Origin of the sequence: Massilia suwonensis, assembly GCF_042655665.1 — a bacterium.
Taxonomy (GTDB): Bacteria; Pseudomonadota; Gammaproteobacteria; order Burkholderiales; family Burkholderiaceae_D; genus Telluria; species Telluria suwonensis.
Map to the genome: position 1 here is coordinate 336,790 of NZ_JBHSMR010000014.1, position 53,960 is coordinate 390,749.

At 66.8% G+C, this 53,960-nt stretch carries 55 protein-coding genes (1 of these 55 running past the window's edge); 25 read left to right on the plus strand and 30 right to left on the minus strand.

What is annotated here, in order from left to right:
• Positions 1-84 precede the first annotated feature (84 nt).
• From ACFPQ5_RS21855 to ACFPQ5_RS21870, 4 genes are all read left to right on the plus strand, one after another.
• Entirely contained in the window at positions 85-690 is a 606-nt protein-coding gene (locus ACFPQ5_RS21855; protein ID WP_136223080.1) for a winged helix-turn-helix domain-containing protein, read from the plus strand.
• Between the two features lie 201 nt (positions 691-891).
• Positions 892-1,635, plus strand: coding sequence for a glutathione peroxidase (locus ACFPQ5_RS21860; protein ID WP_379760766.1), 744 nt, complete (start codon positions 892-894; stop codon positions 1,633-1,635).
• Positions 1,636-1,675: 40 nt separating this feature from the next.
• On the plus strand, positions 1,676-2,542 hold the full coding sequence (locus ACFPQ5_RS21865) for a M90 family metallopeptidase (protein ID WP_379760768.1): 867 nt from the start codon (positions 1,676-1,678) through the stop codon (positions 2,540-2,542).
• Between the two features lie 76 nt (positions 2,543-2,618).
• The gene (locus ACFPQ5_RS21870; RefSeq protein WP_379760770.1) at positions 2,619-3,173 is read left to right on the plus strand and encodes a hypothetical protein; all 555 of its coding nucleotides are present in this window, start codon (positions 2,619-2,621) and stop codon (positions 3,171-3,173) included.
• A gap of 7 nt (positions 3,174-3,180) precedes the next feature.
• Here the strand turns inward: ACFPQ5_RS21870 and ACFPQ5_RS21875 are convergent, their stop codons facing one another.
• The 7 genes from ACFPQ5_RS21875 to ACFPQ5_RS21905 all read right to left on the minus strand — a co-directional run bounded on the left by ACFPQ5_RS21875 (position 3,181) and on the right by ACFPQ5_RS21905 (position 8,976).
• Entirely contained in the window at positions 3,181-3,549 is a 369-nt protein-coding gene (locus ACFPQ5_RS21875; protein WP_379760772.1) for a TraR/DksA family transcriptional regulator, read from the minus strand.
• 149 nt (positions 3,550-3,698) lie between these two features.
• Positions 3,699-4,280 (minus strand): hypothetical protein, encoded by a 582-nt coding sequence (locus ACFPQ5_RS21880; protein ID WP_379760774.1) that lies wholly within the window; start codon positions 4,278-4,280, stop codon positions 3,699-3,701.
• A 16-nt stretch (positions 4,281-4,296) separates the two neighbouring features.
• Positions 4,297-5,157: a hypothetical protein gene (locus ACFPQ5_RS21885; RefSeq protein WP_379760776.1), complete on the minus strand. Its 861-nt coding sequence runs from the start codon at positions 5,155-5,157 to the stop codon at positions 4,297-4,299.
• A gap of 86 nt (positions 5,158-5,243) precedes the next feature.
• Entirely contained in the window at positions 5,244-5,609 is a 366-nt protein-coding gene (locus ACFPQ5_RS21890) for a VOC family protein (protein WP_379760778.1), read from the minus strand.
• A 35-nt stretch (positions 5,610-5,644) separates the two neighbouring features.
• The gene (gene otnI, locus ACFPQ5_RS21895; RefSeq protein ID WP_379760780.1) at positions 5,645-6,436 is read right to left on the minus strand and encodes a 2-oxo-tetronate isomerase; all 792 of its coding nucleotides are present in this window, start codon (positions 6,434-6,436) and stop codon (positions 5,645-5,647) included.
• A 146-nt stretch (positions 6,437-6,582) separates the two neighbouring features.
• Positions 6,583-8,004, minus strand: a complete 1,422-nt coding sequence (locus ACFPQ5_RS21900; RefSeq protein ID WP_379760782.1) for a DEAD/DEAH box helicase — start codon at positions 8,002-8,004, stop codon at positions 6,583-6,585.
• A gap of 192 nt (positions 8,005-8,196) precedes the next feature.
• A complete protein-coding gene (locus tag ACFPQ5_RS21905) occupies positions 8,197-8,976 on the minus strand; it encodes an inositol monophosphatase family protein (RefSeq protein ID WP_379761392.1) in 780 nt (259 codons plus the stop codon).
• A 175-nt stretch (positions 8,977-9,151) separates the two neighbouring features.
• Between ACFPQ5_RS21905 and ACFPQ5_RS21910 the strand changes: the two genes are divergently transcribed.
• Complete coding sequence (locus tag ACFPQ5_RS21910; RefSeq protein ID WP_379760784.1) at positions 9,152-9,901, plus strand: RNA methyltransferase; 750 nt, start codon at positions 9,152-9,154, stop codon at positions 9,899-9,901.
• Between the two features lies 1 nt (position 9,902).
• Here ACFPQ5_RS21910 and ACFPQ5_RS21915 read toward each other — a convergent pair whose 3' ends face one another.
• The 3 genes from ACFPQ5_RS21915 to ACFPQ5_RS21925 are packed head-to-tail and all read right to left on the minus strand — an operon-like array spanning position 9,903 to position 11,955.
• A complete protein-coding gene (locus tag ACFPQ5_RS21915; RefSeq protein WP_379760786.1) occupies positions 9,903-10,556 on the minus strand; it encodes a DUF3885 domain-containing protein in 654 nt (217 codons plus the stop codon).
• A gap of 8 nt (positions 10,557-10,564) precedes the next feature.
• Entirely contained in the window at positions 10,565-11,479 is a 915-nt protein-coding gene (locus tag ACFPQ5_RS21920) for a DUF2145 domain-containing protein (RefSeq protein ID WP_379760788.1), read from the minus strand.
• Entirely contained in the window at positions 11,479-11,955 is a 477-nt protein-coding gene (locus ACFPQ5_RS21925) for a hypothetical protein (protein ID WP_379760790.1), read from the minus strand. Before ACFPQ5_RS21925 ends, ACFPQ5_RS21920 begins: the two co-directional genes overlap by 1 nt.
• 236 nt (positions 11,956-12,191) lie before the next feature.
• Between ACFPQ5_RS21925 and ACFPQ5_RS21930 the strand changes: the two genes are divergently transcribed.
• The 6 genes from ACFPQ5_RS21930 to ACFPQ5_RS21955 all read left to right on the plus strand — a co-directional run bounded on the left by ACFPQ5_RS21930 (position 12,192) and on the right by ACFPQ5_RS21955 (position 17,504).
• Positions 12,192-12,713 carry a twin-arginine translocation signal domain-containing protein gene (locus ACFPQ5_RS21930; protein WP_379760792.1) on the plus strand — a complete coding sequence of 174 codons (522 nt, stop codon included), beginning with the start codon at positions 12,192-12,194 and terminating at the stop codon, positions 12,711-12,713.
• A 1-nt stretch (position 12,714) separates the two neighbouring features.
• Complete coding sequence (locus tag ACFPQ5_RS21935) at positions 12,715-14,343, plus strand: GMC family oxidoreductase (RefSeq protein ID WP_379760794.1); 1,629 nt, start codon at positions 12,715-12,717, stop codon at positions 14,341-14,343.
• A complete protein-coding gene (locus tag ACFPQ5_RS21940; protein ID WP_379760796.1) occupies positions 14,340-15,644 on the plus strand; it encodes an alpha/beta fold hydrolase in 1,305 nt (434 codons plus the stop codon). The genes ACFPQ5_RS21935 and ACFPQ5_RS21940 overlap by 4 nt, the downstream gene beginning before the upstream one ends.
• Before the next feature lie 53 nt (positions 15,645-15,697).
• Positions 15,698-16,186 (plus strand): phasin family protein, encoded by a 489-nt coding sequence (locus ACFPQ5_RS21945; protein WP_379760798.1) that lies wholly within the window; start codon positions 15,698-15,700, stop codon positions 16,184-16,186.
• Between the two features lie 81 nt (positions 16,187-16,267).
• Positions 16,268-16,954, plus strand: coding sequence for a TetR/AcrR family transcriptional regulator (locus ACFPQ5_RS21950; protein WP_379760800.1), 687 nt, complete (start codon positions 16,268-16,270; stop codon positions 16,952-16,954).
• 7 nt (positions 16,955-16,961) lie between these two features.
• The gene (locus ACFPQ5_RS21955) at positions 16,962-17,504 is read left to right on the plus strand and encodes an LOG family protein (protein ID WP_379760802.1); all 543 of its coding nucleotides are present in this window, start codon (positions 16,962-16,964) and stop codon (positions 17,502-17,504) included.
• Between the two features lie 101 nt (positions 17,505-17,605).
• Here ACFPQ5_RS21955 and ACFPQ5_RS21960 read toward each other — a convergent pair whose 3' ends face one another.
• The 7 genes from ACFPQ5_RS21960 to ACFPQ5_RS21990 form a co-directional block, all read right to left on the minus strand.
• Positions 17,606-20,311 (minus strand): bifunctional diguanylate cyclase/phosphodiesterase, encoded by a 2,706-nt coding sequence (locus ACFPQ5_RS21960; RefSeq protein WP_379760804.1) that lies wholly within the window; start codon positions 20,309-20,311, stop codon positions 17,606-17,608.
• 10 nt (positions 20,312-20,321) lie between these two features.
• Positions 20,322-20,753 (minus strand): phosphate ABC transporter substrate-binding protein, encoded by a 432-nt coding sequence (locus tag ACFPQ5_RS21965; RefSeq protein WP_379760806.1) that lies wholly within the window; start codon positions 20,751-20,753, stop codon positions 20,322-20,324.
• A gap of 9 nt (positions 20,754-20,762) precedes the next feature.
• Positions 20,763-22,013 (minus strand): hypothetical protein, encoded by a 1,251-nt coding sequence (locus tag ACFPQ5_RS21970; protein ID WP_379760808.1) that lies wholly within the window; start codon positions 22,011-22,013, stop codon positions 20,763-20,765.
• Between the two features lie 150 nt (positions 22,014-22,163).
• The gene (gene arsH, locus ACFPQ5_RS21975; protein ID WP_379760810.1) at positions 22,164-22,880 is read right to left on the minus strand and encodes an arsenical resistance protein ArsH; all 717 of its coding nucleotides are present in this window, start codon (positions 22,878-22,880) and stop codon (positions 22,164-22,166) included.
• A gap of 10 nt (positions 22,881-22,890) precedes the next feature.
• Positions 22,891-24,171, minus strand: a complete 1,281-nt coding sequence (locus tag ACFPQ5_RS21980) for an arsenic transporter (protein WP_379760812.1) — start codon at positions 24,169-24,171, stop codon at positions 22,891-22,893.
• A 7-nt stretch (positions 24,172-24,178) separates the two neighbouring features.
• Positions 24,179-24,667, minus strand: a complete 489-nt coding sequence (locus ACFPQ5_RS21985; protein WP_379760814.1) for an arsenate reductase ArsC — start codon at positions 24,665-24,667, stop codon at positions 24,179-24,181.
• Positions 24,668-24,679: 12 nt separating this feature from the next.
• Positions 24,680-25,018, minus strand: coding sequence for an ArsR/SmtB family transcription factor (locus ACFPQ5_RS21990; RefSeq protein ID WP_379760816.1), 339 nt, complete (start codon positions 25,016-25,018; stop codon positions 24,680-24,682).
• Positions 25,019-25,160: 142 nt separating this feature from the next.
• Between ACFPQ5_RS21990 and ACFPQ5_RS21995 the strand changes: the two genes are divergently transcribed.
• The 3 genes from ACFPQ5_RS21995 to ACFPQ5_RS22005 all read left to right on the plus strand — a co-directional run bounded on the left by ACFPQ5_RS21995 (position 25,161) and on the right by ACFPQ5_RS22005 (position 28,190).
• Positions 25,161-25,472: an ArsR/SmtB family transcription factor gene (locus tag ACFPQ5_RS21995; protein ID WP_379760818.1), complete on the plus strand. Its 312-nt coding sequence runs from the start codon at positions 25,161-25,163 to the stop codon at positions 25,470-25,472.
• Between the two features lie 77 nt (positions 25,473-25,549).
• Positions 25,550-26,959, plus strand: a complete 1,410-nt coding sequence (locus ACFPQ5_RS22000) for an NAD(P)-binding domain-containing protein (RefSeq protein ID WP_379760820.1) — start codon at positions 25,550-25,552, stop codon at positions 26,957-26,959.
• A 16-nt stretch (positions 26,960-26,975) separates the two neighbouring features.
• On the plus strand, positions 26,976-28,190 hold the full coding sequence (locus ACFPQ5_RS22005; RefSeq protein WP_379760823.1) for an MFS transporter: 1,215 nt from the start codon (positions 26,976-26,978) through the stop codon (positions 28,188-28,190).
• On the opposite strand, the gene ACFPQ5_RS22010 is transcribed toward ACFPQ5_RS22005, so the two are convergent.
• The 5 genes from ACFPQ5_RS22010 to ACFPQ5_RS22030 all read right to left on the minus strand — a co-directional run bounded on the left by ACFPQ5_RS22010 (position 28,170) and on the right by ACFPQ5_RS22030 (position 31,396).
• On the minus strand, positions 28,170-28,688 hold the full coding sequence (locus ACFPQ5_RS22010; RefSeq protein ID WP_379760825.1) for a YgjP-like metallopeptidase domain-containing protein: 519 nt from the start codon (positions 28,686-28,688) through the stop codon (positions 28,170-28,172). The two genes, ACFPQ5_RS22005 and ACFPQ5_RS22010, sit on opposite strands and share 21 nt — an antisense overlap.
• Positions 28,689-28,794: 106 nt before the next feature.
• Positions 28,795-29,148, minus strand: coding sequence for a KGG domain-containing protein (locus tag ACFPQ5_RS22015; RefSeq protein ID WP_210736087.1), 354 nt, complete (start codon positions 29,146-29,148; stop codon positions 28,795-28,797).
• Positions 29,149-29,270: 122 nt separating this feature from the next.
• The gene (locus ACFPQ5_RS22020; protein ID WP_379760827.1) at positions 29,271-29,822 is read right to left on the minus strand and encodes a hemerythrin domain-containing protein; all 552 of its coding nucleotides are present in this window, start codon (positions 29,820-29,822) and stop codon (positions 29,271-29,273) included.
• Positions 29,823-29,845: 23 nt separating this feature from the next.
• Positions 29,846-30,256: a hypothetical protein gene (locus ACFPQ5_RS22025; RefSeq protein WP_379760829.1), complete on the minus strand. Its 411-nt coding sequence runs from the start codon at positions 30,254-30,256 to the stop codon at positions 29,846-29,848.
• Between the two features lie 114 nt (positions 30,257-30,370).
• Positions 30,371-31,396: an NADP-dependent oxidoreductase gene (locus ACFPQ5_RS22030; RefSeq protein WP_379760831.1), complete on the minus strand. Its 1,026-nt coding sequence runs from the start codon at positions 31,394-31,396 to the stop codon at positions 30,371-30,373.
• Between the two features lie 156 nt (positions 31,397-31,552).
• On the opposite strand from ACFPQ5_RS22030, the gene purU reads away from it, so the two are divergent.
• From purU to ACFPQ5_RS22045, 3 genes are read left to right on the plus strand one after another with little or no spacing between them, the layout of a single operon-like run.
• Positions 31,553-32,422: a formyltetrahydrofolate deformylase gene (gene purU, locus ACFPQ5_RS22035; protein ID WP_379761394.1), complete on the plus strand. Its 870-nt coding sequence runs from the start codon at positions 31,553-31,555 to the stop codon at positions 32,420-32,422.
• Positions 32,423-32,438: 16 nt separating this feature from the next.
• Complete coding sequence (locus ACFPQ5_RS22040) at positions 32,439-32,981, plus strand: YaeQ family protein (protein WP_379760833.1); 543 nt, start codon at positions 32,439-32,441, stop codon at positions 32,979-32,981.
• 32 nt (positions 32,982-33,013) lie between these two features.
• Positions 33,014-33,472 (plus strand): copper chaperone PCu(A)C, encoded by a 459-nt coding sequence (locus tag ACFPQ5_RS22045; RefSeq protein ID WP_379760835.1) that lies wholly within the window; start codon positions 33,014-33,016, stop codon positions 33,470-33,472.
• A 49-nt stretch (positions 33,473-33,521) separates the two neighbouring features.
• On the opposite strand, the gene ACFPQ5_RS22050 is transcribed toward ACFPQ5_RS22045, so the two are convergent.
• Both ACFPQ5_RS22050 and ACFPQ5_RS22055 read right to left on the minus strand, forming a co-directional pair.
• The gene (locus ACFPQ5_RS22050; RefSeq protein ID WP_379760837.1) at positions 33,522-34,298 is read right to left on the minus strand and encodes a head GIN domain-containing protein; all 777 of its coding nucleotides are present in this window, start codon (positions 34,296-34,298) and stop codon (positions 33,522-33,524) included.
• Positions 34,299-34,416: 118 nt separating this feature from the next.
• Complete coding sequence (locus ACFPQ5_RS22055) at positions 34,417-34,959, minus strand: RNA 2'-phosphotransferase (RefSeq protein WP_379760839.1); 543 nt, start codon at positions 34,957-34,959, stop codon at positions 34,417-34,419.
• Positions 34,960-35,110: 151 nt separating this feature from the next.
• Between ACFPQ5_RS22055 and ACFPQ5_RS22060 the strand changes: the two genes are divergently transcribed.
• On the plus strand, positions 35,111-35,584 hold the full coding sequence (locus ACFPQ5_RS22060) for a DMT family transporter (protein WP_379760841.1): 474 nt from the start codon (positions 35,111-35,113) through the stop codon (positions 35,582-35,584).
• 256 nt (positions 35,585-35,840) lie between these two features.
• The gene (locus tag ACFPQ5_RS22065) at positions 35,841-36,962 is read left to right on the plus strand and encodes a type IV pilus twitching motility protein PilT (RefSeq protein WP_379760843.1); all 1,122 of its coding nucleotides are present in this window, start codon (positions 35,841-35,843) and stop codon (positions 36,960-36,962) included.
• Positions 36,963-36,979: 17 nt separating this feature from the next.
• Here ACFPQ5_RS22065 and ACFPQ5_RS22070 read toward each other — a convergent pair whose 3' ends face one another.
• Entirely contained in the window at positions 36,980-38,146 is a 1,167-nt protein-coding gene (locus ACFPQ5_RS22070; RefSeq protein WP_379760845.1) for a hypothetical protein, read from the minus strand.
• Between the two features lie 289 nt (positions 38,147-38,435).
• Between ACFPQ5_RS22070 and ACFPQ5_RS22075 the strand changes: the two genes are divergently transcribed.
• A complete protein-coding gene (locus ACFPQ5_RS22075; protein WP_379760847.1) occupies positions 38,436-40,058 on the plus strand; it encodes a response regulator in 1,623 nt (540 codons plus the stop codon).
• Positions 40,059-40,067: 9 nt separating this feature from the next.
• Here ACFPQ5_RS22075 and ACFPQ5_RS22080 read toward each other — a convergent pair whose 3' ends face one another.
• Complete coding sequence (locus tag ACFPQ5_RS22080; RefSeq protein WP_379760849.1) at positions 40,068-40,700, minus strand: response regulator; 633 nt, start codon at positions 40,698-40,700, stop codon at positions 40,068-40,070.
• A 319-nt stretch (positions 40,701-41,019) separates the two neighbouring features.
• On the opposite strand from ACFPQ5_RS22080, the gene ACFPQ5_RS22085 reads away from it, so the two are divergent.
• The 3 genes from ACFPQ5_RS22085 to ACFPQ5_RS22095 all read left to right on the plus strand — a co-directional run bounded on the left by ACFPQ5_RS22085 (position 41,020) and on the right by ACFPQ5_RS22095 (position 45,983).
• A complete protein-coding gene (locus ACFPQ5_RS22085) occupies positions 41,020-41,400 on the plus strand; it encodes a response regulator (RefSeq protein WP_379760851.1) in 381 nt (126 codons plus the stop codon).
• A gap of 84 nt (positions 41,401-41,484) precedes the next feature.
• Positions 41,485-44,355, plus strand: coding sequence for a PAS domain S-box protein (locus ACFPQ5_RS22090; RefSeq protein WP_379760853.1), 2,871 nt, complete (start codon positions 41,485-41,487; stop codon positions 44,353-44,355).
• The gene (locus tag ACFPQ5_RS22095; protein WP_379760855.1) at positions 44,352-45,983 is read left to right on the plus strand and encodes an ATP-binding response regulator; all 1,632 of its coding nucleotides are present in this window, start codon (positions 44,352-44,354) and stop codon (positions 45,981-45,983) included. The genes ACFPQ5_RS22090 and ACFPQ5_RS22095 overlap by 4 nt, the downstream gene beginning before the upstream one ends.
• Before the next feature lie 19 nt (positions 45,984-46,002).
• On the opposite strand, the gene ACFPQ5_RS22100 is transcribed toward ACFPQ5_RS22095, so the two are convergent.
• Genes ACFPQ5_RS22100 through ACFPQ5_RS22115 form a run of 4 tightly spaced genes read right to left on the minus strand, consistent with a single transcriptional unit; the run spans position 46,003 to position 49,183 of the window.
• A complete protein-coding gene (locus ACFPQ5_RS22100; RefSeq protein WP_379760857.1) occupies positions 46,003-47,268 on the minus strand; it encodes a c-type cytochrome in 1,266 nt (421 codons plus the stop codon).
• Positions 47,265-47,972, minus strand: a complete 708-nt coding sequence (locus ACFPQ5_RS22105; protein ID WP_379760859.1) for a c-type cytochrome — start codon at positions 47,970-47,972, stop codon at positions 47,265-47,267. The genes ACFPQ5_RS22100 and ACFPQ5_RS22105 overlap by 4 nt, the downstream gene beginning before the upstream one ends.
• A 54-nt stretch (positions 47,973-48,026) precedes the next feature.
• Positions 48,027-48,650 carry a 3'-5' exonuclease gene (locus ACFPQ5_RS22110; RefSeq protein ID WP_379760861.1) on the minus strand — a complete coding sequence of 208 codons (624 nt, stop codon included), beginning with the start codon at positions 48,648-48,650 and terminating at the stop codon, positions 48,027-48,029.
• A complete protein-coding gene (locus ACFPQ5_RS22115) occupies positions 48,650-49,183 on the minus strand; it encodes a ProQ/FINO family protein (RefSeq protein ID WP_379760863.1) in 534 nt (177 codons plus the stop codon). The genes ACFPQ5_RS22110 and ACFPQ5_RS22115 overlap by 1 nt, the downstream gene beginning before the upstream one ends.
• 579 nt (positions 49,184-49,762) lie before the next feature.
• On the opposite strand from ACFPQ5_RS22115, the gene rpoD reads away from it, so the two are divergent.
• Both rpoD and ACFPQ5_RS22125 read left to right on the plus strand, forming a co-directional pair.
• Positions 49,763-52,336, plus strand: coding sequence for an RNA polymerase sigma factor RpoD (gene rpoD, locus ACFPQ5_RS22120; protein WP_379760865.1), 2,574 nt, complete (start codon positions 49,763-49,765; stop codon positions 52,334-52,336).
• 289 nt (positions 52,337-52,625) lie between these two features.
• Positions 52,626-53,960, plus strand: the 5' portion of a protein-coding gene (locus ACFPQ5_RS22125; RefSeq protein ID WP_379760867.1) for a methyl-accepting chemotaxis protein. 600 nt of this gene lie beyond the right edge of the window; only the first 1,335 of its 1,935 coding nucleotides appear in the window; it begins with the start codon at positions 52,626-52,628; its stop codon lies beyond the right edge, outside the window.

Here is a 53,960-nt window from a genome sequence, read left to right on the forward strand (position 1 = left end):
GCGGAACCCGAGGTGTTGTCAGAGTGTCAGACCACACACAGCGACCCGGACCTCCCAGTCTCTCTCTTATTGGAGTACAACAACATGCATGCAACGACCCATCACAACGCGGTGCAAGGCGACGTAGGCGCAGTGCACACTTCCAGCAATTCAGCGCTGATCGAACGCGTCCCGCCGCAGCCAACCGAGCGCGCGCCCATCTCCCTGGCGCCGATCGAACGTGTGCGGTCGACTTCCGCCACGCAGCGTCGGATCGAGAACATGCAAAAGCTGATCAACGAACTGTCGACCCATGAAATGCTGGCCGACGAGATCGCCTGGTTCCTGAAGTTCTCGCCGTCGGGCGCCCGCAAGTACATCCGCGACCTGCGCGAAGCCGGCGTCATCGAACTGGCCCGCTACATCGAAGGCACCGCCACCTACCTGGGCAAGGCCGTCTACCAGATCTGCCCCGACCAGGAACGCGTGAAGGCCTTCCTCGCCGCCATCTGCCAGCCGAAGCGCGAAGGCGCCGCCCCGCGCAAGGAGCGTCCGGGCCTGCGCGAGCAGAGCATGGCCGGCAGCGGCCGCCACTTCCACATCCTGGCCGACGACACCCACTACGCGATCCGCGTGAACCGCAGCCCGGTCACCCGCGATCCGCTGGTCGCCGCCCTGTTCGGTCCGGCGCCTAGCCAGATCGGCAAGTAAGACCCTCTGCCGGAGGCCGGCCGCGGTGGAGACCCGGGGCCCGTTTCCGTAACCGACGATCGCTGTCGTCATGCATTCGCCGCACACTGTGCGGCGTTTGTCGTTAACAGCCGGCCATTCGACAACATTGAAACCCCGGCAACAGTCCCCACCTGCGGGCGAAGCGGCCTGCAAGCCGCATCATTCACCCAAGGAGGCCCCATGCTGCCAAGCGCCGAATCGCTGGAAGGAAAACCCGTACCGCAAGTCACGTTCAAGGCGCGCCCCGACAACCAGTGGCGCGACCTGACGAGCGACGAACTGTTCAAGGGCAAGACCGTCGTCGTGTTCTCCCTGCCGGGCGCCTACACGCCCACCTGTTCCTCGACCCATTTGCCGCGTTATAACGAGTTGTCGAAGGTCTTGCGCGAGAATGGCGTCGACGACATCCTCTGCCTGTCGGTGAACGACGCCTTCGTCATGAACGAGTGGAAAACGGGCCAGGAAGCGGACGGCATCACCTTTGTTCCCGACGGTAACGGCGATTTCGCGCGCGGCATGGGCATGCTGGTCGACAAGCGCGAGCTCGGCTTCGGCATGCGCTCCTGGCGCTACTCGATGCTGGTGCGCGACGGCATCATCGAGAAGATGTTCATCGAGGAAGAGGGCGAAGACGATCCGTTCAAGGTCTCGGATGCCGACACCATGCTGCGCCACATCAATCCCGAGGCCCGTGCGCCGGAACCGATCGTGATGTTTTCGCGTCCCGGCTGCCCGTTCTGCGCACGCGCCAAGGCGGCGCTGAAGGAACGGCGCCTGCGGTATACCGATATCTCGCAAGACCAGAAAATCACCAGCGGCGTGCTGCGCGCCATCACCGGCCGCATGACCTGGCCCCAGGTCTTCATCGGCGGACGCCTGATCGGCGGGGCCGACGAGCTCGACGCGCACCTGGCGGACGCATGAGTGAGCGCATGAGCGGCCAACCTTGCACGAGGGCAGACTGATGGAAGCCTTGTTGACGGTGTCGAGCCTGGTGGCGATCGGCTTGCTGGCCTGGGCGGTGCCGCGCTGGCGCCTGCGCCGCGCCCTGGCGCGGCCGCTCGCGGCGAGCGAACTCGCCATCCTCGAGCGCAACGTCGAACCCTGGCGGGCGATGGACGCGGCGCAGCGCACCCGGCTCGAACGCCTGGTGCGGCGCTTCCTGCATGAGAAGACTTTTGTGGGCTGCGCCGGGCTCGAGATCACCGAAGAGATGCGCCTGACGATCGCCGGCCAGGCCTGCCTGCTGTTGCTCGGCGCGCGCGGCGAGGCCGTGTATCCGACCCTGAATGCGGTGCTGGTCTATCCGGGCGCCTTCCTGGTGCCGCGGCGCCAGGTCGACGCGGCCGGCGTGGTCACCGAGGAGCGCCAGGATCTGTTGGGCGAATCCTGGGGCGACGGCCGCGTGATCCTGTCCTGGGACCACGTGCGGCGCGCCGGCATGGAGGCGCCGCCTTCGCACAACGTCGTGCTGCACGAGTTCGCCCACCAGCTCGACAGCGAGTCGGGCACGACCAATGGCGCGCCTTATCTCGGCAGCGCGGAGCGTTACCGCAGCTGGTCGGAAGTGCTGTCGCGCGACTTCGCCGCCCTGCGCCACGATGCCTGGTTCGGCCACGAGGATGTGCTCGACCATTATGGCGCGACCAATCCAGCCGAGTTCTTCGCGGTGGCTACCGAGGCCTTCTACGAACAGCCGCACCGCCTGGCTTCCCGCCATCCGGCCCTGTACGAGGAATTCCTCAAGTATTACCGCGTCGATCCGCGGCAGTGGCAGGCAGCGCCGCCGGAACCGCAGTTCGATGAATTTGCCTATGGGCAGTGGCGATAAACCGTGTGCGTTTGCGTACAGAATGTGCAGCCCAGCAGGAGCATGCTTCGGCTAACCAACAATGCAGGAGACTTCCATGTCCACCATTATTGCAGGGCATTTCCAGACCCAGGACGAGGCCAGTGCCGCCGCGAGCGCGCTGGCCCAGGCCGGCTTCACGCAAGAACGCCTCAGTACCTTCTACCTGAGCCAGGCAGGCCAGCATGACATGACCCCGATCGGCGGCGACAACCTCCATTCGCCGGGCGCCAAGGAAACGCCGGTGGGCGTGGTGCAGGGCCAGCTCACCGGCGGTGCGGTCGGCGCGGCCCTCGGTGCCGCTACGGCGCCGGTTACGGGACCGGCCGGCCCCATCGTCGGCGGCCTGGTCGGCGCCCACGTGGGTTCCTTGTTCAGCTTCAGCAAGATGAAGGAGGCGGGCGAAGGAGAAGAAGGCGGCCGCGCCCCGATCGAACAGCGCAAGGCCGGCATGCTGGTGGCCGTCGCCTTCGACGACGCCGGCGACGAATCGCGCGCCGTGGATGTGCTGCGCCGCCTCGGCGCGGTCCAGATCGAACGCGCCCGCGGGAATATCGTGGACGGCGACTGGGCCGATTTCGATCCGTCGATTCCGCCCGAAATCGTCCACTAAGGACAGATCACTGGCGCTGTTTCTCGTGGCGCGTCTGGCAGGCAATGCACAGGCGCGCTTCGGGGCGTGCCTGCAGGCGCGAAAAGCCGATGTCGGCGCCGCATTCCTCGCACAGCCCGTAGCTGCCGTCCTCGAATTTCGCCAGCGCGTGGCGCAGCACCTGCATCCGGGCCGCGTGGTGGCCGGCCGCCTCCAGCGCGAGATCGTTCAGGAGGCGCACCGTGGCCTTGTCGGCGGGCGAGGTTTCGACTTCGGACACGGGCAGGTCGCGCGCGCCCTCTACCGTCTGCGGCTCGTCCGTGCGGCTGAGCGCAAGCAGATGCGCCTCGAGCGCGGCGCGCAACTGGGCCAGCTGGCCTTGATCGAGCGCGTTCATGGGCGCGTTCATGCGAAAACGTGCGTATGACGGGCGCGCGCGGCGGCGGCCCGGAGCGAAGAAAAGCCGTTCATTGCATGCTCCCACATGAACTGGTGTGGGACCAGTGTAGCGCGATGCGCCCGCCCTGAACATGGGCGCACGAATCCTCAAGCAGGCTTCGCAGCGGGCGCCTGGTGGGCCTTGATGTCCTTCACATGGGTCTGGATCTTTTCGAGCGCCAGGATGATCGGTGCCGCCTGCCCGGTAGCGGCCGCGCCCGCCAGGCTCAGCAGGCCGGCGACCAGGCCGGTGACGTCGCCGATCAGCGCGATCTTGCGGATCTTTTCGGCGGCCGCCGAGGTCAGCGCCACCACGTTCTGCTGCGACTTGCCGAGCGACTTGACGACGAAGGTGGCGGCGTCGGCATATAGGCCGTTGGCGCGCTGGCGCAGCAGCAGTTCGTCTTCGAGCAGGGCCCGCGCCGTGGCCTGCACATGGGCCGGCACGGCGCGGCCGTCATAGACCTTGATGTCGCGCATGATGCGCTCGTGCAGTTGGTCGGCGCAGGCCGAGAGCTGGTCCGCCAGCTCGACGATCTGCGCCACGCTGGCCAGGCCGCCGTCCTTGGCCGCAGGCGCCTTGGGCGCGGCGGCCGCCTTGTCCTCCGCCACGACGGCGCCGGCCAGCGCGCCGGCCACCACGTCGGTTGCCGCATCCAGCGGATCGGCCTTTGCTTTTTCGTCTGCCATGCTGGCTCCTTGAAGATTATTCGCTTGCGAGACCTTCGCGGATCATGCGCAGGTCGCGTCCATAATTGCCGAGCATGCGCTTGACGTCTTCCTGCGTCAGCTTGTGCAGGTTTTCGCGCAGCTTCTGGTGCCCGAGCGCCACCTTGGTCAGGCCTTGCAGGGCCAGGTCGTAGCGGCGGTCGATCAGCTTGTACTCGCTTGCCTTGTTCAGGTAATGGACCTTGGCCAGGGTCACCAGCATGCGGTCGTCGCGGCCCTTGGCGAAGGGCAGCTCGACGTCGAAGATGCCGAGGATGGTCTTCTTCTCATTCTCGTTGGTCTTGTAGTAGAGACGGGTGAGCGAGATCATCGCTTCCAGCAGCACCTGCACGTCGGCGTCGCCGTCGCGCACCATGGTCTCGACGCTGCGGTTCTGGTAACCCGAGGCGATCACCCGGGTCAGCAGGCGGGTCAGGCCCGTGTACGCAGCGATATGGCGCTGCTGCAAGCCCGATTCGGCGTTGGCTTTCAGGCCGTTGCCGAGGTCGTCGATGCGTTCGCTCAGGTCGTAGCGGGTGTCGCCGGCCAGCAGGCTCAGTGTCTGCATGTAGAGCACCAGCGCCTTTTGCACGCTGACGAAGTCCTCGTACACGGCGCGGCGCTTGGCGTCGTTTTCGCGCGCCAGCTTGTCGGCCGAGACAGGCAGGTAAGGTTGTTCGCGCTCGTAGGTGTCACGGTAGCGGCGCGACAGTTCGCCGTAGCCGCCGAGCTTGGCCGAGGCGTCCGCGAATTCGCGCACTTCCTGCAGGCTGACCGGCCCGCCGGGTGCGGCGCAACCAACCAGCACCAGGCTCAGGCCGAACAGGAAGGAAACGAGGGCAAGGCGAAATGTCTTCATCGGGTCCTCTCGAAACGGCGATGATGCCGGACGGAAAGACCCCATTCTGGCAACGCCGCGTCGATGCGGCGTTGCAGTGCGTCAAGTCAAGCGACTTTGCTGCGGTCGAAGTGCGGATTTTCGATGATGCCGAACAGATTGCCGTAGGGATCGCGCACGGTGGCGACCTTGATGCCTTCGCCGACGTCGGCCAGCGGGGAGTCCACCGCCGCACCCAGGCCTTCCAGGCGTGCCAGTTCCGCCGCGGCATCCTGCGTGCCCCAGTAGGCGGTGGCGCCGGTACTGCCGGGTACGCCGTCGGGAATCAGGCCGAGCTCGAAGCCGCCCACTTCGAAGCCGACATAGAAGGGCTGGTCGAAGTAGGGCGCCTTGTCGAGCACGCGCCGGTACCACTCGGTCGCTTCGGCCAGATCGGTGACTGGATAAATCACGGTGCGCAAACCCTGGATCATGGACATCTCCTTATTGTTAGGGAAGCAATGTTGCCTCAGCCGGCAGGGCGTGTCCAGTCCCCGGCGCGCCAGGCCAGTCCCTCATTGGTGTCGCCGCGGGGATTGTATTCGCAGCCGATCCACCCGGCGTAGCCGAGCTCGTCGAGCAGGCCGAACAGGTAGGGGTAGTTGATCTCGCCCGTTCCCGGCTCGTGGCGACCCGGCACGTCGGCGATCTGGATGTGGCGGATCAGGGGCAGCAAGCTGCGCAGGCTGTTGGCGAGGTCGCCTTCCATGCGCTGCATGTGATAGATGTCGAACTGCAGGAACAGGTTATCAAGGCCGCACTCCTCGATGACGGCGGCGGCCTGGCGCGAACCGGTGAGGAAATAGCCGGGCATGTCGCGGTCGTTGATCGGCTCGATCAAGAGGTTCAGGCCCCTGTCCTTCAGGGCCGCAGCCGCGAAGCGCAGGTTGGACACGTAGGTCGCGTGGGCGCGTTCGTGCGGCACGTTCGGCGGCAGCTTGCCGGCCATGCAGTGCAATTGCTGGACGCCGAGTTCTTCAGCGTAATCGAGGGCTAGTTCGACGCTGTCCTGGAATTCGCCGATGCGGCGCGGATCGCAGGCCATGCCGCGGTCTCCCGCCGCCCAGTCGCCCGGCGGGAAATTGTGCAGCACGAGTTCCAGCTGGTAGCGCGCGAGGCGGCCGGCGATCCACTCCGGTTCGCAGGCATAGGGAAACAGGAATTCGACGGCATCGAAGCCGGCCTCGCGCGCCGCGGCGAAGCGGTCGAGAAAGCTGAGCTCGGTGAACAGCGTGCTCAGGTTGGCGGCGAATTTGGGCATGGCGGTCTCGAATGTTGTCAGCCCGTTATCGTAGCACCTGCACGTGCAAGCCGCTGGCGAACCCCAATCGTGTGGCGATGGCCCGCTAAATAAAAAAGGGCAGGCCGGCGAACCGGACTGCCCTTTGTTTTCAAGCCGGACTGCGCTTAGCGGTCGCGCCCGCCCTGGCGTGGGGCACCCGAGCGCGGGCCACGGCTGGCGCCGTTGCCGCCGCCATTGCCGCCACGGTTGCCGCCGCCATTGCCGGCGCCCGCCGGACGGCCGCCGCCGTTGCCCGCCGGACGCGAACCACCGGCAGGCGCCGCGCTGCGCGCCTGGCCCTGGCCCTGGCCACGGCCGCCGCCCGGACGGCCGCCACGGTTCGCATGACCCGGCGCGCCGCTGCGCAGCTGGATCGGCTGGGCCTTGGCGTTCAGGTCCGGCTCGAAGCCCGGGATCACGTGACGCGGCAGCGTCTGCTTGATCAGCTTTTCGATGTCCTTGAGCATCTGGTGCTCGTCAACGCAGACCAGCGACACGGCTTCGCCCGTCGCGCCGGCGCGGCCGGTACGGCCGATGCGGTGCACGTAGTCTTCCGGCACGTTCGGCAGGTCGTAGTTGACGACGTGCGGCAGCTGGTCGATGTCGATGCCGCGCGCGGCGATGTCGGTCGCGACCAGCACCTGCAGGCTGCCGTCCTTGAATTCGGACAGGGCCTTGGTACGGGCGGTCTGGCTCTTGTTGCCGTGGATCGCCATGGCGCCGATGCCGTCCTTGCCCAGCTGTTCGACCAGCTTATTCGCGCCATGCTTGGTGCGGGTGAAGACCAGCACCTGGCTCCAGTCGTTTTCCTTGATCAGGTGCGACAGCATCGGATGCTTCTTGTCGCGGTCGACCGGGTGGATCTTTTGCGCGATCACTTCCACGGTCGAGTTGCGGCGCGCCACTTCGATCGAGGCCGGGTTGTCCAGCAGCTTGTCGGCCAGGGCCTTGATGTCGTCCGAGAAGGTGGCCGAGAACAGCAGGTTCTGGCGCTTCGGCGGCAGCAGGGCCAGCACTTTCTTGATGTCGTGGATGAAGCCCATGTCCAGCATGCGGTCGGCTTCGTCCAGCACCAGGATCTCGATCTTCGAGAGGTCGACGGTGCGCTGGCCGGCGTGGTCCAGCAGGCGGCCTGGCGTCGCGACCAGGATGTCGACGCCGTGTTTCAGCAGCTTGATCTGCGGGTTGATGCCGACGCCGCCGAAGATCACGGCCGAATTCAGGTTCGTGTACTTGCCGTACAGGCGCACGCTTTCCTCGACCTGGGCGGCCAGTTCGCGGGTCGGGGTCAGGACCAGGGCGCGCACGGCGCGTGGCGAGGTCTTGCTCTTCAGGGCCGCGCCGATGGCGTCGGTCGACAGGCGCTGCAGCAGCGGCAGGGTGAAGCCGGCGGTCTTGCCGGTGCCGGTCTGGGCGCCGGCCAGCAGGTCGCCGCCGCCGAGCACGGCGGGAATCGCCTGCGCCTGGATCGGCGTCGGCGCGGTGTAGCCTTGTTCGGTCACGGCACGAACGATGGCATCGGACAAGCCGAGGGTAGCAAATGACATTAGTGAATTCTTCTGGTGAGGTTGATTCCGCCGCCGGCGCAAGCGGCGCCAGGATCGGAAATGGTGCGCGGCAGGCAATGAAGCCGAGCCGGAGCATTATAGAGAATTTGTTGCGCAGTGGAAATACTGATGCAGGAAGGCCGCCGTGTGCACTGCGTCACGGCGGCAAGCAAGTCCGCTATTTTACGCTAGTTACGCAAACGGGACCATCAGCGGGATCATCTGTGCAAAGACCTTCGGGCCGGCGGCGATGATGTCGCCCTTGTTCAGGTAAGCGGATTCGCCGTTGAACTCGCCGACGATGCCGCCCGCTTCGGTCACCAGCAGGGAACCCGCGGCGATGTCCCAGATCTTGAGGCCTTTTTCGAAGTAGGCGTCGACGCGGCCGGCGGCCACGTTGGCCAGTTCCAGCGCGGCCGAACCGCTGCTGCGCACGCCGTGGCAGCGCGAGGCGACGACTTCGTACATGCGCAGGTATTCGGCCAGCGCGCGCGGATCCGGACCGTGGCCGGCGGCGACCAGGGCCTTGCCGATGCGGTCGTGGTTGCGCACGCGGATGCGCTTGTCGTTCAGGTAGGCGCCGGCGCCCTTGGATGCGGTGAACAGGTCGTTGCGGACCGGGTCATACACGACGGCCTGGGTGATCACGCCCTTGTGCTGCAGCGCGATCGAGATGCAGAAGTTCGGGTAGCCGTGCATGAAATTGGTGGTGCCGTCGAGCGGATCGATAATCCAGACATACTCGCTGTCGTCGTTCAGGTTGCGCGACGGGCCCGATTCTTCGCCGAGGATGGCGTGGTCGGGGTAGGCTTTCAGCAGCGTTTCGACGATGGCCTGTTCCGATGCCTGGTCGACGTCGGTGACGAAATCGTTGTGTTGTTTTTCAGAGACCACGATGCGGTCGAGGTCGAAAGACGCGCGGTTGATGACGGTAGCGGCGCGGCGAGCGGCCTTGATGGCCGTGTTGAGCATTGGATGCATTGTGCTTTTTCCCTGAAAAAAACGCTGACGCCCACGGGGCACGCAGCGCCATGGACGGTCGAGTATGAGTTGAATTAAAGAGCAAAGCGGCGAAGAACCCGTTAGAATTCCGGCCCTTGATGCCAGAACTTTAACTGCTCGTCGCCGCGCGATAGCGCTATTTTAAATGAACCTGCCAGAATCCGACACGTCTCTTTTTACTCGCCTACGTTTCGTGCTCGTCGAAACCAGCCGCGCCGGCAATGTCGGCTCGGTTGCGCGGGCCATGAAGACCATGGGTTTCACGGAACTCGTGCTGGTTTCGCCACGCTGTCTTGACCCCTTGAACGACCCGGAAGCGGTCGCATTCGCCAGCGGCGCTGGGGACGTGCTGCAGAACGCGCGCATCGTCGACAGCATGGCCGAAGCGCTGGAGGGCTGCAATTTCGCGGCCGCCGTCTCGGCGCGCCTGCGCGAATTCTCGCCGCCCGTGTGGACGCCGCGCGCATTCGCGGGCCATGCGGCGGGGCAGGGCGAAGTGAAGGCGGCGCTCATTCTCGGTAACGAGCGGGTGGGGCTGCCGAACGAGATCGTCGAGAAGTGCAATGTCTTGATTAACATTCCGGCCAATCCGTCGTACTCGTCGCTCAACCTGTCGCAGGCGGCGCAGGTGTTGGCTTACGAATGCCGGATGGCGGCGATCGGCGATTCCGTGCCGGAGACGCCGGTCGGCTTCCACGGCGACGCGGCCAGCGTGACCCAGATCGAAGGGATGTATGCGCACCTCGAAGAGGCGCTTGTTTCTATTGGCTTCCTCAATGCGGATAATCCGAAGAAGCTGATGCCGCGATTGAAGCGGCTGTTTTCGAGGACGCAGTTGGAGACGGAAGAGGTGAATATCCTGCGCGGGATTGCACGGCAGATCCTGAAGCGCTAAGTCAGGTTTGCGTCGTCGAGGCGCCACCTGTCCCTTCAAAATTCTGCTTCATCGCATCCAGGTCATAGTCCAGCAGCCAGTCCTTATACTTTACATAAAGCGCTTCCAGAGGCGGCCTTTCAGTGCCGATCACGTCCATCCCGCGATCGTCATAAGGATGCGCGACGATGCCCTTGTCCAGATTGAGCAGGTATATCAGGCATCTGGGGTTCGGCCGCAGGGCCGGAAAGTCGCAGGCTAGCGCGCACCACAAAAGGGCCGGGACTTTGGAAACGGGTAGCTCGAACGCACATTGGACCCAGTAGCCGTCATCAAACGCGTCTGTCTCATCTGCCGTGACCTTTTCGAGCCAGACGCTTCTGTTACGCGGCGGGATGATGCCAGCCTCGCGTAATTCGCGCATGGTGCTGCGGAGTTGAAAACGATTTTCAGGTGCATACCGCTGCAGGTGGACCAGGACCGACTCCTTACCCTCGAAGATATTCGTGCAGATGGCCGTCGCCTTATTCAGGGCCGTCAACACCAAGTCGAGTGCGCTATCGCCGCTGGACAACTCAAAACGCAGGCCATCAGGATAATGGTAGAACAGGGCATGACGGTACATGTCGTCGCCCACCAGGCTCCTGATTTTTTGTCGGAAGTCCGTTTCTTCCATTTGTCCCCTCAGACGCCCCATGGCGCTAGCGCAATCACTTCATCGCCAGGCATCGCCCGGCACTCCGCTCCCAAGGGCTCCCATCCGCGCCGCACGACGATCCGCTCGGTGTCATGGCACATCTGCACCCGCTGCGCTCCCGGCGAGCGCCGCTGCACGAAGGCCTCGAGCGAAGCCGGCACGCTGACCTGCAGCGCCAGCGCATACACGTCGTCGATCGGATGGTCGTCCACGTGCACCAGCGGCACGAACTGGCCGGCGAACATCATCGCGTGCGAGGGCACTTTTACCGGTCCTGCTGCATAGCCTTGCGAACGCAGCCAGGCCTGCGCCTGCTCGCGCGGCGCGGCGGCCGTGTCGAGATGGCCCCAGGCGCCGGCCAGCAGTTCGGCGACCCACTGGTTGCAGTTCTGGTAGCGGGTGCCGAAGGCATAGGCATTCGCGCTGTACTGGCCGGACAGCAGGGACAAGGCAAGCGGCTTGTCGAGCGCCGCGCGTTCGAGCGGCGCCGCGTCTTCGTCAGGGAGGAAGACCAGCGACATGTGGCCGTTGGTGGGTGCTTCGGCACCCAGCGCGAAGCCGGCGATGCCCTGGTCGAACAGGCGCGGGCGCGATTCGTCGCAGGCGTAATACAGCTGGCGCACGGCCCAGGGGCCGGCGGGATTGTCCTTGAGAGCGATGGCGGCGTGCGAGTAGAGCAGGCCAAAGCGGCTCAGGTCGAGCCCGGCGCGCGAGACAAGAGCGACCCGGGAACCGGAGCGCTCGAGCTCTTTTTTCACGACGCCGGCGAAGCGCAGCACGCGGTCCTGGTCGGCGGCGCTGATTTCCTTGCTGCGTTCGCAGAAGGTCGGGATGCCGGCCCAGGCGCTGCCCCCTAGACAGAAGGCCAGCGCAGCCAGCGCCGGCCGTAGCCAACGAGTCATCAAATGGCGACTTTGTGCGAACCGAGTTCGCGGTACCAGTTGTCTTCCAGCGCCAGGAAGAAGGCCTGCTTGTTGTCCGCGTGGGCGAACTCGTAGCCGTATTCGCGGGCGTTCACCTGCACCAGTTCGCCCTTGGCGACGGCGCGCTGCGCCAGGGCGCGGTTCGGCACGTCGAGCGTGAATTCGCGTGCGTTTCCATCCTTGCCGGCTGCTGCCGCGTGCAGCGTCATGCGCGTGGTGTCCGGCTTGCCCGGTGCGGCGGCGACGTCGATGACGCGGTATTCGCCCGCAGCCACGCGGCGGTCGTCGCCGGAGCTGTTGCTGGACGAGCCGATCGAATCGGAGACGCTGCCCGAGGAGGCCGAACCCGCGCTGGAAGCCGAGGAAGCGGCGGTGCTGGCGGCGTGGACGGGCAGGGCGCAGGCGGTGGCGAACAGGGCCAGGCAGGCGGCGCGGGAGAGAGTGCTGAAGTTCATGAAACGCTTTCGTAGTCGAGCTGAATGACGCTATGGTACAAGGCGAGGCGAGTGCTGAGAAGGCTCGTTACAAGCTGTATTCAATGCCCGTAGCAGTATGCAAACAAAATTTGCATGAGGAGCCTGCCGTGCAAAGCTTATTTGCATGCTGGCCCGCTTTGCCATATCTCGACGAATCCCTCTAATTCCGCGTACGACGCCTGGCGTACACTATGGCAAAAACAACAGGGATACAGATGGAGACCAAGCGCAGATCCTTCCTCAAGGCCGGCGCCCTCGGGGCGCTGGTGCTGGCCGCGGGCGGCGGCATCTATCGCGCCGTGCACACGCCGCGTCCCCGGCGTTTCGTGCTCGACGGCGAAGCGCGCGCCGCGCTCGGGGCCATCGTGCCGGCGATGCTGGACGGTGCGCTGCCTACGGAACCGGCCGAACGCAAAGCCGCCATCGACAGCACCATCGCAGGCGTGCACACGGCGATCTCCCACCTGCCGCTCCCGGTGCAGAAGGAAGTGCAGGACCTGTTCGGCCTGCTGACGCTTGCACCTGCGCGGCGTCTGCTGACGGGCGTCTCGAACGGCTGGGAGCAGGCCGACCCGAAGGAAGTAAGCGCCTTTTTGCAGGACTGGCGCCTGCACCGCTTCGCCCTGCTGCGCACGGCCTACGGCGCGCTGCACGACCTGTCGCTCGGCGCCTGGTATGCGCAGCCGGCCAGCTGGGCCGCGATCGGCTATCCCGGCCCGATGAAGGAGCTGTCCTGACATGAGCGAACCCATCATCCCTGACCCGATCCGCGCCGGACAGGCGCGCGGCTGGAAGATCGTCGACGCGGCCCGGTTTGAATCCGACCGCAGCCTGGATGCCGACGTCGTCATCGTCGGCAGCGGCGCCGGCGGCGGCGTGACGGCCGAGATCCTGGCGCTGGCCGGCCTGAAAGTGCTGATCGTGGAAGAGGGCGCGCTGCGCTCCTCGTCCGACTTCAAGATGCGCGAAGCCGACGCCTATCCGGCGCTGTACCAGGAATCGGCCGCGCGCCAGACCCTGGACAAGGGCATCAAGATCCTGCAAGGCCGCACCGTCGGCGGCTCGACCACCGTCAACTGGACCTCGAGCTTTCGTACGCCCGCGCCCACGCTCGACTTCTGGCGCGGCGAGTTCGGCCTCATGGACTACGACAGCGAGACGCTGGCGCCCTGGTTCGCGATGATGGAAGCGCGCCTGCACGTGAGCGACTGGCACGCGCCGCCCAACGAGAACAACGACGTGCTGAAACGCGGCCTGGAGAAGCTCGGCATCCAGGCCGGCTTCATCCGCCGCAACGTCAACGGCTGCTGGAACCTGGGCTACTGCGGCATGGGCTGCCCGACCAACGCCAAGCAGTCGATGCTGGTGACGACGATTCCGTCCGCGCTCGAGCATGGCGCCACGCTCGTTACACGTGCCCGCGCCGAGCGCTTCGTGCTGCGCGGCGAGCGGGTCGACGAACTGCTGTGCGTCGCGCTCGGCCCGGACGGCGTCGCGCCGACCGGACGCCTGCTGCGCCTGCGCGCGAAGCACTTCGTCGTCGCCGGCGGCGCGATCAACTCGCCGGCGCTCCTGATGCGCTCGGGCGCGCCCGATCCGAACAAGCTGCTGGGCAAGCGCACCTTCCTGCATCCGACCCTGATCTCGGCCGGCATCTTCCCGCAGCGCGTCGATGCCTGGGCGGGCGCGCCGCAGACGGTCTATTCCGACCACTTCCTGCATACCGGCGCGATCAACGGCGCGATCGGCTACAAGCTGGAAGCGCCGCCGCTGCATCCGGTGCTGCTGTCGACCACCCTGAACGGTTTTGGGGCCGGCCACGCCGCCCTGATGCGTCAGTTCCCGCACATGCAGGGCATGCTGGCGCTGCTGCGCGACGGCTTCCATCCCGAGTCCGCCGGCGGCGCCGTGCAGCTCAAGGATGGCGCGGGCGTACTCGATTATCCGCTCAACGACTTCCTGTGGGACGGCGCGCGGCGCGCCCTGTTGACGATGGCCGAAGTCCAGTTCGCGGCCGGCGCGAGCTCGGTGCAGCCGGCGCACGAGCAGGCCGCCGCCTACACCACCTGGGGCGAGGCGAAGCGCGCCATCGCGGCCCTGCCGCAGCGGCTGCACATGACGCGCGTGGCCTCGGCCCACGTAATGGGCGGCTGCACCATGGCCGGCGACGAGCGGCGCGGCGTGACGACACCGAGCGGGCGCTATCGCGGCCTGGACAACCTGTCGGTGCACGACGGCTCGCTGTTCCCGACCTCGATCGGCGCCAATCCGCAGCTGTCGATCTACGGCATCACCGCGCGCCTGGCAAGCGGACTGGCGCAAGACCTGACGGGCAAGCCGGCGCCCAGGGTGACGGCTGCGGCATGAGCGCGCGCCGCATGCTGCGCTGGCTGCTGGCGGTGCAGGCCCTGGCCGCCGCCGGCATCGCGCTGGCGTGCCGGTACTGGCTGGGGTTCGCTCCCTGGGCGGCGCTGGCCTGCGGCCTCGGCGCCGTGCTGCTGGTGCGCCTGGCGATCAACATGAACAACTTTGTCTTGAGCAGCTACTTCGCCAGTCCGACGCCGCGCGAGTACCGGCTCGGTCCCGGCGCTCGCCTGCGCCTGCTGGGCGAGGAATTCGTCTCCAGCATGCTGCACAGTTCCTGGTTCATGCCGCGGGCAAGCGGCTGCCGCCGCATCCATCCCGGCTCGCAGGCGATCCCGGTGCTGCTGGTGCACGGCTACGGCTGCAACAGCGGCTACTGGAGCTATCTGATGCCGCGCCTGGACGCAAAACGCATCAGCCATGCCGGCATCGACCTGGAGCCGGTCGGCGGCGCGATCGACGACTACGTGCCGCTGCTGGAATGCGCGGTGAACGACTTGTGCGCGGCCACCGGCGCGCCGCGGGTGGCGATCGTCGCCCACAGCATGGGCGGCCTGGTGGCGCGCGCCTGGATGCGCGTCCACGGCAGCGCGCGCGTGGCACGCATCGTCACGCTCGGCACGCCGCATCACGGCACCGCGCTCGCCAACTTCGGCCCCGGCGCGAATGCGGCGCAGATGCGGCGCTCGCGCGGGGAAGCCAGCGACTGGCTGCGCGCGCTGGCCGACAGCGAAGACGCGGCGCGGCGCGCCCTGGTCACCTCGATCTTCAGCCACCACGACAACATCGTGTCTCCGCAAACATCGAGCGTCCTGCCTGGCGCGCGCAACATCGCGCTGGGCGGCGTCGGCCACGTGGCGCTGGGCTGCAACGGGCGCGTGCTCGATACCGTGATGGCGGAACTGGATGCGCTGCCGGCCGTGCAGCCGGCCCTGCTGCTGGTGGACGACGACGCCTTCATGCTGGAACTGCTGCGCGACAGCGTGGCAGGGCAGGGCTGGCGCGTGCTGACGGCGTCGTCGGGTACGGAGGCGCTCGCGCTGCTGGCACATGAGCCGGTCGCGGCGATCGTCAGCGACCACCTGATGCCCGGCATGAGCGGCGCCGAACTGCTTGCCGAGGCGCGGCGCCTGGCGCCCGCGAGCTTCCGGATACTGCTGTCCGGCGCGCCCGACGACGCGGCGATCGCGGCCGCCCTGGCAAACGGCGACGCCGACCGCTTCCTGCCGAAGCCCTGGCGCGCCGAGGCCTTGCTGGCGCTGCTGCGCGAAGCTTTTACGACGCGGAGCACGCGCGGCGTTTAGAATGCGGGTTCTATCGTGCGGGCCTGGAATGCCTTGAGACGAATGAGGAAGCGATGACAAAAAATATCAAGGAACTCGAGCAGGAAGAGGAAGAGCTGTCGCAAGCCGTGCGCAGCTCGGCGCAGCAGATCTGGCAGGCGGGCCTGGGCGCCTTTGCCAAGGCCCAGCAGGAGGGCGGACGAGAATTCACGCGCCTGGTGCGCGACGGCAGCGAGTTGCAAAAGCGCGCGCGCTCCGTCGAGGATGCGACCGATACCGTGGCGCGCAAGGCCGAGCGTTCCAGCCGCCGCGCATCAAGCACCTGGGGCAAGCTGGAACAGGTGTTCGAAGAGCGCGTCGCCCGTGCCCTCGCCACCATCGGCGTGCCCGCGCGCAGCGAGATGGAAGCGCTGAACCACCGCATCGACGAACTCGAACGCATGCTGGCCGAGCTGGCGGGCGAGCACCTGCGCCAGGCGGCGCGCAAGAAGCCTGCCGCCAAGGCCGCCGCGAAGAAACCCGCCGCCAAACGGACCGCTCCGAAACGCGGCGCCGCCGAGTAAGCGGCCCGCCCGCACTGCCGCCCGCAAGCGGTTCGATGATATGCTTGCGGATGACACCACCCAGATCGCAGACCGCCATCCATGCTACAGAAAGCTCCACGCCGCACCCGTGAACGCATCCTCGAGCTCTCGCTCAGGCTGTTCAACGAGTTCGGCGAGCCGAACATCACGACGACCGTCATCGCCGAGGAGATGAACATCTCGCCCGGCAACCTGTACTACCACTTCCGCAACAAGGACGACATCGTCAATTCGATCTTCGCGCAGTTCGAGACCGAGATCGAGCGCATCCTGACGGTGCCGGCGGGACGGCGTTCGAACATGGAAGACGTCTGGCTCTACCTGCACCTGATGTTCGAGCTGATCTGGCGCTACCGCTTCTTCTACCGCGACCTGAACGACCTGCTGTCGCGCAACCGCAAGCTGGAACTGCACTTCAAGGCCATCCTCGCCCACAAGATCAAGGTCGCGCGCCAGCTGTGCGAAGACCTGAGAAGCGAACAGTCGCTGGAAGCCTCCGACCAGCAGATCGGCGCGATGGCGACCAATATGGTGGTGGTGGCGACCTACTGGCTGTCGTACGAGTACGTGCGCAATCCACGCAAATACAGCGAGCAGCAGGCGATTGCCGATGCGCTTGCGCGCGGCTGCTACCAGGTGCTGTCGATGCTCGGTCCTTACCTGCGCGGCGATACCAGCCTGCTGTTCGAGAAGCTGTCCGAAGAATACTTGAAGAAGCTGCCCGACGAAGGCCGCGATCCAACCTAGAATCCCTATGAAATCGATTGCCGTCTACTGCGGCGCCTCGAATGGCGCCAAGCCCCTGTATGCCGATGCCGCCCGTGATCTCGCGCGCGTGCTGGTCGAACACAACATCGCCCTGGTCTACGGCGGCGGCAAGGTCGGCCTGATGGGCGTGATCGCCGACGAAGTGCTGCGCCTGGGCGGCGAAGCCACCGGCGTCATCCCGCGCGCGCTGGTCGAACGCGAAGTCGGCCACGCCGGCCTGACGCGCCTGTTCGTCGTGAAGGACATGCACGAGCGCAAAGCCATGATGGCCGACCTGGCGGAAGGTTTCATCGCCATGCCGGGCGGCTTCGGTACGCTGGAAGAGCTGTTCGAGATGGTGACCTGGTCGCAGCTGGGGATACACGCGAAGCCGATCGGCTTGCTGAACGTGGACGGGTTCTACGATGGGCTGGTGCACTTCGCGCGGCACCAGGTGCAGGAAGGCTTCGTGCGCGAAGGGCACGCGGGGTTGATGCACGTCGATGCGGACGCCGACGCATTGGTCAAACGATTACGCGGGGTTTCGTAGGGTGGGCACTCCGTGCCCACGCGGTTACGGCGGCGAGATCATCGAGCACGACATCGGAGCCCGTACGTATCACCGCGTGGGCTCGGAGAGCCCACCCTACGTTATGCGACGGCTAACTCAAGCTCCAAGGCATACGCCTCCAGCATATCCACGATCGCATCGGCCGCAACCGGCTTGCTGAACAAGTAGCCCTGCATCTCGTCGCACTCGTTCTCGCGCAGGAAGGCGCGCTGCTGCTCCGTCTCCACCCCCTCGGCGATCACGCGCAGGTTCAGCTTGTGACCCAGCGAGATCACCGCCATCGCGATCGCCTGGTCGTCCGGATTCTCGGCCAGCTCGCTCACGAATGACTTGTCGATCTTCAGCCGGCTGATCGGGAAGGTCTTCAGCGACGACAGGCTGGAGTAACCCGTGCCGAAGTCGTCGATCGACAGCGACACGCCCATCGCTTCCAGCTCGCGCATCTTGGCCACCGACTTCGCCAGGTCGCGCATGATCAGGCTTTCCGTGACTTCCAGTTCCAGCAGTTCCGGCGCCAGGCGGCTGTCGCGCAGGGCGGCGGCCACGCGCTCGACCAGGCGCGCTTCTTCGAACTGGCGCGCCGAGACGTTCACCGACATCGTCACCGGCGGCAGGCCGGCGTCGACCCAGGCGCGCGCCTGGCGGCAGGCTTCGCGGATCACCCAGTCGCCGATCTCGACGATCAGGCCGCTCTCTTCGGCGAGACCGATGAAGCGCTGCGGCGGCACCATGCCGTGTTTCGGATGCTGCCAGCGGATCAGCGCTTCCACGCCGAACAGGCGGCCGGTGCGCAGGTCGACCTTCGGCTGGTACAGCAGGCGGAAGCCGTTATCCTGCGCGCCTTCGAAGGTCGCCTGCACGGCATTCCTCAGGCCGTCCAGCAGGACCAGCTTTTCCTCGACGCTGGCGTTCATCTCGCGCGCATAGAACTGGACGTTGTTGCTGCCCAGGTCCTTGGCGCGGTACATCGCGGCGTCGGCGTTCATCAGGAGAGCGCTGGCGTCGGCGCCGTCGCGCGGGTACATCACCACGCCCATGCTGCAGCTGACCTGCACGGTCTGCCCGGAGACTTCGATTTCCTCGGTCACGGCCAGGCGGATCTTTTCCAGCAGCGGCGCCAGCGACTGCGGGTCGTGGCCCTGGTCCGGCAGCAGGATCACGAATTCGTCGCCGCCGAAACGGGCCAGCGTGTCGTTGCGGCGCAGGCAGGCGCCCATGCGGCGGCTGACCACGCGCAGCAGCTCGTCGCCGGCCTTGTGGCCCAGGCCGTCGTTGACCAGCTTGAAGCCGTCCAGGTCGACGAACGCCAGCGCCACCGCGCTGCCCTGGCGCGCGGCGTTGCGGATCGCCGCCTCGATCCGGTTGTGCATCAGGTTCCGGTTCGGCAGGCCGGTCAGCTCGTCGTGGTGCGCCATGTGGAAGATGCGTTCCTCGACCTGCTTGCGCTCGGTGATGTCGCGCACGATGACGACCACGCCGTCTTCGACCGCCACCACCTGGCGGTGCAGCCAGCGGCCCTTCGCTTCGCGCGAGGAGGCCTGCCATTCGCCTTCGCGCGGCTGGCCGTCCAGCACGACGCGCGCCAGGTCGTCGAAGATGCCGTTGGCGCGGTAGTGCGGCAGCATGTCGCACAGGAGCATGCCCTGCATCTGGGCGCGCGGCAGGCCGATGATGCCCTCGGCGCGCGAGTTGGTCGCCTCCACCACGAAGTCGGCCACGGTGCCGCCCTGGCCGCGCACGGCGCGCAGCACGAAGAAGGCGTCCAGGCTGCCCTCGGAGGCGGCCGCGTAGGTTTCCTGGGCGCGGCGCGCGCGCCGGCGCACGCGCGCCAGCTGCCATGCCCAGCCCGAGATAACGGCGACCACCAGCAGCAGCAGGGCGGTGGCGCCGCTGGCCGCGGCCAGGTAGGTGTGGCGTTTCTCGTTGAAGGGCGCGAACTGCTCCTCCTTCGACAGGCCGACCACGATCGCCAGCGGGAAGCCGTGCAGGCGCTGCACGCTGGTGTAGCGCAGCACGCCGTCCGGGCCCTTGTGCAGGGCGACGGCGCCGCCGACGGCGTTGCCCAGTTCGATGCGCTGGCCCCAGCTGACGCTGTCGCCGACGCGCAGCGCGCGCATCAGGCCGTCGACGCCTGCCAGGCCCAGCATGCCCTGTTCGCCGTCGCGCGAGCGCTCGTAGGCGCTGGTGAAGTAGGAAGGGTCGGCTTCCACGATGGCCACGCCCGCGAAATTGCCGGCGCGGTCGTTGATGCGGCGCGTGAAGTGCAGGTGCGGTTCGGCCTTGGCGCTGTCGCTCATGGTCGCGCTGACGAAAGGCAGGCCGAGGTCGTTGTTGCGGTGGTACAGGTAGAAGGCGGTGCCGGAGACGTCGTGCGTGCCTTCGTCCGGATTGCTGTCGACAATGCGGCCGTCGCGGTCGGCGATCGCCACCACGAACACCAGGCCGGGCGGCAGCAGGCCCTGTTCGCGCAGGGCGGGCAGGGCGCCGTTCGCGCCGTTCAGTTCGACCGCATACTTGAGGACCTTCAGGGTCTGGTCGATGCCGTTCAGGCTGCGCGCCATTTGCGCTTCATAGGTTTCGACGCGTTCGAGCGTGGCCGCTTCGACCGCGGCGGCGGCCGCGGCGCGGTCGGTGTCGATCACGCGCAGGGTCAGGACCCACAGGCCGATCACGAGCAGGCCCGCGAACAGGGGCAGCGAGATGTGGGTGTCGAGGCCGCGTCCGAGCCAGCGCGCCAGGCGCGAGCCGCGCGAACGGCGTTCGTCAAGGGAGGATGGAGAAGTCATGCAGGTCCTCTCAATGCACCAGCAGCACGGGCCGCACCGTCGGGTCGAGCGCCTCGCGTCCGATGTAGCCGATCAGGTTCGGGTCGTCCGCCACCGCCTTGCGCACGGCGGCGCTGCCGGCCAGTTCGCGCGGCGGCTGGCCGCGTCCTGTGAATACCATCTTCGACCAGTGCGCCTTCAGCAGCGCCGGGGTCTTGCCGGTGACGCGCGTGTAGAACTGGTCGCGTACCTCCGATCCGATCGGCTGGTCGAGCGCGGTCGCCACCGCGCCGTTCGGAAAGCGCGCGGTCTGGCCAAGGAAGATGGCCGCTACCTGCTCGGGCCGCAGGGACTCGATCTGGCTGCGCGCCGAGACCACGACCACCAGGTCGTCGGCCTGCGCCAGCGTGGCGCAGCAGGCAAGGAGAAGTGCTGTGAACAGCCGTGTGCTTCGTAGTCGCATGCCGCCCCCTCAGAAAACGAAGTCGAGGGCGGCGCTGGTGACATGCGCCGTGTGGCCGGACTGGTAGTCGGGCACCGAATTGATGAACATGCCGCGCGAGCCGCTGCGCGTGGTGACGCGTTCGTGCTGCAGCTTGAGCGCGAGGTTCGAGGCGAGGTCCCAGCGCAGGCCGGCGCTCAGTGTCGACTGCGAGGGCACGGCGCGCATCATCGCCGCCAGGCCGGTGTTGACCACGCTGCCGGCGGCCGCATACGGCCGGGGCAGGCCGGCCAGCGTCAGCGAGGTCGGTCCTGGCGGCAGCTGGCCCCAGACCCGTGCAAAGCCGGCATAGGGCGTCAGGTTGGCGTGGCGCCAGCCGCCGCTGAGGTAGGCCGAGCGCGTGCTGCCGAGATAGCCGTCGACCTTGCTGCGGCCCGCTTCGCCCATCACGAACCACTGGCCCGGATCGTAGTTCAGGCCGATGCTCAAGGCCGAGGCGCGCTTGTCCTGCACGCGCAGGCGGCGCGCGATGTCCCGGCCCTGGGCGCCGAAACTATCGAGCGCGTCGAACAGTTCGGGGAACAGGCTGAGCGACAGGCGCGTCGTGATCACCGACGCGCGGGCGCTGAAATCGCCCTGCTCGACCGTGTGCGAGAGGCCGGCGATGCCGCGTCCGCGCAGGCGCGCGCCGTCGTACAGCGGGGTATTGGTGCGGCCGTACAGGACCTGGGTCGTGCTGCGCATCGACTCGCCGTTCCAGCGCCAGCTGATGTCGGCGCCGTCGCTGCTGCCGAGCGGGAGCACGCCGTAGACTTCCATCGGCGTACGAATCCAGGGGTAGGCGTAGCCGACCTTGCGGTAGTCGGCGGCGATGAACATCGGCAGCGCGATGCGGCCGATGCGCAGGGCCAGCTCCGGCGTCACCTGGTATTTGATGTTGGCCCATTCCACGCGCGGCTCGTAGCTGTAGTCGAGGCGCTGCTCGGTGACCACCTGCAGCACGGCCGACCATTTCGCATCGTAGGTGTAGTCGACCTGGCCGCCCAGTCTGGTATCGACGTGGCGGCTCCAGTCGTCGGTGCGTCCGGCGCCGCTGCCCTTCATGATGGAGGCGACGAAATCGGCCTGGCGCTCGTCGGAATGCACGGCGCCGACCGTGCCGAAGCCGGAGAATTTCCAGGTCGGGTCGGTCGTTTCGGCGCAGGCTGGGACAGCGAGCAGGAGCAGGGCAGCGCCGGCACAGGCGGCGGGCAGGGTGATGGCAGTGGATGGGGAAAACATGGGATCGCTCTCAACGGCATGCATGCGCACGCATGAGTCGGACTGTAAGCGAGCGGTACCCGGAAAGTCGATATATTTACGATTGGAAACGAATTTGAAGACCGTAAGCGTTGTGACGCGGCAACGAAGCTTGTTTTACAATCAACCGAATCAAATGTTGGTCAACTGCCGGTCGATGGCCTTGCGCGCCCGCTCGTTACGCTCGCTGTAGCGGTCGGTGAGGTAATCGCTGCGGCCGCGCATGAGCAGCGTGAATTTCACGAGTTCCTCCATCACGTCGACCACGCGATCGTAGTAGTTCGACGCACGCATGCGTCCGTCCTCGTCGAACTCCTTGTAGGCCATCGGCACCGAGGACTGGTTCGGGATCGTGAACATGCGCATCCAGCGTCCCAGCAGGCGCAGGGTGTTGACGACGTTGAAGGATTGCGAGCCGCCGCAGACCTGCATCACGGCCAGGGTGCGCCCCTGGCTCGGGCGGATCGCCCCCATCTCCAGCGGAATCCAGTCGATCTGGTTCTTCATCACGGCGGTGACCGCGCCGTGGCGCTCGGGGCTGCACCAGACCTGGCCCTCGGACCACAGGCACAGCGCGCGCAGCTCGGCGACTTTCGGGTGCGTCTCCGACACGCTGCCCGCCATCGGCAGTTCCATCGGATCGTAGATGCGTACCTCGGCGCCGAAATGCTCGAGGATGCGCGCGGCTTCGTATGTGAGGAAGCGGCTGAAGGAGCGCTCGCGCAAGGAGCCGTAGAGCAGCAGGATGCGCGGCGGGTGGGTCATGTCTCCGGCGGGTGCGAGCTTGTCGATGGTCGGGATGTCGACGAGTTCCGGCTGGAGGTTCGGCAGATTCGGGATGGCAGTCATGGGCATCCTTTCAGGCGAGGCGCAGGGCCAGCGCGCACAGGGTGAGGAAGAGGATCGGCAGGGTCAGCACGATCCCGACGCGGAAATAATACGACCAGGAGATGCGGATGCCTTTCGCGGCCAGCACGTGCAGCCAGAGCAGGGTGGCGAGGCTGCCGATCGGCGTGATTTTCGGCCCGAGGTCGGCGCCGATCACGTTGGCGTAGACCATCGCTTCGCGCACGGCGCCGGAGGTGGCCGTGGCATCGATCGCGAGCGCGCCCACAAGCACGGTCGGCATGTTGTTCATGAGCGAGGACAGGACGGCCGTGACGAAGCCGGTGCCGAGCGCGGCGCCCCAGACGCCATGGCGGGCGCACCCCTCGAACAGCACGGACAGGTAGTGGAGCAGGCCGGCATTGCGCAGGCCGTACACCACCAGGTACATGCCCAGCGAGAAGACGACGACTTGCCAGGGCGCGCCGCGCAGCACCTCGCGCGTGGAGATCCGGTGTCCGCGCGCCGCGACCGCGAGCAGCAGCAGTGCACCCGCCGCGGCGACGAGGCTGATCGGGATCCCGGCCTCGTCCAGCCAGAAGAAACCGGCCAGCAGCAGCCCCAGCACCCACCAGCCGGCGACGAAGGTAGCGCGGTCGTGGATCGCTTCGTTCGGACGCCTCAATTGCGTCAGGTCGTAGTTTGCCGGGATGTCCTTGCGGAAGAACCAGGCCAGCGCCGCCAGCGTGGCCGCCACCGACACCAGGTTCACCGGCACCATCACCGCCGCATAGCGCGCGAAGCCGATGCCGAAATAATCGCTCGAGACGATGTTCACCAGGTTCGATACCACCAGCGGCAGGCTGGCGGTATCGGCGATGAAGCCGGCCGCCATCACGAAGGCAAGGGTGGCGCGCGCCGGAAAGCGCAGCGCGGCCAGCATTGCGATCACGATCGGCGTGAGGATCAGCGCCGCGCCGTCGTTGGCGAACAGCGCGGCGACGGCAGCGCCGAGCAGCACCAGCAGCACGAACAGGCGGCGGCCGTTACCGCGGCCCCAGCGCGCCACGTGCAGGGCGGCCCATTCGAAGAAGCCGGCCCTGTCGAGCAGCAGGCTGATGACGATCACGGCGACGAAGGCGCCGGTCGCGTTCCAGACGATGTGCCAGACCACCGGGATGTCGGCGACATCGATGACGCCCATGAGCAGGGCCGCCGCGGCGCCGGCGGACGCGCTCCAGCCAATGCCGAGGCCGCGCGGCTGCCAGATCACGAGCCCGAGGGTCGCGAGGAAGATCAGGGAAGCGGTCAGCACGGAATCGTCACGCCTGGGCGGGCAGCAGCGTGCCGATGCGATCCAGCTCGGCCTTCAGGCGCGCGCGGTCGTTCTTCAGCTCGTCCAGCGGCAGGGCGAGAAAGGCCTGCGTCCGCGCCAGGATGATGGCGTAGGTGCGCGCGAAGGCGGCCTCGATCTCCTCCTCGGTCCCATGCACGTGGCTCGGATCATCGAGACCCCAATGGGTGCGCAGCACCGGTCCGAGATAGGCGGGGCAGGTTTCGCCGGCGGCACTTGAACAGACGGTGACGACGATGTCCGGCACGGCGGGCAGGGCGTCCCACGATTTGCTGTAATAGCCCTCGGTCGAGATACCCTTGTCGTGCAGGAGCGCCACGGCGCGCGGGTGCAGCCAGCCGGTTGGCTGGCTGCCGGCGCTCATCGCGTGCAGGCCTGGCGGCGCCAGGTGCTTGAAGACGCCTTCGCTGAGGACGGAACGGCAGGAGTTGCCGGTGCAGAGAAACAGGATGTGCATGGCGGTGGTCTTTTAATCCGATTGTTTTCCGGGGGCGCAGGCGTTTGGCGCGGATGCTACGCAGGGCACTCCGCCGCAGCAGTTCTCGGTCAGGAAACCGACCAATCCGTTCATCGCTTCCACGTTGGCGGAATAGATCACGAAGCGTCCGTCCTGCCTGGCATCGAGCAGCTTCGCATGCGACAGTTCCTTCAGGTGGAAGGAAAGGGAGGACGGGGCGATGTCGAGTTGTTCGGCGATCCGGCTTGCGGCCATGCCGGCCGGGCCGACCTGGACCAGCAGCCGAAACACCGCAAGCCGGCTTTCCTGTGCCAGGGCGGCAAGTGCGGCTAGTGCGGATCTGGTATCCATCGCGTGCTCCAGTGATGATTCGAAAAAGGTAAGCGATTATAGAAGATTTGTTCGACAATTCAAATATTATCGAATTATCTTGACAGCTCGATGACATGGCGTTTACTCTTTGTTCGTAAATTGACGAATAGCGAACGCAACCATGACCACCTGCTGTAAACCTGAGAGCGGCGCCGCTGCGCCACAAGTCGACGCCGAGCAATTCGCGCTGATGTGCAAGGCGCTGGGCCACCCGGCGCGCGTCCAGCTGCTGAACTACCTGTCCTCCTATGGCGCCTGCTATTTCGGTAGCCTGGCCGACGTCCTCCCGCTGGCGGCGTCGACGATTTCGCAGCATGTCAGCGTGCTCAAGCAGGCGGGCCTGATTAGCGGCTCTTCCGATGAGCAGCGCGTCTGCTATTGCGTGAACTTGGAGCGCCTCGCTTTATTCAAGCGCATGGTCGCCAGCCTCTAAAAATTTTTTGCCAGTTTATTCGTAATTCTACGAATAACGAAACAGTCCATAAACCTGCAGCTAATCTGGGAGACACCATGAATGACAGCCTCGACACCACGCTACCCATCGCCATCCTTGGCGCGGGCCCTGTCGGCCTCGCCGCCGCCGCGCACGTCGCCGCACGCGGGCTGACGCCGCTCATACTGGAGGCGGGCGCCCTGGTCGGCGCCAACCTGGAGAGTTATCGCCACGTGCGCCTGTTCTCGCCCTGGCAGTACAACGTCGATCGCGCGGCGCGCGGGCTGCTCGAGGCGGCTGGCTGGCGCATGCCGGCGCCCGACAGCCTGCCGACGGCCGGCGAACTGGTCGACGGCTACCTGCGGCCGCTGGCGGCCTTGCCTGTCCTTGCTGCGCAACTGAAGCTGGGCCAGCGCGTCGTCGCAATCACGCGCGCCGGCTTCGACAAGGTCAAGACCCGTGGACGTGAGCGGGCGCCTTTCGTGATCCGTGTCCGCACGGAGGAAGGAGAGCGCGACTATCTCGCCAGCGCCGTGATCGATGCGACCGGCACCTGGTCGCAGCCCAATCCGCTGGGTGCGCACGGCGTGCCGGCGCAGGGCGAGGCAGCACTGGGCGCGCGCATCTTTTATGGCATGCCGGACGTGCTGGGTAGGGAGCGCGCGCGCTATGCCGGCAAGCGGGTGCTGGTCGTGGGAGCGGGACACTCGGCGGCGGGAACCTTGCTTGCACTGGCTCAGCTCGCCGACGAGGTGCCGGGCACGCAGCTGGTCTGGGCCATTCGCGGCCAGCCGGGCGCGAAGCTGTTCGGCGGCGGCGAGGCCGACGGCCTGGCGGCGCGCGGGCTGCTGGGCATGCGCCTGCAGGCACTGCAACAGTCCGGACGGCTCGAATTGCGTCAGTCGTTCCGTATCCGCTCACTGGCCGACAATGGCGGCGTCATCACTGTGTACGACGACGCAGGTGCGGCGCCGATCGAGGAGATTGCCGAGGTCATTGCCGCCACCGGCGCGCGCCCGGACCTCGAACTGACCCGCGAACTGCGGGTGCGTCACGATCCCTGGCTCGAAAGCACCGACCTGCTGGCGCCGCTGATCGATCCGAACGAACACAGCTGTGGCACGGTGCGGCCACACGGCCACCGCGAGCTGGCCCATCCGGAACCCGGCTATTATGCCGTGGGCGCCAAGAGCTACGGCCGGGCACCGAACTTCCTGATGGCGACCGGGTATGAGCAGGTGCGCTCGGTGGTGGCGGCGCTGGCCGGCGACCTGGCGGCCGCCGACGACGTCCAGCTGGAGCTGCCGGAGACCGGCGTCTGCAGCACGCGCCAGGCCTACGACGACACGCCGGCGGCGGGCTGCTGCGGCGGACCGGCGCCGGCCGCGGCGCCAGGCTGCTGCGCGGCGGATGCGCAGGCCAGCGCAGAAGGGAAGGGCGGCTGCGGCTGCGCGGCGGCGGCACCAGCGGCGCGCTGCGGCGCCTGAACCGGACGAGGCCCCCATGAAAGCACAGTGGCGCACCATCGGCATCCTGGCCCCCACCCAGATCATCTCCTGGGGTTCGCTGTACTACGCGTTCAGCATCCTCGGTCCGCGCATCCGTGAGGAAATGGGCTGGGGTACAGAGCTCGTCTTCGGCGCGTATTCTTGGAGCCTGCTGGTGGCAGGCCTGGCGGCGACGCCGGTAGGTATCCTGCTCGACCGCCACGGCGGCCGGCGCATCATGGGCGCGGGCTCGGTCCTGTGCGGGATCGGCCTGATCGCGCTGGGCGCAGGCCGCACGCCGCTCGCCTACCTGAGCGCGTGGACCGCCCTCGGCCTGGCCATGGGGATGACGCTGTACGAAGCCGCCTTCGCGACCATCAACCGCCGCTACGCGGGCGAAGGGCGCCAAGTGATCTCGACGCTGACGCTGTTTGCGGGCTTTGCCAGCACGCTGTTCTGGCCTCTGACCCAGGCCCTCGATGCCACATGGGGCTGGCGCGCCACGTATTTCTGGTACGCGGCGTTGCAGTTTCTGGTCTGCCTGCCGCTGCACCTGCTGCTTGGCGGCGACACTGTCCGTCCCGCAGTTGCGCCGCGCCTGGGGAATCGCAGCCATACCCTGGCCGAGGCGCTGCGGCATCCGGCATTCTGGAAACTGACGGCGGCGTTCGCAGCCCACACCCTCGTCTTCGCGGTTCTGTCGGTGCACCTGATCCCGCTGCTGCAGGGCCTCGGGCACAGCGCGCGGCTGGCCGTGCTGATGTCGATGCTGATCGGTCCGATGCAAGTGGCAGGACGTGTGCTGGAACGCACCGTGGGGCGTGCCGCGGCGCCCGAATTGGTGGGCAAATATTGTTTTGCCGCGCTGCCGGCGGCGCTTGCGAGCGTCCTCCTGTTCGGCACCCAGGCCTGGGCGATCGCCGGTTTCTGCATCCTTTACGGACTGAGCAATGGTGTGCTGACCATCGTGCGCGGGACCTTGCCGCAAGCCTTGTTCGGCAGCGCCAATTATGGGGCAATATCCGGGGCCATGGCCGGCCCCTCGCTGGTTGCCAAGGCTGCGGGCCCCGTCGTCGGCGCAATGCTGCTGGCCCGGCATGGCACACCGGAGCTGGTGCTAGTGCTGCTGTTCGCGGCGGCAGCAGTCTCGGTATGCTTTTATTTCGCCGCAGTCCGTGCGCAGCCGGCCATCAACGGGAAGCGCCCCGCCTCAGGCGCCCTCGACCCATAGCCGCTCGCCGGTCTGCTCCATGTGAGTCAGGTAGAGCCGCAAATCCAGTTCGAACTGGTGATACTGCGGCTCCATCCAGCAGCACAATTTGTAGAAGGCCTTGTCGTGCTGCTTTTCCTTCAGGTGCGCCAGTTCGTGCACGGCGATCATGCGCAGGAATTCCAGCGGGGCGTCGCGGAACACGCTGGCGATGCGGATCTCGTGCTTGGCTTTCAGCTTGCTGCCCTGCACGCGCGAGATCGCGGTGTGCAGGCCGAGGGCGTGCTGCACGACGTGGATCTTGCTGTCGTAGGCGACCTTCGCCACCGGGTCGGCGTTGCGCAGGTAGTCCATTTTGAGGTCTTGCACGTAGTCGTACAGGGCGCGGTCGGTGCGCAGGCCGTGCGGGTTCGGGTAGCGCGAACGGAGCAGGGTGCCCAGGCGCCCCTGTTCGAGCAGGGTGGCCGCCTGCTGGCGCAGCGGCTCGGGATAGGCGGTGAGATAGCGGAGTGCGGACATGGGGCGCGAATGTACCACAGCGGCGCCGCCGGCGCAGTGGGGGCGGCCGATCGAAAAAAAACGGGACGGAAGATCCGCCCCGTTGCAGGCAACTGCCGGACGCGGATTATTCTTCCTTCCCGCCCTGGCGGTTGCCGCCGCTCTTGGCCGCCGCCGCGCGGCTGGCCGACTGGCGGCTCTCGCCCCCCTTGCGGCCGATATCGGCCATGTGTGCACGGTTGCGGCTTACCGCCTCCCCGCCTTTCTGCCCCGCGCGGCGCGCTTCCTCGGAATCGAATTCGTGCGCCGTGCCTTTCTGGTGGGCTGCCTGGCCGCCCTTGCTGGCGATCTCGCGTTGCTGGTTCTGGTCCATCGCCGCAAAGCCGCGTTTGGCCGGACCGCTGCCGCTGCCGCTCCCACTCTTTTGCGCGCTGCCGCCGGAGCTGCTCGCGCTCTTGCCGCTCTCCTTGCTTGTCGCCATGTCGTTCTCCTGGTTGCCCTGCAGTGAAAGGGAAGTGATCGCAGCATTGCCGCGCTCGTGCGGTTAGAGACACCGCTACCGCGATAGTTCCCCTCGCTTTGGGCACCGGACTGCCGTGCTGCTCAATCCGGCGCCCGCGGCGGCGTACGCCGCCCCTCGTGCGGCTCGGCGCCGTCGATGGCGAGGGGCGGCGCGGCCAGGTCGTCGTCGAGCTGGGCGCGGCGCAGCGCCAGCCGGTGTCCGAGTTCGACCAGGTCCACGTTCGCTGCGCGCGCCTGTTCGAAGATCTCGCTTTCTTCCAGCGCGATGTGGTGCGCGATTTCCTCGGCCAGCACGGCCAGCGTGGCGTCGAAGTGCTCGTCGCCCGGATACATGACTTCGAGCTGGCTGATCAGTTCGCGCGCGCCTGCATGCTCGAGCTCGGCGTCGTCGTACAGCTCGTCGTCGCCGCTGGCGGCGCGCAGCGCGGGATAGAACAGCTCTTCCTCGAGCATGGTGTGGGTGACGAGCGCGTCGCACAGCTCGTCGACCAGTTCGGCCATCATTTCTTCCGCGTCTTCCAGGCCGTGCAGGCCGGCGCAGCGCGCGAACAGCTGGCGCACGTGCTCGTGCTCGGCGCGCAGCAGCGCGAGCGCGTCCGTGATCCCTTCCTGGTGATTGCCGGTCGATGCCATGACTCCTCCTCGGTGTGAATGGATCAGGTGGGGTTGTGCGCGGCGCCGACGTCCTCGGCGCCGGTGGCGCGGCGGGCCGCCTGCCAGCCGCCGTCGTTGGCGTCGTGGGCGAGGGTGGCGCCGCTGGAGGCAAGCACGCTCATCAGCAAGGATTGCCAGCTGCGCAGGTGCTCGGCCGCGGGCTGGGTTTCGCGCAGGGCGACTGAGCCCATCTGTAGCGGATCGTTGCAGGCCAGCAGTGCGCGCCCGATGCGGATGCCGTCGTCGACGACCTGGCGCATCAAGAGAATGATGCGGCGCACGTTCAGTTCGCCGAGCTGGCGGGCGGTATCGAAGGCGTGGTGCGACACCTGGTCCAGGAAATCGGCCTGGGCGCCGAATTGGGCGCGCAGGTCGGGTAGGGAAGCGGAATCGAAGGAGAAGCGGGCGGTCATGGAATCCTCGACGAAAACGGTAAAGTGTCAGTAGACGCCGCAGGACCGCAGGAGTTCAGCCAAGCCGCTTGCGCCAAGATTTGGCGCAAGCGGCGAGTCCTGTTCACGCATTTTTCAGGCGTCGGCCACCTTCAGCACCAGCTTGCCGAGGTTCTCGCCCTTGAACAACATGTTCAGCGTGGACGGGAAGGTCTCGAAGCCCTCGACGATATGTTCGCGGTTCTTGAAACTGCCTTCCTTCATCCAGCGCGCCAGCGTCGCCACACCTTCAGGATAGCGGGCCGCATAGTCCGTTACAAGCATGCCTTCCATGCGCGCGCGGTTCACCAGCAGGGCCAGGTAGTTGGCCGGGCCCTTCACCGCTTCGGTCGCGTTGTACTGCGAGATCGCGCCGCAGATGACGATGCGCGCCTTCATGTTGATGCGGGTGAGCACCGCATCCAGGATCTCGCCGCCGACATTGTCGAAATACACGTCCACGCCCTGCGGGCAATGCTGCTTCAAGCCGGCGTGCACGGGGCCGGCCTTGTAGTCGATGCAGGCGTCGAAGCCGAGCTCCTCGACCACGAAGCGGCACTTGTCTTCACCGCCGGCAATGCCGACCACGCGGCACCCAAGGTGTTTCGCCACTTGCCCCACCGTCATCCCGACCGCGCCGGCCGCGCCCGACACCACGACCGTCTCGCCGGCCTTGGGCTGGCCCACCTCGATCAGGCCGAAATAGGCCGTCATGCCCGGCATGCCGAGGGCGTTGAGCCAGGCCGGCAGCGGCGCGATGGCAGGATCGACCTGGGCCAGCATGGCGCCCTTGTCCTCAGCCGGGCCCTGCCAGTAGCGCTGCACGCCCATCACGCCCATCACGTGGGCGCCGACGGCGAACTTCGGCGACTTCGATTCGACCACCACGCCGACGCCGCCCGCGCGCATGACTTCGCCGATCGCGACCGGACGCACGTAGGAACGCGCATCGTTCATCCAGCCGCGCATCGCCGGGTCGAGCGAGATGTAGAGGATCTTGACGCGCACTTCGCCGTCGGCGAGCTCGGCCAGGGCAGGCGTGGCGCGCTGCCAGTCGCTGTCCTTGGGCATGCCGACCGGACGGGCGGCGAGCAGGAATTGGTCGTTGGTGGCTTGCGTCATGGAGGTCTCCTCAAGTTGTTATGAGCCGCTTACTCTACCCGAAAAAGGACGGTCGTGCGCTTTTTCTGGAGATGCTTTCTGCATGACTGCCTTACAACGGTTTTCCGAATGCATGCGACAATGGCCGAGACTCCCATCACTCCTCCCGCCCCTACCATGACGCATCCGGAATACATCCTGACCCTGTCCTGCCATGACCAGCGCGGCATCGTGCTGCGCGTGGCCGGATTCCTGGCCGAGCATGGCTGCAACATCATCGATTCGGCCCAGTTCGGCGATCCGGAATCGCAGCTGTTCTTCATGCGCGTGCATTTCGCGCTGGAAGATGCGGGCGTGCTCGATGCCGACCTGCGCGGCGCCTTTGCCGCCCTGTGCGAAGCGAACGGCATGCGCGGCCAGCTGCACGACGCCCACGCCAAGCCGCGCGTCCTGATCATGGTCTCGAAGATCGGCCATTGCCTGAACGACCTGCTGTTCCGCTACAAGAGCGGCCTGCTGCCGGTCGAGATTCCGGCAATCGTCTCCAATCACATGGACTTCTACCAGCTGGCCGCGAGTTACAATATCCCGTTTCACCACTTGCCGCTGGCGACCGGCGCGCCGGAGGAAGCCAAGCTGGCGCAGGAAGCGCGCATCATCGAACTGCTCGACATGCACAAGATCGACCTGGTGGTGCTGGCGCGCTACATGCAGATCCTGTCGCCGGGTTTGTGTAATGCATTGCAGGGAAGGGCGATCAACATCCACCATTCCTTCCTGCCCAGCTTCAAGGGCGCGCGGCCGTATGCGCAGGCGCACACGCGCGGCGTCAAGCTGATCGGCGCCACGGCGCACTTCGTCACCGGCGAACTCGACGAAGGTCCGATCATCGAGCAGGACGTCGAGCGGGTCGACCACGCGATGACGATCGAGGAACTGACCGCGATCGGGCGCGACGTCGAGTGCGTGGTGCTGGCGCGCGCCGTCAAGTGGTTCGTGGAACACCGCATTTTGCAAAACGGCCACAGGACCGTGGTCTTCAAATAAAGGTTTTAACGCAGCAATGGCACTCAAAGCGACCATCTACAAGGCCGACCTCCAGATTGCGGACATGGACCGCAACTATTACGCGGAACACGGGCTCACCATCGCCCGTCACCCATCGGAAACCGACGAGCGCGTGATGATCCGCGTGCTCGCCTTTGCCCTGCACGCCAACGACGCGCTGGCCTTTACCAAGGGCCTGTTCGATACCGACGAGCCGGACCTGTGGCAGAAGGACCTCACCGGCGCGATCGACACCTGGATCGAAGTCGGCCAGCCCGACGACAAGCGCCTGTTAAAGGCCTGCGGCCGCGCCGAACACGTCTACGTGTATGCGTACAGTGCGACCAGCCACATCTGGTGGAAGGGCATTGCCAACAAGCTCGAGCGTGCGCGCAACCTCACCGTCATCAACATCCCGGCGGAAACCAGCGCGGCGCTGGAAAAGCTGGCCAAGCGTTCGATGCAGCTGCAGTGCACGATCCAGGACGGCCAGTTGTGGCTGACCGACAGCGTCGACACCGTGCTGGTCGAACGCGAGACCCTGAAGGCAGCGGCCTGAAGTATCATTTCTTTTTTTTCTGCGAATCCGCCATGAACCGACTTCTTCCCCTGCTGGCCGCGGCCCTGTTCTCGACCAGCGCGCTGGCGCAAGTGACTGTCCTCGAGCCCTGGGTGCGCGCCACCGTGCCCCAGCAAAAGGCGGCGGGCGCCTTCATGCGCGTGCAATCCGCGAGCGCCGCGCGCCTGGTCGGCGTCAGCACCCCCGCCGCGGGCCGCGCCGAGCTGCATGAAATGGCGATGGAAAACAACACGATGCGCATGCGCCAGGTCGATTCCATCGAACTCCCGGCCGGCAAGGCCGTGGACCTGGCCTCGGGCGGCTACCACGTGATGTTCTTCGACCTGAAGCGCCAGCTGAAGGAAGGGGAGACCGTGCCGGTGACGCTGGTGGTGGAAGACGCCGCGAAGAAGAAGAGCAGCGTGACGGTCGAGGCCAAGGTGCAGCCGATGGCCTATGTGGCGCCGAAGGCGGGCGGCCACCAGCATTAATGGTTGTGGGTGGCTGTTGTTGGGTGGGCATGCCCACCCAACAAAACCTTCAATTCGGCGCCGCACCCACGCGGCGTACGCCGCCCGAACCGACGGTCGACTTGCTGATCTGCGGGTCGCCGTAGTAATTCACGTCCCCCGAGCCGGCGATCGTCGCACTTAACTCGTTGCGGGGCCAGACCGTCGCTTCGCCCGAGCCGGCGATGGTCACGCTGGCGCTCTTCGCCTGCACCCGTCCGAGATCGACGTCGCCCGAGCCGCCGATCGAGACCGTCAGCTTGCCGATGTTGCCGCCGGACGCCTGCAGGTCGCCGCTGCCGCCCAGCGACACGGCCAGCATGTCGCTTTCGACTCCTTTCAGCCTGATCGACCCGGAGCCGCCCAGGTCGACGTCGAGCTTGCGTGCGCGCAGCGCGTCGGCGTCGATGCTGCCCGAGCCGCCCAGGGACAGGCGCTCGATCGAGCGGGCCTGGACCACGATGCGGATCGATTTCGACTGCAGGTTCAGGTTGCGCTTGTTCGGACGGATCTTCAGGGATCCGTTCTCGACCACGGTCTCGATCAGCGGCAGCAGGTTGTCGTCGGCCTCGATTGTGACGCCTTCGCTGTTGCCGATGCGCAGTTCCAGATGGCCCGGCAGACCCAGCGACAGGCCGTTGAAATTGCCCACCTGGCGCGCCTGCTTGACGACGCGTCCGCTGCCCTGCACCTGCTCGCCGCCCCAGTTCCAGGGCGCGGCGGCGACCTGGGCGGTGGCGGCCACGCCGGCGGCGATGCAGGCGGCGAGCAGGGTGCGGCGGGCGAAGCTCGAGAAGGTTTTGTTCATGGTCTTGTCCTCACGGTTGTCGATGCTGGAATGCTAGCCGCGCGCGGCGGCGTGCGCAGCGGGAATGCGACAGACTGCGCAGGAGCGCGACCAGGCTGCAAGCCGGAACGATAATCCCTCAGCGGCCGAGGTAGCGCGGCGGCACCGTATCCGTCAGCCAGACGCCGTTATCGGCCAGATAAAAGACGAAGCCATCCGCCGCCATGGCGGCCGCGTCGACGTGCAGCACGACCGGCACGCCATAGCGTGCCCCGACGCTTGCCGCCGTGGCCTGTTCCTGCGACAGGTGCACGTGGTGGCGCGATCCGGCGCGCAAGCCCTCGCGCATGATGGCGGCGACGAAGCGGCTCGCCGTGCCGTGGTACAGCAGCGGCGGCGGCGCCAGCGCGCGGTGCGAGAGCGCCACCGCCGCGGTCGAGTGACCCTGCACGGCGCGGATGCGCAAGCCGTCGCTCGATACGGCGAAGCGCCCCTTGTCGTTGGTGCGCACCACCTCGTCGAGCAGGGTGCGGTCGAGGCGGCGCCCATCCCGTGTCGCCGCGGCGATCAGCGCGTCGATGTCGGTCCAGCCTTCGCGGTCGAGGTCGATGCCGATGGCTTGCGGCTGGTGCCGCAGCACGAAACTGAGGAACTTGCTTGTCTCGACGATGCGCTTGCCCATCCTGCCGCTCCGCTTGTTTGCTGGTGGGCCGCATGATAGATGCAAAACAGGCTTGGCCGTCGCGCACGTTTCCCGTAATCCACCAGCCGCGCCCCACATCCACTACAATCTTGCCCTTTTTGTTTCCGGCTTTACCGGTAGGGAAGTAATCATGAACGCGATTTTATTCGCGCTGGCCTTTTGCGTCGGCATCTTCATTTCGGTGCAGGCGGCCGTCAACAGCCAGCTGGCCCACGCGCTGCACGCCAATTCGGTGGTGGCGGCCCTGATCTCCTTCAGCGTCGGCACCGTCGTGCTCGGCATCGCGGCTTTTGCCCGCGGCGGGGTGGGCGAGTCGCTCGGCCTGCTGACCCAGCAACCGCTGTGGAAGCTCACCGGCGGCATGCTGGGCGCGGCTTTCGTGTTCGGCACCGTGTTCCTGGCGCCGCGCATCGGCCTCCTGAACCTGGTGGTGCTGGTCATTGCAGGCCAGTTGCTGATGTCGATGGCGATCGATAATTTCGGCCTGGTGCAGATGGCGGTGCGCAAGGTGTCGGCGATCCGCATGGCCGGGGCGCTCGTCGTGGTGGCCGGTGTTGCATTGACGTTGTTCGGTGACCGGATTGTTGCAGCATTGGGACGGTAGAGCCTGCCCCAGCAGTCCGGAGTCTCTGCTGGCGCGCCTGACAAGCGAATGCTGCGTTGCTCGTCGTTGCATGGCCCAGCCATGCGGCCTCCTCGCGCCTTGCCTTCGCTTGCCTGGCATCGCCATCAGCTTCCCCCGGACTACTGTGGCAGGCTCTAAGAATTTCTCATCAGCAGCTGCAATTTCTAGCGGGCATGGTTTTATAATGGTCGGTATTGTCTGAACGACACGCCGAATTTTAAGAGAGCCACGCCAGATGGAATTCCACCAGTCCTCGCAAATCCCCACGCTGTCGTATGTCGAAAACGAAGACCACCCGGTCTTCGGCACCCTGGTCGAGCAGATCCTGCATCTGCTGAACTCGCGCCTGGTGTTTTCCGACATCATCATCCACCAGAACAGCCCGCTGATGCTGCGCCAGCCGAAAGGCCTGGTGGCGGTCACGGATTCGCCGATCACGCGCGAGGAGCTGGAGGAATTCTTCGAAGTCATCGAGCCGAACTGGGCCGAGCGCATCGCCGACCGCGCCTTCGACCGTTCGATCGACCTGCACACGGCGCGCATCCGCGCCAACTGCTTTACTTTCCAGGGCAAGAAGCGCCTCGGCTGCGTGATCCGCCGCTTCCCGAAGGAGCCGATGCCGCTGTCCGAACTCGGTCTGGACGCCGACGCCCAGGAATTCGCGCGCCTCACCAGCGGCCTGGTGCTGATCATCGGCGACACCTGCCAGGGCAAGTCGACCACGATCGCGTCGATGCTCGACGAAATCAACAAGCGCCGCTCGGGCCACATCATCACCATCGAAGACCCGGTCGAAACCCTGATTCCGCAACGTAAATCGATCATCACCCAGCGCGAGGTCGGCATCGACGGCGACGTCGAGAGCTACTACCTCGGGGCGCTGGACGCCCTGCGCGAGCGCCCGGACGTGATCATGATCGGCGAGATCCGCGACGCCCAGACCGCCCAGGAAGCCCTGGCCCTGGCCGAATCCGGCCCCCTCGTGCTGGCAACCCTGCATGCGCGCTCGACCGAGATGGGCCTGCAGAAGATGCTGCGCCTGCTCGGCAACTCCGAAGCCCAGGCCCAGGCCCTGGCGCACGCGCTGCGCGGCGTCCTGTGCCAGGCGCTGCTGCCTTCGAGCGAAGGCAACCGCTACCACCTCGCCACCGAATGCCTGACCCCGAGCCCGACGGTCGCGCGCCTGATCGAGGAGGGCGACCTCGGCGCCCTGCGCGAGCACATGAACAGCGGACGCGATCCCGGCTGCCATACGATGAACGCCTCGCTCGAGAAACTGCTGGCCGGGCACAAGATCGGCGTCGAGGACGCGCGCGCGGCGACGACGGACCGGGTGGGATTCGCGGATCTGGTGTGAAGCCGGGCGGCGCCCCGTCAGCGTCCGCGGCAAGCGAAGCCATACTGGGTCAGGCTGCAGCCCCGCTTGACGCATTGCGCCGCGTGGTAGCCGTGCTCCCGGCATGCCCGCAATAGGGCGCTCATTGCGCCTTCACCCGCCAGCGGCTTTTCCGGCTCGATAGCGGACACTCGTGCCAGCTGGCGGACGGGCTCGCGTTTGGGTTTGGACTTGCGCGGCGCCGGCTCGGCTGCCGCGTCGGACTGCTCGCCCGACGCCTGGCTCAAGGATTTTGGCAAGGGGAAAACGGATCGTTGTTCTGCGACCGCTTCAGGTTCCGGCGCCGCCTGGGACGCTGGCTCAGGTGCAAGCGCGGGGGCGGCCTGTTCCGGCGGCGATGACGGGCTTTGTTCGGTCTTGAGGGCAGCGGGCGGTTCGGGTGGCAGCATTACGAGGGGCGGTACTTCAGGGGGCGGCACTTCAGGCGCGCGGGCGCGCTCGGGCATGGCTGCGGCCGGGGCTGGCTGCGTTGCGGCGCTGGCCGTGCGGTCCGCGGCAGTGCTGTCCTGGCGCATTTCCTGTGACTGGCTGGCGAGGAACGCGAGCGAACCGACGTCCCTGTATTCCTGGTATGCCCACCAGCCGCCCCCGGCGAGCAGCGCGGCTACCAGCGCCGCGGCGGTCCACAGAGAGCGGCGCTGCCTGGACGGCGTGGGCCAGCTGTGGCTAGGCGTGAACGGCTCGGCTGCTTGCGCTTGCGGCGTCGGCAGCGTGAAGTCGAACACCGGGTCCTGCGGTATCGTCCTGCCGTGCGCCGGATCCGGGTCCGGGGCCGGGTCCCGCTGAGGGGCAAACACAGGCGCGCGTGGAATGGTCGGCTCGGGACGGATTGCGTCCATGGCGACGGCCGGCGCAGGGTCGTGCCGAGGCTCGGGCTGAAGGTCGGGCTGAACTTCGGGCGGGGCAGGGACAGGTTCCTGGTGCTGTGCCGGAGGCACGTACTGCGCCTCCAGCGCGGCGATTTCCTCGAAGACACTATCCAGGTCCACCGGCGCCGCCTGCTCATCGGGCTGGCCGGCAGAGAGCGACGTCTCTTTCGCAGGCTGCTGCAGCGGTTTGTTCGCGCCAGGCTGTCCAGCCTGCCGGGGAGGGGCCGGGGATAATGTTGCGTTTTGGCCTATGTCTTCAAGCAATTGCGTTTTCATGATGTGCTGCCCACTTCCAGGTTACTGAGTAGAGCTTAACGCTTTTTGAACATTGGGTCGGTCCGGTTTGTGAGGAGATGTAAGCGCCCGCGCCGGCGCTCGCGGCGACAACGGCGAGGTCTATAGCGGGGCGCGTTCCTGTCCGCCATGCGCCAGAGCACGTCCTGTCGCACGGGCGCCGACGCCGCCGTCGTGTTTATTGTGACGATCGCCGAAGATTCAAGACGGTAGAATCGCCGCTGCCTGGTTATGCAATACGCCTTAACTCAACCATTTGCAGGCTGTTGCGATGACCGATCCCACCTTCCAAGCCCCTTCCATTCTCCTGGTCGACGACGAGTCCTTCTCGCAGGACATCGTCTCCCATGGTCTGAAGTCCTGCGGGCCGCACACCTTCCATTTCACGCAGGAGCCAGCCACCGCGGTGGAACTGGCCAGGCAAGTCGCGGCGACCATCGTGCTGGTGGACATGCGCATGCCGGGGATGGATGGCTTCGAACTGACGCGCAGGCTGCGTGCCGACAAGGAGACCCAACACGTTGCCGTGATCATCCTGTCGGCGGAAGACAATCCCGACATGAAAGCCGGGGCCTTCGACGCCGGCGCCAGCGATTACCTCGTCAAATGGCCGGACCCGCGCGAACTGAACGCACGGGTGCTCTACCATAGCAATGCCTGCGTCGCCCGGCGCCAGCTCGACGCGGCCTTCGACTCGCTCTGCCGCAGCCAGGAGGAGCTGGCCGCCAGCCAGTCGGCCCTGCTGCAGTCGCAGAAAATGGAAGCCATCGGCCAGCTGACCGGCGGGGTGGCCCATGACTTCAACAACGTCCTGCAGATCATCGGCGGCAATCTGCAACTGCTGAAGCTGAGCGACGCGGTCAAGGAGGCCGGGAAGATTCGTGTCGATACGGCATTGACGGGCGTGCGGCGCGGCGCCGAGCTGGCCTCGCACCTGCTGGCCTTCGCGCGGCGCCAGCCGCTGCAGGCGACCGTCACCAATCCGGCGCACCTGCTGCGCGAGATGCACGGCATGACGCGCCGCATGTTCGGACCCAGCCCGGATGTCGTGACCGAGATTGCCCATGACCTGGGCAACATCCTGGTCGATCCGAACCAGCTCCATAATGTCCTGCTGAACCTGGCCATCAATGCGCGCGACGCCCTGTGCGGCCGCGGCACCTTGCGTATCCGCGCCGTCAATGTCGGTCCGGGCGAGGCCTTGCCGCTGAACATGTCGGAGGGGCGCTGGGTGGCGATCGAGGTGGCCGACGACGGCAAGGGCATGAGTCCAGAGATCATGGCGCGTGCGTTCGAGCCGTTTTTCACGACCAAGCCGCTCGGGCAGGGGACCGGTCTGGGCTTGTCGATGGTGTATGGCTTCGTCAAGCAGTCGAATGGGGAGATCGTCCTGTCCAGCGAGCCTGGCAAGGGCACCAGCGTGACCATCTACCTACCGCGCAACGATGCCGAGCCGGTGCCGCAGGAAATTCCCGTGGCGAGCCGGCTGGAGGGCGGTCCCGAAACCATCCTGGTGGTGGAAGACGAGGAGAACGTCCGGCTATCGACCTGCGCCAGCCTGTCGCTGCTCGGCTACCAGGTGCTGCAGGCGTCCAGCGCCGCGGCCGCGGCCGACATGATCAGGAGCGGTCAGCAGGTCGACCTGGTGTTCACGGACGTAATCATGCCGGGGCCGCTGACCAGCCTGCAGCTGGGCGAGGTGGTGCGCGCCTGCCTGCCGCAGGCGCAGGTCCTGTACACGTCGGGCTATGCCGAAGGCGTGCTCGCCCATGAAGGCAGGCTGCATGAAGGCGTCGACCTGCTGCGCAAGCCCTATGACGTCGGCACCCTGAGCGCGCGCATTCGCCACCTGCTCAAGCGCCGCGCAAGCGGAACGGAGCCGGCTGGCGCGTGAGAAAACCGCTCAGCTCACCAAGCCGTGCTGGAGCGCATAGCGTATCAGCTCGGCATTGCTCCTGAGCTGCAGCTTGGTGAAGATGCGGCCGCGGTAGGTATTCACCGAACTGACGCTGATGTCGAGCCTGGCCGCCACCTGCTTGACCGGGTGGCCCAGCGCCAGCAGGCGCAGCACCTGCTGTTCGCGCTCGGTCAGCCGCTCATGGGCATGGCGGGGCTGGGGCGAGATCACTTCGTCGGCCAGCATCTGCGCCAGGCCGTCGCTCAGGTAGCGCCCGCCCGCATGCACTTTATGGATCGCCTTCAGCATCACGTCGACGGTGAGCGACTTCGGGATGTAGCCGGCCGCGCCGAGCTTCAGGATGCTGATGCCGAAACGCGCTTCGCTGTGCGAGCTCAGCACCAGCACACGGATGCCGGGAACGCGCTCCATGACCGTGCGCAGCGCATCGAGCTCGTGGACGGGACTCAGGGTGAGGTCGAGCAGCAGCAGGTCCGCGTTGGCGGTTTCCAGCACGGCCAGCGTCGATGCCAGGTCCGCGGCCTCGCCCACCAGAACGATATCCGGGTCGACGGACAGGACCTTCTTGACGCCTTCGCGCACCAGCTGATGGTCGTCGGCGATGACAACGCGGATCATGGAGTGGAGACGCCTGGGAAAAGTGTCGGGTCAGATAATGGTAGCAAGAATGGGATCATCATGAAATCAGTACGGCCGTGCCGGCTGCCGGGCGAGCGCGATGATAGGGGCTTCTGCTGCGGCGCGCGATGGTGAAAGTTGCGACGCCACGACGCAATCGGCATGACACTGCGTAGGACTTCACCGCATCAGCGGAACACGGGCCGTCCGCACGACAGGCTGTCGCAATCCCTGCGACTTCGCCCGGCGCCCGAATCCCGGTAAGCTGCGCGGTTCTGTTTCTCCACACTGCGTTCGAGCGGCACACTACCTGGATTATATGACTCCGCATGAACCGAAGCTCCGTGTCCTGATCGCCGACGACAACGCCGACGCCGCCGATACCATGGCCGCCTTGCTTTCGATCTACGACTACCATGTGGCGGTCGGCTATTCGGGCAGCGACGCGCTCGCCCTCGGCGATGCCTTCCATCCCCGCGCCGTGATCCTCGACATTTCGATGCCCGGCATGGACGGCTGCGAAGCGACGCGGCGCATACGCCAGCGCACATGGGGACGCAGCGCCTGCATCATCGCGCTCACGGCCTGGGGCGACGACGACACGCGAATGCGCGCCGAGCTGGCGGGCATGGATTTCTACTTCACCAAACCGATCAAGGCCGACGCGCTGCTCGAGGTACTGGCCCGCGTGCTCGCGTAAATACGGTGTGGGTGGATGCGCCTCCATCATGTTATCTTGTCATCTCTTATTGATAATCGTGCAAAGGCTCCGGGAAAGGCAAGCATGGCGAACGACGCAGCCGGCATCGAGAAAGCCGCTCGACTGGCGTTGATGGCGTCCGGGGACGAGTGGGCCATGATCAGCGTGTATCCGCCCGGCGGGGCGGCGCCGCAACGCTTTTGCACGTCCGAATCGCCCGCCGTGCGCGCGGCGCTCGAAGCGCTCGAAGCGGAGCTGAGCGGCGACGAGATCGTCCTGCCCGGGCCGGGCTCGTCATCCTTGCCCGCCGCCTGCCGCGCGCTGGCGCAGCGCGCCGGCCTGCGCGGCTATCGGGCGCTGCGCCGCACGTTCCGGCACGGGGCGGGACCCGGCCATTGCGTACTGGCCGTCGCCGGCGCGGCGGAGCGGGAGGCAGGCCGCGGCCTGGAGCTGGTGGCCGACCTGTTCGCGGACGGCGCCGCCGCCGCGCCGCCGGAAGCGCGCCCGGCGGCCGGCATAGACCCCGCGCCGGGGAACGCCGCCGGGCAGGCGCAGGAGATCTTCCGCCTGCTGTTCGAGTCCGCGCCGGGACTGTACCTGGTGCTGGCGCCCGACAGCTTCCGCATCGTCGCCGCCAGCAACGCCTATCTCGAGGCCACCATGGTCACGCGCGAACAGGTCGTCGGACGCGCCCTGTTCGACGTCTTTCCCGACGATCCCGAGGACAAGGAGGACAGCGGCGTCGCGGCCCTGCGCGCGTCGCTGCTGCGGGTCAGGGAGAACCGCGCCTACGACGTGATGGCGGTGCAGCGCTATCCGATCCGCCGGCCGCCCGAGGCCAGCGGCGGCTTCGAACTGCGCTACTGGAGTCCGGTCAACTCGCCCGTCCTCGATCCGGAGGGGCGCGTCATGTACATCATCCATCGCGTGGAGGACGTGACGGATTACGTGCTGGCGCACAGGCCGGCCGGCACCGATGCCTCCCAGCGCAAGGCCACCCGGCTCGAAGCGGAGATCGTGCTGCGTTCGCGCGAACTCAAGCGCATGGCCGATACGCTGGCGCAGAGCGAGCAGCGGCTGCGCTACGTCACGCGCGCCACCAACGACGTGGTATGGGACTGGAGCATGGCGGACGATCGCCTGTGGTGCAGCCGCAGTGCGCTGGAGCCGCTCGGCAGCGTGCTGGCGCGCTGGACGCGCCTGGCGGACTGGGAAGCCTGCATCCATCCCGACGACCGCGAACGGGTCGGCGCCAGCCTGCGCGCGGGCGTGGCGGCGGGGCGCGAAAACTGGTCGGCCGAATACCGGCTGCGCCTGCCGGACGGCACCGAACGCGCGGTGCTGCACCGCTGTTTCATGGTCATCGACGACCAGGGCGGACCGCAGCGCATGGTCGGCAGCATCGCCGACCTCACCGAGCAGAAACAGCAGGAAGCGCGCCTGCGCATGCAGGCCGAGATGCTCGACTACGCGACAGACGCCATCATCGTGCGTGACCTCGACAACCGGATGCTGTACTGGAACCAGGCCGCCGCCGCGCGCTATGGCTGGCGCAGCGAAGAGGTCATCGGCCGCCTGGTCGGCGAGACCCTGTATGCGCAATGCGCGTCCTCGGATTTCCAGCATGCGATGCAGGTGCTGATGCGGCATGGCGATTATTCGGGCCGCATGGTGCACTCGGCGGCGGACGGCCGCACCTTCATCGTCCACGTGCACTGGATCCTGGTGCGGCGCGAAGACGGCGCGCCGCGCGCCATCCTGTCCGTGGTGACCGACCTGAGCGAGCAGATCGCGCTGGAGCAGCGCCTGCTGCAGATCCAGAAGCTCGAATCTCTGGGCCGGCTGACCGGCGGCCTGGCGCACGACTTCAACAACTGGCTGACCGTCATCCTCGGCAACGCCGAAGAGCTGGTCGACGCGCTTGCGGCCCAACCCGAGTTGCGCGAGATCGCCCACATGATCCAGATGGCCGGCGAGCGCGGGGCGGACCTGACACGCCGCTTGCTGGCATTCGGACGCCGGCAGGCGCTGAGACCCCGCATCCTGCACGTCGGGGAAGCGATCGAATCGATCCGTCCCCTGATCGCGCGCAGTCTGCCCGAGAACATCGATCTCGCGCTGCTCGGCATGGAGCAGCGCTGGTGCGTGTATGCCGACCGCGCCCAGCTCGAGGCAGCCATCCTGAACCTGTGCCTGAATGCGCGCGACGCCATGCCCGAGGGCGGCAAACTGGGCATCGAACTCCTGCTGGCCGAGATCGGGGACCGGCGGGCCGAACTCGACAAGTCGCTGCCTCCCGGCGAGTACGTCGTGATCGCGATCGCGGACAACGGCACCGGCATTCCCCAGGACGTGATCGAGCACGTGTTCGAACCCTTCTTCACGACCAAGGACGAGGGGGCCGGCAACGGCCTGGGCCTGAGCATGGTGTATGGCTTCGCCAAGCAGTCCAGCGGCGACGTGACGATCTACTCCGAGCCCGGCCGGGGCACCCAGGTCAAACTCTACCTGCCGCGCGCACACACCGAGCCGGAAACGCAAGCCGCGCCCTTGGCCGGCGCCGGCGCGCGGCCGCGCGCCGGATGCGCGATCCTGCTGGTGGAGGACGACCCGATCGTGCGCGCCCACCTTTCCACCCAGTTGCGCGACCTGGGATGCGCGGTCACCGAAGCAGCCCGGGCCGAGGAAGCGCTGGCGCGGCTGGAGCAGGGCGAAGCCTTCGACCTGCTGTTCACCGACGTCGTCATGCCGGGTATGTCGGGCATCGACCTGTCGCAGCGGGCACGCTCCCTGCGGCCCGGACTGCCCATCCTGCTCAGTTCCGGCTACACCTTCGAAGCCATGCGGCACCAGGATGAACTGGGACCGTTGGTGCGCTTCCTGAACAAGCCCTACGGCAAGACAGTCCTGGCGCAGGCGCTGTCGGAAGCGCTCGGCGGCGGGAATCCGCCATGAACGCGCCCGCCGCCGGCAACGCCGAACGCGACGCGCTGCGCCGCAGGATGCTGGCATGCGCGGCCGTGGCCGAGCGGCTCGCCGCGCCCGGCGACCTTTCCACGCTGGGCAGCCGGATGCTGGCCAGCCTGAGCGAGGACGTCGACGCCCTGGCCGTCTATCTCTCCAGGACAGACCAGGACCTGCGCCTGGTGCTGCAGGCCGGGTGCCCGCAGCCGCCGCCCGCGCATGCACCCGACGCCAGGGCTCTGTGCGGAGTGGCCCCTTGCGTGGCCGCGCAGGAGGGCGGCGCATGCATCGTCGCGCTGGGGCCGGCGCGCCCGGCCTGGATCGGCGCGCGCAGCGCCGCGCTGGCGGCGGTCCCCTTCGACGGCGCCGGGCAGGAGCGGCGCGGCCTGGCCCTGTTCATGCTGCGCCAGGCCGAGCACGCGCCCTCGCTGGCAGCGCTGCTGGAACTGGCCGCGCACAAGCTGTCCCAGGCGCTGGAGCGCGACCCGGCGCCGCTACAGGAACGCAGCGGCGCGGATGGCGCCAAGACCCGGGTCCTGCTGATCGACGACGAGGCGCTGCTGGTCGCCCACGTGCGGCGCATCCTGGAGCGTGCCGGCTTCGCCTTCCATGCTTCGCAGAGCGCGCGCGCCGGCTTCGCGCTGGCCATGGCGATCCATCCCGACGTGATCCTGATCGACAAGGTCATGCCCGACCTGGACGGCATCAAGCTGCTGCGCATGATGCGCGGGCACGAAGCGCTGCGCACGGTCCCGGTGATCATGCTGTCCGGGCAGGCCGACGAGACGGCGCGCATCGCGGCGCTGGGCGAGGGTGCCGACGACTTCGTGGTCAAGCCCTTCAGTGCGAAAGACCTGGTGGCGCGCATCGAGGCCAACGTGCGCCTGGTGCGGGTGCGGCGCGACGCCGTCTGGCGCGAGGGCGAGCTGCTGCGCCTGCGGCAGTCGCAACGCGAGCTGCGCACCCTGCTCGACACCGTCCAGAGGGTGCGCGACGACGAACGGCGCATGCTGGCTCGCGAGGTGCACGACCAGCTCGGCCAGATCCTGACGGCGGCCAAGATCGACATCCGCCTGCTGCAGGACCGGGTCGCGCACCCGGAGCGGCCGCCCTCCGCGGACGCGATCCTGGCGGAGCTGAGCGCGGCATTGAAGAGCGTCGACCTGGCCATCGCCGCGGTGCAGGACATCGCGGCGCTGCTGCGCCCGCCCGAGCTCGAGGCGGGCCTGGTGGCCGCGCTGCGCTGGCAGGCCGCCGACCTGCAGCGCCGCACCGGCATCGCCTGCCATGTGCTGCACGATCCGGACGACTATGTCGAGCAGCCCCCGTTCGTGTCGGGAGAGCTGCTGCGCATCTGCCAGGAAGCCCTGACCAACGTGCTGCGCCACGCGGGCGCCTCCCGGGTGGTGATCCAGGTCGCCATGCGGCGCGCCTCCTTGCTGGTCAGGGTCTGCGACGACGGCGGCGGCATCCCGCGCGGGCGCCTGCATGATGCGGCGTCCCTGGGCCTGAAAGGCATGCGCGAGCGCGCCGCCAGCATCCGCGCCAGCATCAGCGTCTACGGACGGCCCGGGAGGGGAAGCATGGTCAGCATCCGGCGCAGGCTGGCGTACCGCTGATGCCGCCGGCCGAGCGTCCTCAATCCAGCGGCACGCTCCGATACCGGTTCACCTCCGCGCTCGACACCGGCGCCGCCGCATTGCCCCAGCTGGCGCGCAGGAAGCTGACCAGGGCCGCCACCTCGGCATCGGCCAGCACGTGACCGAAGGGCGGCATGCCGTATGGCCGCGGATTGCCTTGCGTGCCGGGCGCGAAGCCGCCGTTGAGGACGACGCGGATCGCGTTCACCGGTTCGTTCAAGGCCAGCGCGCGATTGCCGGCGAGGGGCGGATACGGCCCCTTGCCTTCGCCGCGTTCGCCGTGGCAGGTGGCGCAGTGCCGGCCGTAGAGCTGTTCGCCGGCGCGCATCGTCTGTTCGGATGGGCGCGGGGCGGCGGGGCGCTCGCCGTTTGATCCAGCCGGCAAGGACTTCAGGTAGGCCGCCAACGCACCCAGGTCCTCCTTCGTCATGTGCTGCAGGCTCTGCACCACGACTTCCGCCATCGGCCCGGTCACGCTGGCGCCGGGCGCCACGCCGGTGCCCAGCAGCTGCACGATATGGGCTTCGCTCCAGTTGCCGAGACCCGCTTCCGCATCGGAGGTCAGCGAGGGTGCGTACCAGCCGAGCGTCGGAATCAGGCCGCCGCCCAGCGTGCCCTCGCTCGCGCCGAGGCTGTTGCGCGTGCTGTGGCAGGCGGCGCAGTGGCCGAGGCCTTCGACCAGGTAGGCGCCGCGGTTCCAGCGCGCGTCCCTGGCCGCATCCGGCTGCTGCACGCCCGGCTTGAAATAGAGCAGGCGCCAACCGGCCAGCGTGATCTGCTGGTTGTAGGGGAAGCGCAGCTCGTGTGGCTGATTCGGCTGGCGCACCGGCGGCAGCGTACGCAGGAAGGCAAACAGCGCGTCCGCATCCGGGCGCGTCACCTTGGTGTAGTTCACGTAGGGAAAGGCGGGGTAGAGCAGGCGGCCGTCCTTCGATTTGCCGTTGTGGAGGGCGCGCCAGAAATCGTCCGGCGTCCAGCTGCCGATGCCGGTCGTGGGCTCGGGCGTGATGTTGGGCGCGACCAGGCGGCCGAAGGGCGTGTCGAGCGCCCGGCCGCCGGCATAGGGCACGCCGCCGCGCGCCGTGTGGCAGGCCATGCAGTCGCCGGCGCGGGCGAGGTAGGCGCCGCGCGCGATGTTGGTTTGTGTGGGCGCGTAGTCGGCGGGCGAGGCGGAGGCGATGAATTCCTCGCGCGGCCAGGCCAGTGCGATCAGTGCCGCGGCCGCGAGCAGCAGGACCAGCAGGCCAAGGCGCAGGCGCTTCATGGCACGCTCCCGCAGGCGATCGGCAGGGGTGCCGTCAAGCGCTCGGCCGGCCGCGCGCCGGGCGGCGTCGGCTGCGCGGCCAGCCAGGCCGAGATGGCGGCGACGTCGCCCGGCCCGAGGCGCTCGGCGATGGTCGCCATGCAGTCGGGTGCGTGGGCGCGGCGCACCTTGTTGCGCCAGGCGCCGAACTGGGCATTCACATAGTCGCGCGGCAGGTTCAGGAGGCCCGGAATCGCCGGGGCCACGCCGGCCAGCTGCTGGCCGTGGCAGGCGATGCAGGCCGGGACTTTCAGGGCCGGGTCGCCGCGTTTCACCAGCTGCTCGCCGCGCGCGAGCACGGGTGCCGCCACCGTGGGGGCGCCTGGGGCCGGCACCGGCGGATGCTGGCTCGAAAAATAGTCGGCGATCTCGTGCAGGTAGGGATCGGGCAGGGGGGTGACCATCCAGGTCATCAGCGGATACTGGCGCCGCCCGTCGCGGAAGTTCACGAGCTGGTTATACAGATAACCGGCGGGTTTGCCGGCGATGCGCGGGAAGTACACGCCGCCGACGCTGGTGCCGGCGCCATCCTTCGGCGCATGGCAGGCGATGCAGGCGGCGACGCGCTGCTCGATGGTGTCGGGGACGGCTTGCCGGGCGCCGGCCGCGAAGGGCAGGGCGCACAGGAGGAATACTGAAAAACGTCGCAGGGCAAAGAGCGGCATACGGCATCCAGGTCATCAATAACAAGATGATAACCCATCAGTGCCAAGCGGGTTCTATTTTGCCCCGTTGGCCCGCCAGTCGCGGTAGATCTTGAGTGCCACGTGCGCATCGTCCGCCGCGTAGCGGATCTGCTGTTCCGACAGGCGCGGCAAAGCCCAGTTGGTGGTGGTGATGCGCTTGGACTTGGCCAGGCGCTGGCCGAAGAAGCGCGCGACAGCCGTCTTCGCGCCGAGGGTATTGCGTTCGCCGCGGCGGCGCAGCGTGGTGGCGAGATCGACCACGTTCCGCGCTTCGATGCCGAGCTTGGCGCGTACGCGGCGCAGGTCGTCGCCCAGGCCGAAGCCGACTTTCAGGATGGCGGGCGATTCAAGTACGGCCTTCAGCAAGTCCACGCTGGCTGGGTCCGGCTTCGCACCTACCTGGAACAGGTAGGCGGTGCTGTCGGTGGCCAGCTGCACCAGGTGCGGGCCGGTCGATTCCTCGCCCTTGGCGAAGGTCGGCTTCGATTCGGTATCGAAGCCGATCACGTCGGCAGTCGACAAGGCCGCGTAAGCCTGCGCCGCCTGCTCAGTGGTCTTGACCAGCACGATGTCGGCCAGCCCGATGCCTTCATAGGGGGGCAGGTCTTCTTCGTCCGGAGAGCTTGATGCGACCGGGCCGCGCGGGTCCAGCTGCATCAGCCGCGCGAGAATTTCGAGGCCAGCTGCTGCAGCTTTTCCTGGCGCAGGCGCGCGGCTTCCGCTTCGGCAGCCGCGGCTTTTTCAAGCTTCTTGCGCTCGGCTTCCTTCTTGAAGCGCTGCTGCAGCTGCTCCTTGGCGTGCAGGCGATGGGTGTCGGTCACTTCCGCGCCGGCCACGCCGTCGAGGTCGTAGCGCACGGTGGCCTTTTCCATCGAGCGCAGATAGCGCATGGAACCGGTATGGATGCCGAGCGCGGCGCGCATGGTCTTGCGGTCCAGGCCAGGGATGCGCGCGAGCAGCTGCTTGTCGATGCCGATCGCCAGCGGCAGGCAATCGCGGAAGGCAGGGAACTGCTGCTGCAGCTGCTTCAGCAGGGCGCGGGCGGATGGAGCAGGGGTGCCGGCCGGTGCGCCGGCTTGCGCGCCGGCGTCGGCAGCGGTCTGGGCGGTCGTCGCCTCCGTGTTCGGGGTCTCGGCTGGGGAAGGAGTGGTGGCGTCGACGGACTCGGCGGCGGAACTAATGGTATTCATTGACTTCATGGTAATAACAGGAATCCGAAGGATAGCATGCTGGCCCGCACTAGTGCGGATGATCGTGAGTTGGCCGGCATACAGGGATGAGGGGCCGCGCGCAGGCGAGCGCCCCGATTCGCGAAATCGTGTATGATCCGCCTCTTGCCCTGCGCGCGGCTTGCGTCGGCGCAGACGGATCGAAGAGCCGTTCGTGGACTGAAAAACAACAATATGTGCTTTGCTTATATCGCTTATCCGATATATCAATTATCACCAATTCTTGCCTTAGGGCATAATGTTGCCTGTCCCGTCTCTGCACTCCGATAGAGCCAGATGCAAGCCCGCCCCAGCCGACGGGCTTTTTTTCGTTTTGACATGCACACCGCGATCCAGACCACTGCTTCCTTCATCCCTGCCAACGTCGCGTCCGGCCCGGCCGCATGCCTTGGCAGGCGAGGGCGCTTTGAAAGTGCTTGATTTGCGGCTTGTCCGCCCTTAGTTAGGGCCCTTCCCGATCCTTTTCCCCCGGCCAGAGCAGGCCGTGGTGAATCTTTGACCTCGCAGGCGCGCACCCGCCTCGACAGGAGAGTTTTTTATATGAAGAACACCGCCAAGACACTGACACTGACAGCAAAGAAAGCGCCGGCCAAGAGCGCCGCCGCCCAGCTGGCGGTGCCGAAAACCGCGACCTCCTACTTCCTGGAAACGGAAGCGGCGGCCAAGGTGACGGTGGTCAAGACCCGTTCGCGCCTGGCCTCGCTGAAAGCCCAGGCCGAGGAAGCGCCGGCGCCGGTGGAAGCCGTCGCCGAGCTGCCTGTGGCCGACGCCGCGGAAGCCGAAGCGGCGCCTGTCGCCGCCGATGCTGCGCCGGTTCCTGTCGTTGTGCGCAAGCGCGCCTCGAAGCTGGCGGCCCTGAAGGCCGTCGAAAGCGCGCCGGCCGAAGCGGCGCCCGAAGTTGCCGCCATTGCCGATGAAGCACCGAAGGCCGTCAAGCCGCGCGCCGTGCGCCGCGTCGAGGCAGTCGCCGCCCCGTCGACCGTGATCCAGACCGCAGGAAGCACCGTCAGCAAGACCACCGACGCCGCCGCGCTGGCCGCGATCGACACCTCGGGCTACCTGCTGCCGCAGGTGAAGGTTCCGGGCCGCCGCGGCCGAAAACCAAGCGAATTCACGCCGGAAAACGACGAAGTCGCGGCGCTGAACGCGGTCGAGCGCGCCGAACTGAAGGCGGTGTCGAAGGCGCGCGAGCGCAAGGCCAAGGGCATCCCCTCGCTGGGCACCGAAGCCGGCTTCTCGGAAGCGGAACTGGAAAAGCGCCGCACCCAGCTGCGCAACCTGATCAACATGGGCAAGGAGCGCGGCTACCTGACCCACGCGGAGATCAACGACCACCTGCCGGAAAACATCATCGATCCGGAAGCGATCGAAGGCATCATCGCGACCTTCAACGACATGGGCATCGCCGTCTACGAGCGCGCCCCGGAAGCGGAAATGATGCTGCTGTCGGATAACGCCGTCACGCCGACCAGCGAAGACGAAGTGGAAGCGGCCGCCGCAACCGCACTGTCGACCGTCGACTCCGACTTCGGCCGCACCACCGACCCGGTGCGCATGTACATGCGCGAAATGGGCGCCGTGTCGCTGCTGACCCGCGAAGGCGAGATCGAGATCGCCAAGCGCATCGAGGAAGGCCTGAAGGACATGGTCCAGGCCATCTCCGCCTGCCCGACGACGATTTCGGAAATCATCGCGCTGTCGCACAAGATCGCCGCCGACGAGCTGAAGATCGACGAAGTGGTGGACGGTTTCGTCGACCTGAACGACAGCGCGCCGGCGCCGGTCGTGGCCCCAAGCAAGGCGGCCTCGGATGACGAGGAAGAGGAAGAAGAGGAAGAAGCCGAGGAAGAAGACGGCGACGCCGGCGGCGGTGCGGCCGGCTACTCGGCCGAACAGCTGGCGCAGCTGCGCAAGGGTGCGCTGGACAAGTTCGCCCTCATCGAAGAGCAGTTCGACCGCATGGGCCACGCCTTCAAGACCACCGGCTACGGCTCGGCGGCCTACAACAAGGCGCAGGACATCATCTCGACCGAGCTGCTGGGCATCCGCTTCACCGCCAAGATCGTGGAAAAGCTGTGCGACACGCTGCGTCATCAAATGGACGAAGTGCGCGCCATCGAACGCGCCGTGCTGGACATCTGCGTGAACCGCTGCGGCATGCCGCGCGCCCACTTCATCAAGGTCTTCCCGGGCAACGAGACCGACCTGGAATGGGGCGACCGCGAGGTCGATTGCGCCTACCCGTACAGCGCCGTGCTGGGCCGTAACCTGCCGGCGATCAAGGAACTGCAGCAGCGCATGATCGACCTGCAGGCGCGCGTGGCGCTGCCGCTGGCGGATCTGCGCAAGATCAACAAGCAGATGGCGGCCGGCGAGAAGCGCGCCCGCACCGCGAAGCGCGAAATGACGGTCGCGAATTTGCGCCTGGTGATCTCCATTGCGAAGAAATATATTAACCGCGGCCTGCAATTCCTCGACCTGATCCAGGAAGGCAACATCGGCCTGCTGAAGGCGGTCGACAAGTTCGAATACCGTCGTGGCTACAAATTCTCGACCTACGCGACCTGGTGGATCCGCCAGGCGATCACGCGTTCGATCGCGGACATGGCCCGTACCATCCGCGTGCCGGTGCACATGATCGAGACGATCAACAAGATGAACCGCATCTCGCGCCAGATCATGCAGGAAACCGGCAGCGAGCCGGACCTGGCGACCCTGGCCGCCAAGATGGAAATGCCGGAGAACAAGGTTCGCGAGATCATGAAGATCGCGAAAGAGCCGATTTCGATGGAAACCCCGATGGGCGAGGACGGCGATTCGCAGCTGGGCGACTTCATCGAGGACAACACCACCCTGGCCCCGCTGGACGCCGCGCTGCACGCGTCGATGCGCAACGTGATCAAGGAAGTGCTGGACTCGCTGACCCCGCGTGAAGCGAAGGTGCTGCGCATGCGCTACGGCGTCGAGATGTCGAACGACCACACGCTGGAAGAAGTCGGCAAGCAGTTCGACGTCACCCGCGAACGTATCCGCCAGATCGAAGCCAAGGCGATGAGCAAGCTGCGCCAGCCTTCGCGTTCGGACAAGCTGAAGACCTTCTTGCACGACAAATAAGCCGTACAGGCTTGATCGAAATGCCGCTCGCTGAGCGGCATTTTTTTTGCCTGTACGGTAGGGTGGGTGCCCCGTGCCCACCAAAACGCAGCGTCATGCCGGCGTTCGGTGGGCACGGGGCGCCCACCCTACTTGCTTGTTCACTATCGACAAACGAGGCAATCTGACCGAATCGCAACAGTTACTTGAAACTGTATAAACGCTTTGTCGTAAACCAGTTGACGCATACGGATGAGCGCGGGAACATGCTGCACAGCAACATTCCCACCAATTCTCACACCGTCATCCCATGCTCGCCGCTACTCTCCGTCGCCTGTCGATCAAGGCCAAGCTCATGCTCAGCATGGGCGCCTGCCTGCTGCTCTTCATCCTCATTTCCGCCACCCTCAGCGTGACCCTGACCGGCCGCAGCCTGAGCGAGCGTGCCGTCGAGCAGGAATTGCCGGCCGTGGTCGCCGCGATCCGCAACGACATCCTGCACCGGATCGGCGGGCCGGTCAGCGCCTCGCTGGCGGTGGCCAACAACACCTTCCTGCAGGCCTGGGAACGCGAGGGCCTGCCCGAGACCGGGATGGACGCCTGGCGCGCCTATGCCGGCAAGATGAAGAGCGTCTACCGTGCCGGCAGCGTGTTCTGGGCCTCGCCGAACACGATGCAGTTCATCACCGAAGCGGGTCTGGGCCATACCATGGAGAAGGGCAATCCGCGCGACGCCTGGCTCGGCGCCTTCCTCGCCAGCGGCCGTTCGCACGAACTGAACCTGGACCCGGATGCCAAGACCGGCGAGATGATGTTGTACATTAACGCGCGCGTCGAAGCGGGCGACGGCAAGCTGGCCGCTGCCGGCCTGGGCCTGTCGGTGAAGGCGATGGCCGATGCCGTGCGCGCCTACACGATCGGCAAGTCCGGCCATGTCTACCTGGCGCGCCCGAACGGCAGCATCGTCCTGCACCGCGATCCGAAACTGGCCGACGGCGAGCACAACGTGAAGGACCTGCCCGGCTACACGGCGGCCGTCATCGCCGGCCTCATGAAAAAGCAGGAGTTCGCGCACACGAACTACGATGCCGCACAGGGGCGCATGATCGTCGCCTCGTCCTATGTTCCGGAACTCGACATGTACGTCGTCGCCGAAGTGCCGGAAAGCGAAGTGCTGGGCAACCTGGCGCGCTCGGCCACGATCGCGGCGCTGGTGGCCGGCGTGGTCGGCGGCGGCATCGGCCTGTTCGCGATCTTCCTGGTCAGCCGGGCGATCGCCGCGCCGGTGGCGCGCGCCGCCGCCATGCTGGGCGAGATCGCCGAGGGCAAGGGCGACCTGACGCGGCGCATGCCGGTCGAGTCGCAGGACGAGGTTGGCGCGCTGGCGGACGCCTTCAACCGCTTCGTCTCCTCGCTGCACCACACGATGAGCGAAGTGCGCCGCAGCAGCCAGGCTATTGCCGGTGCTTCCAGCGAAATCGCGGCCGGCAACATGAATTTGTCGAGCCGCACCGAAGCCCAGGCCTCGAGCCTGGAAGAGACGGCGGCCGCGATGGAAGAACTCACCTCGACCGTGCGCCAGAACGCCGAGAACGCGCGCCAGGCCAACCATCTCGTCAGTTCCGCCAGCGAGCAGGCGCACCAG

Excerpts from the sequence above, each read along its gene's own strand:
- ACFPQ5_RS21905 (WP_379761392.1), bottom strand. The coding sequence starts at position 8,976 with ATGCTCAACACGGCCATCAAGGCCGCTCGCCGCGCCGCTACCGTCATC.
- ACFPQ5_RS21885 (WP_379760776.1), bottom strand. The coding sequence starts at position 5,157 with ATGAAGACATTTCGCCTTGCCCTCGTTTCCTTCCTGTTCGGCCTGAGC.
- ACFPQ5_RS22050 (WP_379760837.1), bottom strand. The coding sequence starts at position 34,298 with ATGAACAAAACCTTCTCGAGCTTCGCCCGCCGCACCCTGCTCGCCGCC.
- ACFPQ5_RS21925 (WP_379760790.1), bottom strand. The coding sequence starts at position 11,955 with ATGAACTTCAGCACTCTCTCCCGCGCCGCCTGCCTGGCCCTGTTCGCC.
- ACFPQ5_RS21945 (WP_379760798.1), top strand. The coding sequence starts at position 15,698 with ATGACAAAAAATATCAAGGAACTCGAGCAGGAAGAGGAAGAGCTGTCG.
- ACFPQ5_RS22085 (WP_379760851.1), top strand. The coding sequence starts at position 41,020 with ATGACTCCGCATGAACCGAAGCTCCGTGTCCTGATCGCCGACGACAAC.
- ACFPQ5_RS21990 (WP_379760816.1), bottom strand. The coding sequence starts at position 25,018 with ATGGATACCAGATCCGCACTAGCCGCACTTGCCGCCCTGGCACAGGAA.
- ACFPQ5_RS21910 (WP_379760784.1), top strand. The coding sequence starts at position 9,152 with ATGAACCTGCCAGAATCCGACACGTCTCTTTTTACTCGCCTACGTTTC.
- arsH (WP_379760810.1), bottom strand. The coding sequence starts at position 22,880 with ATGACTGCCATCCCGAATCTGCCGAACCTCCAGCCGGAACTCGTCGAC.
- ACFPQ5_RS21935 (WP_379760794.1), top strand. The coding sequence starts at position 12,715 with ATGAGCGAACCCATCATCCCTGACCCGATCCGCGCCGGACAGGCGCGC.
- ACFPQ5_RS22030 (WP_379760831.1), bottom strand. The coding sequence starts at position 31,396 with ATGACGCAAGCCACCAACGACCAATTCCTGCTCGCCGCCCGTCCGGTC.
- ACFPQ5_RS21915 (WP_379760786.1), bottom strand. The coding sequence starts at position 10,556 with ATGGAAGAAACGGACTTCCGACAAAAAATCAGGAGCCTGGTGGGCGAC.
- ACFPQ5_RS21865 (WP_379760768.1), top strand. The coding sequence starts at position 1,676 with ATGGAAGCCTTGTTGACGGTGTCGAGCCTGGTGGCGATCGGCTTGCTG.
- ACFPQ5_RS22105 (WP_379760859.1), bottom strand. The coding sequence starts at position 47,972 with ATGCCGCTCTTTGCCCTGCGACGTTTTTCAGTATTCCTCCTGTGCGCC.
- rpoD (WP_379760865.1), top strand. The coding sequence starts at position 49,763 with ATGAAGAACACCGCCAAGACACTGACACTGACAGCAAAGAAAGCGCCG.
- ACFPQ5_RS22045 (WP_379760835.1), top strand. The coding sequence starts at position 33,014 with ATGAACCGACTTCTTCCCCTGCTGGCCGCGGCCCTGTTCTCGACCAGC.
- ACFPQ5_RS21985 (WP_379760814.1), bottom strand. The coding sequence starts at position 24,667 with ATGCACATCCTGTTTCTCTGCACCGGCAACTCCTGCCGTTCCGTCCTC.
- ACFPQ5_RS22015 (WP_210736087.1), bottom strand. The coding sequence starts at position 29,148 with ATGGCGACAAGCAAGGAGAGCGGCAAGAGCGCGAGCAGCTCCGGCGGC.
- ACFPQ5_RS22115 (WP_379760863.1), bottom strand. The coding sequence starts at position 49,183 with ATGAATACCATTAGTTCCGCCGCCGAGTCCGTCGACGCCACCACTCCT.
- ACFPQ5_RS21855 (WP_136223080.1), top strand. The coding sequence starts at position 85 with ATGCATGCAACGACCCATCACAACGCGGTGCAAGGCGACGTAGGCGCA.
- ACFPQ5_RS22095 (WP_379760855.1), top strand. The coding sequence starts at position 44,352 with ATGAACGCGCCCGCCGCCGGCAACGCCGAACGCGACGCGCTGCGCCGC.
- ACFPQ5_RS21995 (WP_379760818.1), top strand. The coding sequence starts at position 25,161 with ATGACCACCTGCTGTAAACCTGAGAGCGGCGCCGCTGCGCCACAAGTC.
- ACFPQ5_RS21880 (WP_379760774.1), bottom strand. The coding sequence starts at position 4,280 with ATGGCAGACGAAAAAGCAAAGGCCGATCCGCTGGATGCGGCAACCGAC.
- ACFPQ5_RS22075 (WP_379760847.1), top strand. The coding sequence starts at position 38,436 with ATGACCGATCCCACCTTCCAAGCCCCTTCCATTCTCCTGGTCGACGAC.
- ACFPQ5_RS21930 (WP_379760792.1), top strand. The coding sequence starts at position 12,192 with ATGGAGACCAAGCGCAGATCCTTCCTCAAGGCCGGCGCCCTCGGGGCG.
- ACFPQ5_RS22110 (WP_379760861.1), bottom strand. The coding sequence starts at position 48,650 with ATGCAGCTGGACCCGCGCGGCCCGGTCGCATCAAGCTCTCCGGACGAA.
- ACFPQ5_RS22065 (WP_379760843.1), top strand. The coding sequence starts at position 35,841 with ATGGAATTCCACCAGTCCTCGCAAATCCCCACGCTGTCGTATGTCGAA.
- ACFPQ5_RS21965 (WP_379760806.1), bottom strand. The coding sequence starts at position 20,753 with ATGCGACTACGAAGCACACGGCTGTTCACAGCACTTCTCCTTGCCTGC.
- ACFPQ5_RS21920 (WP_379760788.1), bottom strand. The coding sequence starts at position 11,479 with ATGACTCGTTGGCTACGGCCGGCGCTGGCTGCGCTGGCCTTCTGTCTA.
- ACFPQ5_RS22080 (WP_379760849.1), bottom strand. The coding sequence starts at position 40,700 with ATGATCCGCGTTGTCATCGCCGACGACCATCAGCTGGTGCGCGAAGGC.
- ACFPQ5_RS21900 (WP_379760782.1), bottom strand. The coding sequence starts at position 8,004 with ATGTCATTTGCTACCCTCGGCTTGTCCGATGCCATCGTTCGTGCCGTG.
- ACFPQ5_RS22020 (WP_379760827.1), bottom strand. The coding sequence starts at position 29,822 with ATGGCATCGACCGGCAATCACCAGGAAGGGATCACGGACGCGCTCGCG.
- ACFPQ5_RS22005 (WP_379760823.1), top strand. The coding sequence starts at position 26,976 with ATGAAAGCACAGTGGCGCACCATCGGCATCCTGGCCCCCACCCAGATC.
- ACFPQ5_RS21860 (WP_379760766.1), top strand. The coding sequence starts at position 892 with ATGCTGCCAAGCGCCGAATCGCTGGAAGGAAAACCCGTACCGCAAGTC.
- ACFPQ5_RS22055 (WP_379760839.1), bottom strand. The coding sequence starts at position 34,959 with ATGGGCAAGCGCATCGTCGAGACAAGCAAGTTCCTCAGTTTCGTGCTG.
- ACFPQ5_RS22000 (WP_379760820.1), top strand. The coding sequence starts at position 25,550 with ATGAATGACAGCCTCGACACCACGCTACCCATCGCCATCCTTGGCGCG.
- ACFPQ5_RS21940 (WP_379760796.1), top strand. The coding sequence starts at position 14,340 with ATGAGCGCGCGCCGCATGCTGCGCTGGCTGCTGGCGGTGCAGGCCCTG.
- ACFPQ5_RS22100 (WP_379760857.1), bottom strand. The coding sequence starts at position 47,268 with ATGAAGCGCCTGCGCCTTGGCCTGCTGGTCCTGCTGCTCGCGGCCGCG.
- ACFPQ5_RS22025 (WP_379760829.1), bottom strand. The coding sequence starts at position 30,256 with ATGACCGCCCGCTTCTCCTTCGATTCCGCTTCCCTACCCGACCTGCGC.
- ACFPQ5_RS22070 (WP_379760845.1), bottom strand. The coding sequence starts at position 38,146 with ATGAAAACGCAATTGCTTGAAGACATAGGCCAAAACGCAACATTATCC.
- ACFPQ5_RS21890 (WP_379760778.1), bottom strand. The coding sequence starts at position 5,609 with ATGATCCAGGGTTTGCGCACCGTGATTTATCCAGTCACCGATCTGGCC.
- otnI (WP_379760780.1), bottom strand. The coding sequence starts at position 6,436 with ATGCCCAAATTCGCCGCCAACCTGAGCACGCTGTTCACCGAGCTCAGC.
- ACFPQ5_RS21960 (WP_379760804.1), bottom strand. The coding sequence starts at position 20,311 with ATGACTTCTCCATCCTCCCTTGACGAACGCCGTTCGCGCGGCTCGCGC.
- ACFPQ5_RS21970 (WP_379760808.1), bottom strand. The coding sequence starts at position 22,013 with ATGTTTTCCCCATCCACTGCCATCACCCTGCCCGCCGCCTGTGCCGGC.
- ACFPQ5_RS22060 (WP_379760841.1), top strand. The coding sequence starts at position 35,111 with ATGAACGCGATTTTATTCGCGCTGGCCTTTTGCGTCGGCATCTTCATT.
- ACFPQ5_RS21955 (WP_379760802.1), top strand. The coding sequence starts at position 16,962 with ATGAAATCGATTGCCGTCTACTGCGGCGCCTCGAATGGCGCCAAGCCC.
- purU (WP_379761394.1), top strand. The coding sequence starts at position 31,553 with ATGACGCATCCGGAATACATCCTGACCCTGTCCTGCCATGACCAGCGC.
- ACFPQ5_RS22010 (WP_379760825.1), bottom strand. The coding sequence starts at position 28,688 with ATGTCCGCACTCCGCTATCTCACCGCCTATCCCGAGCCGCTGCGCCAG.
- ACFPQ5_RS21870 (WP_379760770.1), top strand. The coding sequence starts at position 2,619 with ATGTCCACCATTATTGCAGGGCATTTCCAGACCCAGGACGAGGCCAGT.
- ACFPQ5_RS22090 (WP_379760853.1), top strand. The coding sequence starts at position 41,485 with ATGGCGAACGACGCAGCCGGCATCGAGAAAGCCGCTCGACTGGCGTTG.
- ACFPQ5_RS21950 (WP_379760800.1), top strand. The coding sequence starts at position 16,268 with ATGCTACAGAAAGCTCCACGCCGCACCCGTGAACGCATCCTCGAGCTC.
- ACFPQ5_RS21875 (WP_379760772.1), bottom strand. The coding sequence starts at position 3,549 with ATGAACGCGCTCGATCAAGGCCAGCTGGCCCAGTTGCGCGCCGCGCTC.
- ACFPQ5_RS22040 (WP_379760833.1), top strand. The coding sequence starts at position 32,439 with ATGGCACTCAAAGCGACCATCTACAAGGCCGACCTCCAGATTGCGGAC.